This is a genomic window from Rummeliibacillus sp. GQ308, from assembly GCF_059759115.1.
Map to the genome: position 1 here is coordinate 1 of NZ_JCAXDQ010000004.1, position 57,354 is coordinate 57,354.

The 57,354-nt window shown below is 39.0% G+C and carries 71 protein-coding genes and 3 other annotated features (1 of these 74 only partly in view); of the genes, 7 read left to right on the forward strand and 64 right to left on the reverse strand.

Features of this window, described 5'->3' with window-relative positions; translation table 11 throughout:
• The first annotated feature begins 240 nt into the window (after positions 1-240).
• Positions 241-873, forward strand: a complete 633-nt coding sequence (locus AC6CHJ_RS13430) for a hypothetical protein (RefSeq protein ID WP_498288982.1) — start codon at positions 241-243, stop codon at positions 871-873.
• Positions 874-914: 41 nt separating this feature from the next.
• Here the strand turns inward: AC6CHJ_RS13430 and AC6CHJ_RS13435 are convergent, their stop codons facing one another.
• The gene (locus tag AC6CHJ_RS13435) at positions 915-1,637 is read right to left on the reverse strand and encodes a KinB-signaling pathway activation protein (protein WP_392997095.1); all 723 of its coding nucleotides are present in this window, start codon (positions 1,635-1,637) and stop codon (positions 915-917) included.
• 148 nt (positions 1,638-1,785) lie between these two features.
• On the opposite strand from AC6CHJ_RS13435, the gene gerD reads away from it, so the two are divergent.
• Complete coding sequence (gerD, locus tag AC6CHJ_RS13440; protein WP_066790833.1) at positions 1,786-2,403, forward strand: spore germination lipoprotein GerD; 618 nt, start codon at positions 1,786-1,788, stop codon at positions 2,401-2,403.
• A 47-nt stretch (positions 2,404-2,450) separates the two neighbouring features.
• On the opposite strand, the gene salA is transcribed toward gerD, so the two are convergent.
• From salA to proS, 3 genes are all read right to left on the reverse strand, one after another.
• On the reverse strand, positions 2,451-3,515 hold the full coding sequence (gene salA / locus AC6CHJ_RS13445; RefSeq protein ID WP_066790835.1) for an iron-sulfur carrier protein/transcriptional regulator SalA: 1,065 nt from the start codon (positions 3,513-3,515) through the stop codon (positions 2,451-2,453).
• A gap of 70 nt (positions 3,516-3,585) precedes the next feature.
• Positions 3,586-4,299: an N-acetylmuramoyl-L-alanine amidase CwlD gene (cwlD, locus tag AC6CHJ_RS13450; RefSeq protein WP_066790837.1), complete on the reverse strand. Its 714-nt coding sequence runs from the start codon at positions 4,297-4,299 to the stop codon at positions 3,586-3,588.
• A gap of 118 nt (positions 4,300-4,417) precedes the next feature.
• The gene (gene proS / locus AC6CHJ_RS13455) at positions 4,418-5,854 is read right to left on the reverse strand and encodes a proline--tRNA ligase (RefSeq protein WP_498288984.1); all 1,437 of its coding nucleotides are present in this window, start codon (positions 5,852-5,854) and stop codon (positions 4,418-4,420) included.
• Between the two features lie 45 nt (positions 5,855-5,899).
• Positions 5,900-6,114, reverse strand: a binding site (T-box leader).
• Positions 6,115-6,437: 323 nt separating this feature from the next.
• On the opposite strand from proS, the gene AC6CHJ_RS13460 reads away from it, so the two are divergent.
• Complete coding sequence (locus tag AC6CHJ_RS13460; protein WP_498288986.1) at positions 6,438-7,625, forward strand: YhgE/Pip domain-containing protein; 1,188 nt, start codon at positions 6,438-6,440, stop codon at positions 7,623-7,625.
• Between the two features lie 45 nt (positions 7,626-7,670).
• Positions 7,671-8,210, forward strand: coding sequence for a PadR family transcriptional regulator (locus AC6CHJ_RS13465; RefSeq protein WP_147197378.1), 540 nt, complete (start codon positions 7,671-7,673; stop codon positions 8,208-8,210).
• Between the two features lie 201 nt (positions 8,211-8,411).
• Here AC6CHJ_RS13465 and AC6CHJ_RS13470 read toward each other — a convergent pair whose 3' ends face one another.
• The 3 genes from AC6CHJ_RS13470 to AC6CHJ_RS13480 form a co-directional block, all read right to left on the reverse strand.
• Positions 8,412-8,801: a collagen-like protein gene (locus AC6CHJ_RS13470; RefSeq protein WP_498288988.1), complete on the reverse strand. Its 390-nt coding sequence runs from the start codon at positions 8,799-8,801 to the stop codon at positions 8,412-8,414.
• A gap of 145 nt (positions 8,802-8,946) precedes the next feature.
• On the reverse strand, positions 8,947-9,327 hold the full coding sequence (gene blaI, locus AC6CHJ_RS13475) for a penicillinase repressor BlaI (RefSeq protein ID WP_147197382.1): 381 nt from the start codon (positions 9,325-9,327) through the stop codon (positions 8,947-8,949).
• Positions 9,328-9,355: 28 nt separating this feature from the next.
• The gene (locus AC6CHJ_RS13480) at positions 9,356-11,122 is read right to left on the reverse strand and encodes a BlaR1 family beta-lactam sensor/signal transducer (protein ID WP_498288989.1); all 1,767 of its coding nucleotides are present in this window, start codon (positions 11,120-11,122) and stop codon (positions 9,356-9,358) included.
• 269 nt (positions 11,123-11,391) lie between these two features.
• Between AC6CHJ_RS13480 and bla the strand changes: the two genes are divergently transcribed.
• The 3 genes from bla (at position 11,392) to AC6CHJ_RS13495 (ending at position 15,363) form a co-directional block, all read left to right on the forward strand.
• Positions 11,392-12,318: a class A beta-lactamase gene (gene bla / locus AC6CHJ_RS13485; RefSeq protein WP_498288991.1), complete on the forward strand. Its 927-nt coding sequence runs from the start codon at positions 11,392-11,394 to the stop codon at positions 12,316-12,318.
• Between the two features lie 877 nt (positions 12,319-13,195).
• Entirely contained in the window at positions 13,196-13,825 is a 630-nt protein-coding gene (locus AC6CHJ_RS13490) for a VanZ family protein (protein WP_498288992.1), read from the forward strand.
• A 155-nt stretch (positions 13,826-13,980) separates the two neighbouring features.
• Positions 13,981-15,363, forward strand: a complete 1,383-nt coding sequence (locus AC6CHJ_RS13495; protein WP_498288994.1) for an SMI1/KNR4 family protein — start codon at positions 13,981-13,983, stop codon at positions 15,361-15,363.
• 217 nt (positions 15,364-15,580) lie between these two features.
• Here the strand turns inward: AC6CHJ_RS13495 and AC6CHJ_RS13500 are convergent, their stop codons facing one another.
• The 57 genes from AC6CHJ_RS13500 to gltX form a co-directional block, all read right to left on the reverse strand.
• Positions 15,581-15,766, reverse strand: coding sequence for a CPCC family cysteine-rich protein (locus AC6CHJ_RS13500; RefSeq protein WP_498288996.1), 186 nt, complete (start codon positions 15,764-15,766; stop codon positions 15,581-15,583).
• Between the two features lie 140 nt (positions 15,767-15,906).
• Positions 15,907-16,299 carry a 30S ribosomal protein S9 gene (gene rpsI, locus AC6CHJ_RS13505; RefSeq protein WP_066790857.1) on the reverse strand — a complete coding sequence of 131 codons (393 nt, stop codon included), beginning with the start codon at positions 16,297-16,299 and terminating at the stop codon, positions 15,907-15,909.
• Positions 16,300-16,320: 21 nt separating this feature from the next.
• Entirely contained in the window at positions 16,321-16,758 is a 438-nt protein-coding gene (gene rplM / locus AC6CHJ_RS13510) for a 50S ribosomal protein L13 (RefSeq protein WP_066790859.1), read from the reverse strand.
• 184 nt (positions 16,759-16,942) lie between these two features.
• Positions 16,943-17,686, reverse strand: coding sequence for a tRNA pseudouridine(38-40) synthase TruA (gene truA / locus AC6CHJ_RS13515; RefSeq protein WP_147197392.1), 744 nt, complete (start codon positions 17,684-17,686; stop codon positions 16,943-16,945).
• Positions 17,687-17,706: 20 nt separating this feature from the next.
• Positions 17,707-18,510 (reverse strand): energy-coupling factor transporter transmembrane component T family protein, encoded by an 804-nt coding sequence (locus AC6CHJ_RS13520; protein ID WP_498288997.1) that lies wholly within the window; start codon positions 18,508-18,510, stop codon positions 17,707-17,709.
• Positions 18,507-19,379, reverse strand: a complete 873-nt coding sequence (locus tag AC6CHJ_RS13525) for an energy-coupling factor ABC transporter ATP-binding protein (protein WP_498288999.1) — start codon at positions 19,377-19,379, stop codon at positions 18,507-18,509. The genes AC6CHJ_RS13520 and AC6CHJ_RS13525 overlap by 4 nt, the downstream gene beginning before the upstream one ends.
• On the reverse strand, positions 19,355-20,200 hold the full coding sequence (locus AC6CHJ_RS13530; protein ID WP_498289001.1) for an energy-coupling factor ABC transporter ATP-binding protein: 846 nt from the start codon (positions 20,198-20,200) through the stop codon (positions 19,355-19,357). Before AC6CHJ_RS13530 ends, AC6CHJ_RS13525 begins: the two co-directional genes overlap by 25 nt.
• 392 nt (positions 20,201-20,592) lie before the next feature.
• Positions 20,593-20,973, reverse strand: coding sequence for a 50S ribosomal protein L17 (gene rplQ, locus AC6CHJ_RS13535; RefSeq protein WP_066790864.1), 381 nt, complete (start codon positions 20,971-20,973; stop codon positions 20,593-20,595).
• A gap of 51 nt (positions 20,974-21,024) precedes the next feature.
• Positions 21,025-21,969 (reverse strand): DNA-directed RNA polymerase subunit alpha, encoded by a 945-nt coding sequence (locus AC6CHJ_RS13540; protein WP_066790865.1) that lies wholly within the window; start codon positions 21,967-21,969, stop codon positions 21,025-21,027.
• 133 nt (positions 21,970-22,102) lie between these two features.
• Positions 22,103-22,492, reverse strand: coding sequence for a 30S ribosomal protein S11 (gene rpsK, locus AC6CHJ_RS13545; RefSeq protein ID WP_066790867.1), 390 nt, complete (start codon positions 22,490-22,492; stop codon positions 22,103-22,105).
• Positions 22,493-22,517: 25 nt separating this feature from the next.
• Positions 22,518-22,883, reverse strand: a complete 366-nt coding sequence (gene rpsM / locus AC6CHJ_RS13550; protein ID WP_066790872.1) for a 30S ribosomal protein S13 — start codon at positions 22,881-22,883, stop codon at positions 22,518-22,520.
• Positions 22,884-22,906: 23 nt separating this feature from the next.
• Positions 22,907-23,020, reverse strand: coding sequence for a 50S ribosomal protein L36 (rpmJ, locus tag AC6CHJ_RS13555; RefSeq protein WP_000868344.1), 114 nt, complete (start codon positions 23,018-23,020; stop codon positions 22,907-22,909).
• Positions 23,021-23,057: 37 nt separating this feature from the next.
• Positions 23,058-23,276 carry a translation initiation factor IF-1 gene (gene infA / locus AC6CHJ_RS13560; RefSeq protein WP_038179110.1) on the reverse strand — a complete coding sequence of 73 codons (219 nt, stop codon included), beginning with the start codon at positions 23,274-23,276 and terminating at the stop codon, positions 23,058-23,060.
• A gap of 410 nt (positions 23,277-23,686) precedes the next feature.
• On the reverse strand, positions 23,687-24,340 hold the full coding sequence (locus tag AC6CHJ_RS13565) for an adenylate kinase (RefSeq protein WP_147197398.1): 654 nt from the start codon (positions 24,338-24,340) through the stop codon (positions 23,687-23,689).
• A 64-nt stretch (positions 24,341-24,404) separates the two neighbouring features.
• Positions 24,405-25,691 (reverse strand): preprotein translocase subunit SecY, encoded by a 1,287-nt coding sequence (secY, locus tag AC6CHJ_RS13570; RefSeq protein ID WP_066790875.1) that lies wholly within the window; start codon positions 25,689-25,691, stop codon positions 24,405-24,407.
• Complete coding sequence (rplO, locus tag AC6CHJ_RS13575) at positions 25,691-26,131, reverse strand: 50S ribosomal protein L15 (RefSeq protein ID WP_066790877.1); 441 nt, start codon at positions 26,129-26,131, stop codon at positions 25,691-25,693. Before rplO ends, secY begins: the two co-directional genes overlap by 1 nt.
• Positions 26,132-26,163: 32 nt before the next feature.
• Positions 26,164-26,346: a 50S ribosomal protein L30 gene (gene rpmD, locus AC6CHJ_RS13580; protein WP_066790880.1), complete on the reverse strand. Its 183-nt coding sequence runs from the start codon at positions 26,344-26,346 to the stop codon at positions 26,164-26,166.
• Between the two features lie 14 nt (positions 26,347-26,360).
• Positions 26,361-26,864, reverse strand: coding sequence for a 30S ribosomal protein S5 (gene rpsE, locus AC6CHJ_RS13585; protein ID WP_066790882.1), 504 nt, complete (start codon positions 26,862-26,864; stop codon positions 26,361-26,363).
• A 21-nt stretch (positions 26,865-26,885) separates the two neighbouring features.
• Complete coding sequence (rplR, locus tag AC6CHJ_RS13590; protein ID WP_147197400.1) at positions 26,886-27,245, reverse strand: 50S ribosomal protein L18; 360 nt, start codon at positions 27,243-27,245, stop codon at positions 26,886-26,888.
• A gap of 33 nt (positions 27,246-27,278) precedes the next feature.
• Positions 27,279-27,818, reverse strand: a complete 540-nt coding sequence (gene rplF / locus AC6CHJ_RS13595; RefSeq protein ID WP_249775049.1) for a 50S ribosomal protein L6 — start codon at positions 27,816-27,818, stop codon at positions 27,279-27,281.
• A gap of 32 nt (positions 27,819-27,850) precedes the next feature.
• A complete protein-coding gene (gene rpsH / locus AC6CHJ_RS13600; protein WP_066790894.1) occupies positions 27,851-28,249 on the reverse strand; it encodes a 30S ribosomal protein S8 in 399 nt (132 codons plus the stop codon).
• Between the two features lie 30 nt (positions 28,250-28,279).
• Complete coding sequence (locus AC6CHJ_RS13605) at positions 28,280-28,465, reverse strand: type Z 30S ribosomal protein S14 (RefSeq protein WP_147197404.1); 186 nt, start codon at positions 28,463-28,465, stop codon at positions 28,280-28,282.
• A 17-nt stretch (positions 28,466-28,482) separates the two neighbouring features.
• Positions 28,483-29,022: a 50S ribosomal protein L5 gene (gene rplE, locus AC6CHJ_RS13610; RefSeq protein WP_147197405.1), complete on the reverse strand. Its 540-nt coding sequence runs from the start codon at positions 29,020-29,022 to the stop codon at positions 28,483-28,485.
• A 27-nt stretch (positions 29,023-29,049) separates the two neighbouring features.
• A complete protein-coding gene (rplX, locus tag AC6CHJ_RS13615) occupies positions 29,050-29,361 on the reverse strand; it encodes a 50S ribosomal protein L24 (protein ID WP_147197407.1) in 312 nt (103 codons plus the stop codon).
• A 35-nt stretch (positions 29,362-29,396) separates the two neighbouring features.
• Entirely contained in the window at positions 29,397-29,765 is a 369-nt protein-coding gene (rplN, locus tag AC6CHJ_RS13620) for a 50S ribosomal protein L14 (protein WP_147197408.1), read from the reverse strand.
• Positions 29,766-29,806: 41 nt separating this feature from the next.
• Complete coding sequence (gene rpsQ / locus AC6CHJ_RS13625; protein WP_066790906.1) at positions 29,807-30,070, reverse strand: 30S ribosomal protein S17; 264 nt, start codon at positions 30,068-30,070, stop codon at positions 29,807-29,809.
• A 20-nt stretch (positions 30,071-30,090) separates the two neighbouring features.
• A complete protein-coding gene (gene rpmC / locus AC6CHJ_RS13630; RefSeq protein WP_066790908.1) occupies positions 30,091-30,291 on the reverse strand; it encodes a 50S ribosomal protein L29 in 201 nt (66 codons plus the stop codon).
• Complete coding sequence (rplP, locus tag AC6CHJ_RS13635; protein WP_147197410.1) at positions 30,281-30,715, reverse strand: 50S ribosomal protein L16; 435 nt, start codon at positions 30,713-30,715, stop codon at positions 30,281-30,283. The genes rpmC and rplP overlap by 11 nt, the downstream gene beginning before the upstream one ends.
• Position 30,716: 1 nt before the next feature.
• Positions 30,717-31,373: a 30S ribosomal protein S3 gene (rpsC, locus tag AC6CHJ_RS13640; protein WP_147197412.1), complete on the reverse strand. Its 657-nt coding sequence runs from the start codon at positions 31,371-31,373 to the stop codon at positions 30,717-30,719.
• Positions 31,374-31,376: 3 nt separating this feature from the next.
• On the reverse strand, positions 31,377-31,721 hold the full coding sequence (gene rplV, locus AC6CHJ_RS13645) for a 50S ribosomal protein L22 (protein WP_066790918.1): 345 nt from the start codon (positions 31,719-31,721) through the stop codon (positions 31,377-31,379).
• 21 nt (positions 31,722-31,742) lie between these two features.
• On the reverse strand, positions 31,743-32,024 hold the full coding sequence (rpsS, locus tag AC6CHJ_RS13650) for a 30S ribosomal protein S19 (protein ID WP_066790923.1): 282 nt from the start codon (positions 32,022-32,024) through the stop codon (positions 31,743-31,745).
• A 60-nt stretch (positions 32,025-32,084) separates the two neighbouring features.
• Entirely contained in the window at positions 32,085-32,915 is an 831-nt protein-coding gene (gene rplB / locus AC6CHJ_RS13655) for a 50S ribosomal protein L2 (protein WP_147197414.1), read from the reverse strand.
• 40 nt (positions 32,916-32,955) lie between these two features.
• Entirely contained in the window at positions 32,956-33,234 is a 279-nt protein-coding gene (gene rplW, locus AC6CHJ_RS13660) for a 50S ribosomal protein L23 (protein WP_066790927.1), read from the reverse strand.
• Positions 33,234-33,857, reverse strand: coding sequence for a 50S ribosomal protein L4 (gene rplD / locus AC6CHJ_RS13665; RefSeq protein ID WP_249775050.1), 624 nt, complete (start codon positions 33,855-33,857; stop codon positions 33,234-33,236). The genes rplW and rplD overlap by 1 nt, the downstream gene beginning before the upstream one ends.
• Before the next feature lie 26 nt (positions 33,858-33,883).
• Positions 33,884-34,513, reverse strand: coding sequence for a 50S ribosomal protein L3 (rplC, locus tag AC6CHJ_RS13670; protein WP_066790931.1), 630 nt, complete (start codon positions 34,511-34,513; stop codon positions 33,884-33,886).
• 45 nt (positions 34,514-34,558) lie between these two features.
• The gene (rpsJ, locus tag AC6CHJ_RS13675; protein ID WP_066790933.1) at positions 34,559-34,867 is read right to left on the reverse strand and encodes a 30S ribosomal protein S10; all 309 of its coding nucleotides are present in this window, start codon (positions 34,865-34,867) and stop codon (positions 34,559-34,561) included.
• A gap of 364 nt (positions 34,868-35,231) precedes the next feature.
• Positions 35,232-36,419 (reverse strand): elongation factor Tu, encoded by a 1,188-nt coding sequence (gene tuf / locus AC6CHJ_RS13680; RefSeq protein ID WP_066790935.1) that lies wholly within the window; start codon positions 36,417-36,419, stop codon positions 35,232-35,234.
• A gap of 145 nt (positions 36,420-36,564) precedes the next feature.
• On the reverse strand, positions 36,565-38,646 hold the full coding sequence (gene fusA / locus AC6CHJ_RS13685) for an elongation factor G (RefSeq protein ID WP_147197418.1): 2,082 nt from the start codon (positions 38,644-38,646) through the stop codon (positions 36,565-36,567).
• A 42-nt stretch (positions 38,647-38,688) separates the two neighbouring features.
• Positions 38,689-39,159, reverse strand: a complete 471-nt coding sequence (gene rpsG, locus AC6CHJ_RS13690) for a 30S ribosomal protein S7 (RefSeq protein WP_066790941.1) — start codon at positions 39,157-39,159, stop codon at positions 38,689-38,691.
• A gap of 35 nt (positions 39,160-39,194) precedes the next feature.
• Positions 39,195-39,614 (reverse strand): 30S ribosomal protein S12, encoded by a 420-nt coding sequence (rpsL, locus tag AC6CHJ_RS13695; RefSeq protein WP_066790943.1) that lies wholly within the window; start codon positions 39,612-39,614, stop codon positions 39,195-39,197.
• Positions 39,615-40,074: 460 nt separating this feature from the next.
• Positions 40,075-43,677 (reverse strand): DNA-directed RNA polymerase subunit beta', encoded by a 3,603-nt coding sequence (gene rpoC / locus AC6CHJ_RS13700; protein ID WP_147197420.1) that lies wholly within the window; start codon positions 43,675-43,677, stop codon positions 40,075-40,077.
• Positions 43,678-43,805: 128 nt separating this feature from the next.
• Positions 43,806-47,360: a DNA-directed RNA polymerase subunit beta gene (gene rpoB / locus AC6CHJ_RS13705; RefSeq protein ID WP_066790946.1), complete on the reverse strand. Its 3,555-nt coding sequence runs from the start codon at positions 47,358-47,360 to the stop codon at positions 43,806-43,808.
• Between the two features lie 237 nt (positions 47,361-47,597).
• Entirely contained in the window at positions 47,598-48,197 is a 600-nt protein-coding gene (locus AC6CHJ_RS13710) for a class I SAM-dependent methyltransferase (protein WP_147197422.1), read from the reverse strand.
• Positions 48,198-48,411: 214 nt separating this feature from the next.
• On the reverse strand, positions 48,412-48,771 hold the full coding sequence (gene rplL, locus AC6CHJ_RS13715; protein WP_066790948.1) for a 50S ribosomal protein L7/L12: 360 nt from the start codon (positions 48,769-48,771) through the stop codon (positions 48,412-48,414).
• Positions 48,772-48,842: 71 nt separating this feature from the next.
• A complete protein-coding gene (rplJ, locus tag AC6CHJ_RS13720; RefSeq protein ID WP_066790951.1) occupies positions 48,843-49,343 on the reverse strand; it encodes a 50S ribosomal protein L10 in 501 nt (166 codons plus the stop codon).
• Between the two features lie 32 nt (positions 49,344-49,375).
• Positions 49,376-49,519 (reverse strand) — a sequence feature (ribosomal protein L10 leader region).
• 49 nt (positions 49,520-49,568) lie between these two features.
• Positions 49,569-50,270 (reverse strand): 50S ribosomal protein L1, encoded by a 702-nt coding sequence (gene rplA, locus AC6CHJ_RS13725; RefSeq protein WP_066790953.1) that lies wholly within the window; start codon positions 50,268-50,270, stop codon positions 49,569-49,571.
• Positions 50,271-50,396: 126 nt separating this feature from the next.
• Positions 50,397-50,822 (reverse strand): 50S ribosomal protein L11, encoded by a 426-nt coding sequence (gene rplK / locus AC6CHJ_RS13730; RefSeq protein ID WP_066790954.1) that lies wholly within the window; start codon positions 50,820-50,822, stop codon positions 50,397-50,399.
• Between the two features lie 179 nt (positions 50,823-51,001).
• Positions 51,002-51,535, reverse strand: coding sequence for a transcription termination/antitermination protein NusG (gene nusG, locus AC6CHJ_RS13735; protein WP_066790956.1), 534 nt, complete (start codon positions 51,533-51,535; stop codon positions 51,002-51,004).
• 100 nt (positions 51,536-51,635) lie between these two features.
• On the reverse strand, positions 51,636-51,821 hold the full coding sequence (secE, locus tag AC6CHJ_RS13740; protein WP_066790958.1) for a preprotein translocase subunit SecE: 186 nt from the start codon (positions 51,819-51,821) through the stop codon (positions 51,636-51,638).
• A 42-nt stretch (positions 51,822-51,863) separates the two neighbouring features.
• Positions 51,864-52,010 carry a 50S ribosomal protein L33 gene (gene rpmG / locus AC6CHJ_RS13745; protein WP_084246973.1) on the reverse strand — a complete coding sequence of 49 codons (147 nt, stop codon included), beginning with the start codon at positions 52,008-52,010 and terminating at the stop codon, positions 51,864-51,866.
• A gap of 87 nt (positions 52,011-52,097) precedes the next feature.
• The gene (sigH, locus tag AC6CHJ_RS13750) at positions 52,098-52,745 is read right to left on the reverse strand and encodes an RNA polymerase sporulation sigma factor SigH (protein WP_066790960.1); all 648 of its coding nucleotides are present in this window, start codon (positions 52,743-52,745) and stop codon (positions 52,098-52,100) included.
• Between the two features lie 58 nt (positions 52,746-52,803).
• Entirely contained in the window at positions 52,804-53,322 is a 519-nt protein-coding gene (locus tag AC6CHJ_RS13755; protein WP_066790963.1) for an NYN domain-containing protein, read from the reverse strand.
• A gap of 9 nt (positions 53,323-53,331) precedes the next feature.
• On the reverse strand, positions 53,332-54,078 hold the full coding sequence (rlmB, locus tag AC6CHJ_RS13760; RefSeq protein WP_498289008.1) for a 23S rRNA (guanosine(2251)-2'-O)-methyltransferase RlmB: 747 nt from the start codon (positions 54,076-54,078) through the stop codon (positions 53,332-53,334).
• Positions 54,075-54,500, reverse strand: a complete 426-nt coding sequence (locus AC6CHJ_RS13765) for a Mini-ribonuclease 3 (RefSeq protein WP_269465571.1) — start codon at positions 54,498-54,500, stop codon at positions 54,075-54,077. Before AC6CHJ_RS13765 ends, rlmB begins: the two co-directional genes overlap by 4 nt.
• 5 nt (positions 54,501-54,505) lie before the next feature.
• Entirely contained in the window at positions 54,506-55,906 is a 1,401-nt protein-coding gene (gene cysS, locus AC6CHJ_RS13770) for a cysteine--tRNA ligase (RefSeq protein ID WP_147197424.1), read from the reverse strand.
• 6 nt (positions 55,907-55,912) lie between these two features.
• Positions 55,913-56,554 (reverse strand): serine O-acetyltransferase, encoded by a 642-nt coding sequence (gene cysE / locus AC6CHJ_RS13775; RefSeq protein ID WP_147197426.1) that lies wholly within the window; start codon positions 56,552-56,554, stop codon positions 55,913-55,915.
• Positions 56,555-56,622: 68 nt separating this feature from the next.
• Positions 56,623-56,848 (reverse strand) — a binding site (T-box leader).
• Positions 56,849-56,970: 122 nt separating this feature from the next.
• Positions 56,971-57,354, reverse strand: the 3' portion of a protein-coding gene (gltX, locus tag AC6CHJ_RS13780) for a glutamate--tRNA ligase (protein WP_147197428.1). It continues 1,074 nt past the right edge of the window; 384 of the gene's 1,458 nt are visible here — the last part of the coding sequence; its start codon lies beyond the right edge, outside the window; its stop codon occupies positions 56,971-56,973.

The window sequence follows — 57,354 nt, forward strand, 5'->3', positions numbered from 1 at the left end:
TTCGTTGTCGCCTTAACGACTTAACTATCTTATCATGGTTAAAATCATTAGTCAACAACTTTTTTAAAATAATTTAAGTCGTTTACTATCAGTCTTGCTCATTTTGATGAGTCAACGTTAACAACTATACTCTCTTACTATAAATGAGTCAACTATTTTTTTATAAAGTTTTAAAATACAAGCCTCTAACATATATATACTTTGGAGGTGAGCATACTGATTAAAAGAATACTGCTACTGATGATAGTAATGTTAGCTATTCTACTCGTCTTTATTCCGACTAAAAACAATTTACTTAGTGTATTTCGGTTAACAGATGAGCCAAACGTTATTTTAAAGGGAACATACGGAAAGGCATTAACAATTGATCTTTCATATGCCGACGAGGAATTTATCAAATGGCTAAACGAAACAAAATCTCCTTACCCATTATTAATGGTAGACCCAGCATTATTAGAACGTTCTAAAACTCTCGTAAAAGTCATTAAGTCTAAAAACATTCCTGTTGGTTTATTAGGCAAAAGCAGTGAAATATATGAGGAAAACCCATCTCAACTGGAACAAGATATAGAATTGTTCAACACCATTATGAAACAACTTCCACTTTGGTTCAGAACGAAAGATTACATCTTCCTGCCAAACGTTTCAAATGCTTTATGGAAACAAAAGATCAATATGTTAGCAGCATCTAAAATCGTCACAAATTCAAAAGAAATAAAGGTTTCAAACGGAGACATTATTGCCATCCCTTATCATCAAGAAGAAAGAATCACCATAAAAAACTTAGAGCGACTAATTGAGAGTAACCAATTTGGACAAATTGAAGAAGTTATTTTTGGTTATTCCGCAACCACTAAAAAGTATCCTAAATAGAAAGAAGGCTATTTCACCATAACCAGGGAAATAGCCTTTCTTCACTTTTGTTTCGCTTTTTTGCGGTTTGTTTGTTTATTATTCGCTTGTTGTTTTGTAGCGTTGGCATTATGTTCTTTACGGCGCTCTTCCCTTTTCTTCAAATCAGCTGCTGATTGTGCATTATATTTAGGTAATTCCAGTAGTTGGAATGCATTAACAGCCAAAATTGGGAATAATAAAATCGTGATATATTGATTGCCTCCTTCAGTACGAACCCAAAGCGCAATCAACCATTCGATAATACTTACAAAAACCATGAAAAATAAAGCGGAGATAAGGATATGCTTTTTATTCGTCATTTTGACTTTTTTGATAGCCGTCAAAAAAGCAGCTACTAATAATACCGCTAATAAACCTATGTATAGGAACCAATCATTTGCAGTATCGGCATATGGCCTAAAACGGAAATAGACCACATCTGCAATCGCTATAATCATCAACAATAGTTGTACCCAATTCCACAAAGTTAATGAGCGGAAAATATTTACCCCGATTTGATGCACCGTCAGATAGGCAAAATACCCCATTTGGCAAACCATGCTAATTGTAAATCCAAGAAATACAAACCACAATAAGCCACTGATTGCTTCAGTTAGTTCACCATTAGAAAAATGCGGTCCATAAAAATTTCCCCACCGAACGATTAAACTCATAACCCCAGTGACCAAGCCGCCGATAATCAACGCTCTTAAAGCAAACTTCAACCAATTACGTATCGTCACAACGAGTGTCCTCCATTTTTTTAGAAGTTCTTGTTTCATTCTAACATGAATATTTAAAAAATCTATTTCTTCTCGTTCTCCATACATATTACACGGGCTTTTGTGAACAATAAATGAAACGACTGATACACAAAAGTGAGGGAAGGTTATGTATAAAAAAGCCATTATCTTTACATTTCTTCTTGCTCTTTTAACAGGTTGTTCCGCTGCTGCTCCTCCTCAAAGCCAATCGTATGAAGATATAAAAAAATCCACTCTAGATGCATTGCAAACAGAGGAAGGAAAAAAGGTCATACGAAAACTTCTAGAAGATCCGGCCATGAAGGATATGCTTGTGCTCGAGCATGATGATGTCAATTCTGCTATAGAGGACACATTGCTTTCTAAAAAGGCCGAAGAATATTGGAAAACCCAATTTGAAGATCCTAAATTCCGCGAAACATTTGCGAAAAGCTTGAAAAAGGAACAAAAGGATCTCCTGAAAGATTTAATGAAGGATGCCTCTTTCCAAAAAGACTTGGAACAATTTTTCTCTCAACCCGATATGCAAAAACAATTAGAAAAAATCATGAAATCAGCAAGCTCTAAAGAAGATTTAGAAAAAGTGATTGCTGAAGTCATAAAAAGCCCAATGCTACAAGAAAAGTGGGCAAAGCTAATTGAATCGTCAGGAGAAAAGTCTAAGTCTTCAGATGGCGGTGGCGGCAGTGATGGTGGCCAAGGTGGCGGTGGCGGCGGCTCCGGTAAAGGAGTTGGCGGTAAGTAAGCATGAAAAAGGGATGAAGCATTTAGCTTCATCCCTACTTTTTTACCTTAATCTTCTTGCTCTAATTTATCACTTACACGCTGTGCAATTTCTAAATAAATTTGACCTGTTGAATGATTTTTGGCATAAACAGATGGCGCAAAATCAACTTCATTCCAATCTGGTTGTCCTAAAGGTATTTGGCCAAGTAAATCAGTTCGCAATTCATCGGCTAGCTTTGGACCGCCGCCTTTTCCAAATACATATTCTTTTTCACCTGATACATCAGATTGGAACCAAGACATATTTTCAATCACACCAAGAATTGTATGCTCTGTTTTGATAGCCATAGCACCAGCACGAGCTGCTACGAATGCTGCAGTTGGGTGTGGCGTTGTTACAACGATTTCATTTGATTCAGGCAACATTTGGTGAATATCAAGCGCAACATCCCCAGTGCCAGGAGGAAGGTCTAATAATAAGTAATCTAAATCTCCCCACTCAACATCACGGAAGAATTGATCCAATACTTTGCCAAGCATAGGTCCGCGCCATACAACTGGTGCATTATTTTCGACAAAGAAGCCCATTGAAATCATTTTTACTCCAAATCGTTCCACAGGGATTATACGATTCTCTTCTACAATTGGCATAGTTTGTACACCCATCATATCCGGTACACTAAAGCCATAGATATCTGCGTCAATTAAGCCTACTTTTTTCCCTAAACGTGATAAAGCAACCGCTAAATTGACAGCGACAGTAGATTTCCCCACTCCGCCTTTACCTGACGCAATGGAGATGAATTTCACTTTATTTAAAGGCGATAACAAATCCTGTGCTTCTGCACGAGTGGCAGTTCCACGGAATTGCTCTATATTTTCTTGAGGAAGTTCTTGGAATCTGATGCCGACTGTTTTAAATCCTGCTTCCTTTAATGTATTGACGATTTCCATTTGAAGAGAAAGTTGTTCAGGTGTATTTGTTTTCGCAATCGCAATTTTTACACTGACATGTTCTTTCTCTTCTTTAATTGAAACCTCTAAAACCCCACCAGTTTCCTTTAAGGATTTATGTAGAAAAGGATCTTTTAATGCTCCCACTAATTCCAGAACTTGTTGTTCATTAATCACTGTAGACACTCCTCTATTGCGTTTGCCTTTAGTATATCATAACGCTTACAAATAAGTATTATGGCATATCTTATTCAATAGAGGATTCAGAATAACGTTCAATGCCATCCACAATTGCTTCCGCCATTTTTCGTTGATAATCAGGAGAAGACAATAGCTCTGCTTCTTCAGGATTACTTAAAAAGCCGGTTTCAACTAATACAGCTGGCATTTTCACTTTTTTCAGCAAATATACTTGCTTTATTGCTAGTGCCTCACGATTTGTATTTTTTAGGTTCTCCTTGATGGAGTCTTGGATAGAATTAGCTAACAATTCTCCTGCTGGATGCCCATTCGCATGGTAAAACACTTGAGCTCCGCGCCACTTTGTTTCAGGAATAGCATTTGCATGTATGCTTAGGAATAAATCCGGTTTTTCCTTGTTCACTAATTTTTCTCTTAAGAATATGTCTTGCTTTTTGCGTTCTCTCAAAGTGTTAAATTCAGCTTTAGGTGTATGCTCGGCGATCACATCATCATTCTTTGATCTTGTCATATATACCGTTGCGCCTTTTTTCTTTAAAAGCTTTTCCACTTCTTTCGTAATAGCCAACGTTACATTTTTTTCAATCAACTTATCTGTAGACGCCCCTCCATCAATCCCCCCATGCCCCGCATCCAATGCTATCTTGACACCACCCAAGGTCTCGGAAATAAAGAATCCGCGATTAGATGCTTTGGTCTCATACACAACTATGAAAATACAAGCTACTAAAACAACACTCCATATCATCCAACGTTTCAATCACAGACACCACCTTTTTACCATACCATATGCGGAAGACTGTCCCGATATGTCGGTAGCATAAGCAAAACAAAAACCCCTTCTCTGCTGTATGAGAAAGGGGCTTTGTTTATTAGTATTAATAAGCGCGGGCAAACCACACTGTATGTTTTGCTTCTTTGCCACAATTTAAGCATGTATGCTTTGTTGTTGGCGGATTGAATGGTATGTTTCGCGTAGTGAATTTTGTTTTTTCTTTTATCGTTTCTTCACACGCATCATCTCCACACCAGCCAGCTAAAACCCAACCAGGAATGGTTTCTTGTTCTTTAGACTTTTCTAAATGGGTTGTTAACTCATCTAATGTTTCAATATGCGTGTGTGAATTCTCTGTTCGGAAAGCTTTTGCTTTTTCTAAAAGACGCGTTTGCATCATTTCAAGTTCTTTTTCTACATGTTCAATGACAGCATCTAAAGATACCGAGACTTTTTCATCCTCATCGCGTGCTTTCATTAAAGCTTGCTGATTTTCTAAGTCACGAGGACCTAGCTCAATACGGACAGGAACACCTTTCAGCTCCCATTCATTAAATTTATAGCCGGGCGATTGATCTGAATCATCCAGACGAACACGAATACCTTTCGCTTTCAATGCTGCGAAAATTTCATCGAGTTTCTCAATAATGGCAGGATTCTTTTTCCATGGACCGACCGGAATAAGCACCACTTGTGTAGGTGCTATCTTTGGTGGCAAGACAAGGCCTTTTTCGTCTCCGTGAACCATAATAACAGAACCAATCAAACGTGTAGATGTTCCCCAAGAAGTTGTATGCACGTAAGTATGCTTGTTTTCTTTATTCAAGTATTTGATATCAAATGCTTCCGCAAATTTTGTACCTAAATAATGAGAAGTCCCCGCTTGTACAGCTTTTCCGTCTTTCATCATCGCTTCAATAGAGAAAGTATCAACCGCACCAGCAAAACGTTCTGATGGTGTCTTTTGCCCATCATAAACAGGGATAGCAAGAAGTCCTTCAACTACCTCTTTATATATAGATAGCATTTGCATCGTTTCTTTGCGTGCTTCTTCTTCATCTACATGTGCAGTATGACCTTCTTGCCACAGGAACTCGGATGTACGAATGAATGGAAGAGTTTTCTTTTCCCAACGGAAAACATTTGCCCATTGGTTAATTAAAACTGGAAGGTCTCTGTAGCTTTTAATCCAGTTTGAATATAAATGGCCAATCATCGTTTCAGAAGTTGGACGTAATGCCAAACGCTCTTCTAATTCTTCTCCTGCTGCTTCTGTCACCCAAGGAAGCTCTGGTGAAAATCCCTCAATATGATCCTTTTCTTTTTGGAAGAAAGATTCAGGAATTAACATTGGGAAGTATGCATTGCGGTGCCCCGTTTCTTTAAATCGTTTATCCATCTCCGCTTGGATATGTTCCCATATCTCATAGCTGTCAGGTTTGAATGCAATACATCCACGTACTGGAGTGTAATCAATCAAATCTGCTTTTTGAATTGTATCAATATACCATTTTGAAAAATTGTTTGTCATTTGAGACATTTTCTTTTCCTCCTTAGAAAAAATAAAAAAAGCATAAAGCGTCCAAATAAGGACGTCTTTATGCTAGTAGACGTGGTACCACCTTAGTTCGGCGTAAATAAACTTTATGCCCTCTAAACGTTTATAACGAAACGACTCGGTTAGCTTTTCACTAACATCTCCGTGGCAGGGTTCAATAAGAAGAGGTGATATAGCTTCCAGCCTAGGCTATACTTTCTGGTTCACAATTCTTATTTACTTGATCACTTCATTGATTATATATATAAACAAATATATCAACTTGTTTCAGATACTTCAATCATTAGTATCAACACAAATGCTAATTTGTATACCATATTAACATATTCTTTTTCTAATATGGATAGAAGATTTATAAGTCTGCTCCCCCTACCATTACTTTCGACGATGGATAGGGGGTTTTATAATTGGTTCTTCTATCAAATGGTTCACGATAATAACACGTTTTTCAATTGACTTTCTGATTAAATTAAAATAAACTACTAACATACTTTTTAAAAAGTACTTTGATTAAAGTATTTTAAATAAAGCATAAATGAATATAGCAAAAGGAAGGATTCAACAAATGAAGTTTACTCAATTCTTAAAAACAAAAGGGGCAATCGGAGCCATATTCATGGGCATATTTTATGCGGTTGCCATGTTAGGGATCTTCTTGCCTGGCTATTCAGCAATCCCAGGAAATATAGATAAATTACCAATTGCCATAGTTAATGATGATTCTGGTGAATACGGTGCAAAGATTGCCGATCAGTTACAAGAGAAGTTACCGTTTAAAAAAATTGAAATGGATTTAACAAATAAAAAAGCCTTAAAGGATTTAGAGCATAATGATTTAGCGTTAGTTGTACACATTCCAAAAACATTCTCTAAGAATATGCAAAAAGGTGAAACATCTTCAAGCATCGACTTTACAATCAATGAAGCCGGAGCTACAACCGTTTCCTCTTCTATCAATTCTGTCATTATGGCAATCAATAACCAATTTAGCACTCAATTTTCTCAACAGACAGCAGAAGGCATTCTAATGAACGTGAATGTACCAAAAGAGCAAGCGGCTGAATTAGCTAAAAAGATTGAAACGTCGTATGTAGGAAACGTCGTAAAAATTAACGAGATGCCAGATGGTATGAATAATAACATGTTGCCAATGTTCTTAACGATGGCTGGTTATACAGGTGCGATGATTGGTGCCATGCAATTAGTAGGCGTATTCAAGGGCAGTCGTGGAAAAGCAAGTAAAACTCGCTTATTCTGCTATGTACAATTAACAGCATTGATAGTGGCAGTAGTATCATCACTAGCCGGTACAGGGATTGCATATTTAATTAATAAACCGAGCGGTAGCCTATTCTTCAGCGTATTAGGACACCAAATTCTTAATTACATGGTCTGCTTCAACTTCACGGCTATTTTAATCTTTTTAGTTGGAGAAGTAGGCATGATTTTCAACTTACCAATTTTACTCATTCAAACACTAGCAAACGGCGCGACTATTTCCCGCGATATGATGTACTTGCCTTATAAATGGATGAGCTATATTTCACCAATGTATTACTCTGTACAAGGATACTTTGCTGACTTATACGGAAGTATCAGTGCAAGTCCATATATTTGGTCAATGGTTGCAGTCGGTGCAGCTGCTATGTTGATTAACATTGGGATTGTTGCATTTATTCACAAACCTATCCCAGTAGAGGAATCTTCCACTGAAACAGACAAATTAAAGAATTCGTCTGAAGCAACTATCTAGTTTTTGTTACAATAGAGTTAACATGCTTCTTGAAGGAGTGTTAGTATGTCTATTCAAATCTTTATATTGAGCAAACTGATGGAGGGTGCCAACTACCCTTATAAATTAAAAAAACACCTATCCGATCCAATTCCATTAGATCAAATAGCTGGATTAACAGAAAGTAAGCTATATTATAATTTTGACTCCCTAGCTAAAAAAGGGTTGATTGAAATTATTGAAATTAAAAAAGAAGAAAATCGACCAGATAAGCAAGTATTTGCGATTACCGAAAAAGGTCGCGAAGAGCTGCCCAAGCTCATATACAAGTTATTTGAGAATGCCAAAGAAATTACAGATATGGTCGTGGGCATAGCAAATATCAAATATGTGAACCGAGAAAAAGTAATTGAGATATTAGAAAAGAAAGCTCGAACTATTGAAAGCCAATGGGCGCACGTAATTGGGTTCAAAGACCAGATTGAGCTAGATGAAGATAGTGAGAAGTTTGTAAACTACATGACAGGTTATGTATCAACTAAAACGGAACACACGATTCTCTGGCTAGAGGAACTAATTAATCGAATTCAACAAGGGCAGCTATAACAGATGAAAGCAGTCAGTTTTCCTAATAAAGGAGAACTGGCTTTTTTCTAACATTAATTTGATAAGAACTTATATATCAAACCTCTTTCCGTTGCTATATCAGAAAGAGGTTTTTATGATAAATATGCATGTTCAATTTTGTACATCAAACAAGATAATGATACGATGGCTCATTCTACCAAGGCCCAGGCAATATTGTTTTTAAAAACACGTAAACGAGCTAATTCTCCTTGTATCAATACCAAAAATCACCCAGGTCCAACCAGTCCATCTGAAACCTGAAACGGATCTTGAACCTACGAAAATAGGATAGTACCAAAATGCGTCACCATTGTTTAGCCATACGTACGTATTACGGAACAGACACATTCTAATTGCTCCTGGATCTACTGCTAATGGCGAAACAGTTGTTGACTGTTGCGGAGTAAATGATGGGGGCGGAGCAGTTGGTGCCTGTGAAGTGCCTGGCGTTCCAGGAAATGATGGTCCTGGAGAACTTGGTATCCCCGGTATTCCTGGAAATGAAGACCCTGGAAAACTTGGCATTCCTGATGACCCAGGGAAACTTGGAAATTGGAATGGATTATTCATTTTAAAAATCACCACCTTAAATAAAACTCTAAAGTAGTGTATGTTGTATTGTCCTTTTGTGTTCAATTACTCTCAGATCAAATAGAGTACCAATTGATACAAAATAAAAAAAGAATACCCTGATATATGGGCATTCTTACTGTTTTTATTTTTTTTGCTTCGGATCTAGGATGGATCTTAATTCCTTTATATCCTCTTCAGATAAATTATCCTCCTGAATAAACTGTACTAACATAGACTTCAGTGTGCCGCCATAAATACGTTTAATAAACGATTCTGCCTCAGCACGCTGACATTCATCCTGCTCATACAGCGGAAAAAACGTATACACCCTTTGTTCTTTATTTACTCCCACGACTTCTTTTTTAACAAGACGATCTAAGAGCGTACGTATTGTTTTTGATTTCCAATCAGTTCGTTTCTGTAGGGCGGAGATTACATCATTTGCAGTAAGCGGCGCCTCTTTCCAAAGCACCGTCATCACTTCCCATTCAGACTCTGATATATTGGGAATATTTTTAGACATCATACAACCTCCTTTAGTAGATCAATAATTAATATATCCCCATGTCCTTTAAAATGGACAAAGTTATTTCTGCCGCCTTTTTACCCGATGCCTTTTCTTTTCTCTGAATATTGGTTGCAAAGAAATACGTATTCTTCCCATTCTCAATATATCCAATGAACCAACCATTCACTTCTTTGTTATTTACAACGCCTGTACCCGTTTTTCCAGATAGCAGTACCCCATTTTTTTGCTCAAGTTTGATTGCCTTTTTAACCGCTTGGACGTTTTTATCCTTAAACCCTAGCCGATTAGTATAGAAATTTTTTAATAACTGTACTTGTTCAACTGGTGATATTTTTAAAGATGATTCTAGCCAATATTGACTGATCCCGCCCGACATGTCGGAATTGCCATATTTCATTCGTTTTAAATAAGATTCAATGATTGCAGTCTGATTTCGCCTATCTAACTCTTGAAAATACCAGCTCACTGAATTTTTCATCGCAGTCGACAAATTTTGTTTTGAATTCCAAGAATCAAAAGGATACTTGGTCCCATTCCATTTTAGGCTAGAATTTTCACCTGATATAATATCGGACTCCAATCCGATTAATGCACTATAAATCTTGTAAGTAGAATCCGGAGAAACTCGAAGTGTACTTCTATTTTTATTATATATTTTATATTGGTCAGCCTGGTTATCGTATAAGACAAAGCTTCCATCATACCCCTTGAAAAGATTACTCGGATCCAAATAACTAGTCTTTTCACTCGTAAACTCATAACGATTCTGGTTCTGAGCCATAGCTGAAATGAATGGAACCTGACTCCCCACCAATATGCCTAACATCATAAAAACCACTATACTCTTCAGTTTCAAAAGCTTCGATTCCTTTGTATAACAAGCAATATGCTCTATACGGCTTTTCATTTGCTTTTTGAAGCCATTAAATTGATTGGCTAAAATTAGGTTTTTCTGCTGCGAGACTTTCTCTATAAAATGGATAATCGTCAGCCCATATTCTTTGTGATAATTCTCATCTAAGGAAGCTAAAACTGCATAATCGCAGGTGATTTCCCGATCCAATCGCATCTTTCGAAAAGCTAGCCAAACTAGTGGATTGAACCAGTAAATAATTTGGAAAAAGAGGATAAGGTAATTTACAACTGTATCTTTATATTTATAGTGATTAAGTTCATGTAGCAAAATATATTTGATTTCATCTTTTGACAGCCATTGATCAAATTTAGAAGGCAATACAACATAATTTCTTAGAAGACCTATTATCATCGGAGAATCGACAAGCTTTGACTCTCCTACTGCTATCTGTCCCGATATACCTAATTGCTTTTTGCACTGTTCAAATAAAAACAGTATATCTTTATTTACTAAGGGGGATGTTGTTCGTTTAATTTTCTTTATATCAAGCCAAGCAATTATTGCTAGCCATAACATAACTAGCATTCCTGCGATCCATATATAAGTTAATACCGTCCCCAGAAATTCTATATTAATGCGATGAATAGATAAGGAATAATCCTGTATCCAATTCGAATGTTGAGCATCTTCAATATTCGCCAACACTGGTTTTTGTTCATTATGTCGGTTGACACCCAAATCGATAGAAGGATATTTAATAGGCAGTAACTGAAAAGGAAGAAATGGCAGAATCAAGGCCACCATCAATAAAAACCACATATGATATTTCCCTTTTACAGATAACTGCTTTTGGAAAATCTTCCTTCCCAGCATAATTCCTATAACCGTTAAAGAAGAAACTATAAAACAAATGATGAAGTATGTAAAAAGCAATGTTTTCACCTCTTTTATTCATTCGAAGAAGTTAAATAAATTCTCTCTAAAACTACAACTGTAATATTCAAATATTATCATGACGGTTATGGTTTATCAAACACCCTTTCTACTTATGCATTCTGTAATTCCCCTCTTGTTAAAAAAGGTTGACCAACAAGGATTACAGTTGTAGTATTGTATTACACTTGTAATACATATGATTTGAAAGGTGGAGACGATTTAATCTATTTAAGACAATAATGATGAAATAGAAATGAGGTTATAACTTGAAGAAATTAACGAATACATTATGTAGACTAAATAAAACCCTCTTTTTATCTTTGCTAGGTTTAATCCTGCTAGCTGGTTGCACGAATGCAACTAATTCTTCTGCTGCTTCACCTGAGCATAAAACCACTAAGGAAAAAGGCACGCATACTGAAGAAGCTTTCAAAAAGCTGGAGAGTGAGTTCGATGCCCGTCTTGGTGTTTATGCGATTGATACGAAAACAAAAAAGAGTATCAGCTATCAATCAGATGAACGATTTGCTTTTGCTTCTACTTACAAAGCACTTGCCACAGGTGCCATGCTTAAGCAAAAATCCATGAAGGATCTTGATAAGATTATCACTTACACTAAGGAAGATTTGGTCACCTATTCACCTATCACTGAGAAATACGTAGATACAGGAATGACAGTGAAGGATATTGCGACTGTTGCTATCCGGTATAGTGACAATACAGCAGGAAACCTACTTTTCAATGAATTAGGAGGTCCTACTGGATTTGAAAAAGCCTTAAGGAAGATGGGAGATAAGGTAACACAGTCTAATCGTTTGGAACCTGAATTAAACCTTACCACTCCCGGAGACCTTCGTGATACAAGTACACCGAGAGCACTTGCATCAAATCTTCAAAAATTCGTGATTGGTGATGTACTTCCTACAAAGAAGAAGGCACTCCTAACCGATCTGCTAGTTGGGAACGCCACAGGGGACACATTAATACGTGCAGGTGTACCTAAGGATTGGGTTGTTGCTGATAAAAGTGGAGCAGGGGTCTACGGAACACGTAATGACATTGCTGTTGTTTGGCCACCCGATAGAAAACCAATAGTAATCGCTATCCTTTCTTCTCGCAATACGAAGGACGCAACCTATGATGATGCTCTTATTGCAAAAGCTGCGAAAGTTGTAGTAAACGCTTTAAAATAATATACAAAATAGGACTGAGATCTTTCCGTTCATCATGGTTATACTTGGCCATGTTTATTATAGATTTTATTTTTAAAACCCAACTGCTTTCTTGTGGAAGTTAGTTGGGTTTCTTAATTAATTAATTATTTATCCATATGTTACTCGGCCATTAATTCTTGATTTATTCAAATTTACTCATAAATAATCAAAAAACCCTTTCTCGGTATTTCGAGAGTGGGTTTGAACACATTGATTCATACAAAAATCCTATTATCCAATCAAGAAAGCACCGTACCATAATGCTTTGGTTCCTGTTCCCCATATAACTTCGTTACTGCTTCATCAACTGCATCCCATCCAGTCGTGTTAACTTCTTTCGTCATTATTTACCTTCCATTTTAAAATGTGTTTATTGTTATCCTTTTCTCGATTGGAAAAGCAATCATCCCTTACACAAGTTTCTATAATATGTATAAATTATAATGATAAATCAGCCTAATTGTAACATATGGTAAAATTGTTCAATCATCATAACTGCCTTTATTGAAATAGTGATCTCTTCTGTTCTTTATGCAATATTTCTACGTGTTACATAGTGTCTGGATTACTAAATAAACAAAAAAGAATGCAACAGCAAAATTTTCTGCCCTCCGTTCTGGCATCAATTCCCCTGTAATTAATTGAGCAAGCTTCTTTGCAACCTCTTTATTTAAAACGAATGCTCCTTTCACATAAATGACGATGCAGAGGAGGTTACAAATGTACAACTATATATACTTTTGATAAACTTTTTGAAAACTTTTTCTATTCATGATAGGGTGGAGTTGTCCTAAAAAAGGCATTTAATAGAGTTTGAGTCTTCTTAGTTTAAAAATTTAAAAGAAAGAGAGCGATTGTGATTGAGTCGGTAACATCAAAAAAGATGATGAAGATTTTGTTATTTTTAATCAGTGTTATAGCAGGTGTCTTGCTATATGTAGGATTCTTTATGAATATCTTGCCTATGTTTTTTGCTAACATGGAGAATATTGAAAAGAACATCTTAGCAATTTTTATAATAACTTTCACTGTCTATGTATTATTGAGCATCATATTTAACCTGGACACTAAAACTGATAGATATATACTCCTGGCACTCTATCTACTGGTTTTAGTATTAGGCTTACTTCGCCCTGATCAGCAATATTCCGCGGAAATTGGATTATATGCCTGGAATCCGTTTGGATTTATTTCTGATATTAAAAGTGATCATTTTTCACTGATTGTTATGGTTATTAATCTCTTAATATTTTTACCAATGTACTTTTTATTAGCATACACAAACATATTAAAAACGTTTATGAAGAGATTAATTGCTTTTGAAGTGTTTGCAATTTTAATCGAATATTTACAAGCTCAATTAAAAGTCGGTATTTTCGACTTAGCCGATATATTTTTATATAACGTGAGTTTTCTTATCGGATATATACTTTTTTTACCAGTTTTTAAAAATTTAAGAAAGCGATTTAGGACAAACATTGAATGAGATATGGAATCGTGTAAACATTCTTTTTTGTACTTGTAATTTTGTGCTTAGGTTTAAGTATAATTGGAATGTTCAGCTGTAGCTTTTACTATCATTTACGATGATATATTACTAGATACATATGAAATTATTTTATAAATTATTGGGAGGTAGAAATGGAACAAAAGTTAATTGACCAATTAAACGAGTGGCATGAATCAGATGAACATCAACGAATTATCGATTTCCTTTTAACAATTTCTGATGAAGAACAGGACTATGACTCAATCAGCCTTTTGGCCAGAGCCTATACCAGTATGGGGCTTTACGAAGAAGCGCTCTATCACTTTGATAAAATTTCTGAGGCTGGCAAACAGGATTCTCTCTGGCATTATCGGGTAGGGTTTGCTTTATATTATTTAATGCGTTATGAGGAATCAGCTCAAGCCTTTAGCAGAGCTGATCAACTAGACTCTGGAGATCAATATACAGAGTATTTTTTAACACGGAGCAGCCAGAAAGCGGAGAAGCAGAAAAGAGAAAAACTTCGCCTTTCCAAAAAGAAAGCTTCCATGGCACGTGGCGAATCAGTCAATGGGAAAGTTCTTTTTTCGGATATGTTTTTAGCTAATTTCTGGGAGGACAGCGAGTATGCGAGAGAGTCTTATCAATCTGAGCTACCGACAGATGAACTAATTGATTCGATAGAGAAAGAGCTTGGATACAAGCTTCCTTCTTCTTATATTGATTTGATGAAGCAACGGAATGGCGGTGTGCCGAACAACACCAACTTCCCAACAACGGAACCCACTTCCTGGGCAGAAGATCATATTGCCATTACAGGGATCATGGGAATTGGCCGTATGAAAAGCTATTCTCTGTGCGGAGACTTAGGTAGCCAATTTATGATTGATGAATGGGGATACCCTGATATTGGTGTGGTAATTTGTGATTGTCCTTCAGCCGGACATGATGTTGTTATGTTAGACTATCGAGCTTGCGGTATAGATGGTGAACCAGAAGTTGTTCATGTCGATCAAGAAGACGATTATGAAATTACCTTCCTTGCCGATAACTTTGAAGAGTTTATCAAAGGCCTTGTGAACGATGAAGAATATGATACTTCTGAGGAAGACAAAGAAGAAGATCTGGATAAAGTAGCACATGGCAAATTTTCTCCTCTGCTTGAGGAACTGTGCTCAAGGGTAATCGAAGTAGACCAAGTTGAACAGAAAATCCGCACTATCTGTACACAGATTTGTGAAGAGAAAGGCAATTTTTCTTTTCAAGCTGATGAATTATCGTATCTCATGTATGATGTCCAATTCTGGTTGTATACGAAGTCCTATCCAGACACCAGTCGTGATCAATATGTGGCAGCCTACCCCAAAATAATTGCATTTGGCGGAGAATTTGGTCAAGGCGGATATGCTCCCTCTTTCATTACAGATTGGCTGGATGTCCGCAAAAAAGAAGAACGGATTATACAGGACCACGGGATTATTCGGTTTACTGATTCATATTCAGAAGAAGTTATAAATAAGTTACAAGAAGCCTAAGTTGTGTATACCTCTATAATGAACGGAGCTCGCTTTAAAAGCGGGCTCTTCTCCTTGTAATCTCCTATCTAAAATTATATATCTATACGTTTCCTCTCACTCAGCCTTGTTATAGATTTCATATCTGTTTGAGGTTACTGATTTAACTTCTTCTGAGCAAGCTCTATATGTAACAAAGTTTCTTCTACTTTCTGAGAACGTCCTTTGATCGGGCCTACTACACCTGCTTATTGTTACCATCATCCTCCCAGAAGCAGACTGGACAAATACCATATTCCCCTCGCTGTACTAATGTCTCATAATTACAGCAAGAACAAGGTAGAAATCTTTCTGCGTAACCTTCAACCACAATATGACTCCCCACTATTCCTGATATGAGTTTAGATATATACTCGTTAGCCATTACATAGAAACTGCCTTCTGCTCCTACAAGTATAATTCATTATATCGGAAGTCCATCACATAGTTTGTTAATACTGCAAAAAAGTTTCAACAATAAAAAAGACCCCCAGCCAAATGACTGAGAGTCTTGAAACGCCAAAATTAACGTTTTGAGAATTGAGGTGCGCGACGAGCGCCTTTAAGACCGTATTTTTTACGTTCTTTCATACGTGGGTCACGAGTTAGTAAACCTGCTGATTTAAGTGCTGGACGGAAATCAGGGTCAACTGTTAGCAACGCACGAGCAATACCGTGGCGGATTGCGCCAGCTTGGCCAGTGAAACCACCGCCGTTTACGTTTACGTGAATATCGTAGCTACCTAGTGTTTCAGTTGCTACTAATGGTTGTTTAATTACTTCGCGTAGTGATGCGAATGGGACGTAGTTTTCAACGTCACGGTTGTTAATAACGATTTTGCCTTCGCCTGGTACTAAACGTACGCGGGCAATTGAGCTTTTACGACGGCCTGTGCCGATATATTGAACTTGTGCCAAGGTTGTATCCTCCTCTAATTATTATCCGCGAAGCTCGTAAGCTTCTGGTTTTTGTGCAGCGTGTGGGTGTTCAGAACCTGTGTATACGTGCAATTTGCCGAACATTTGACGACCTAAAGTGTTTTTAGGAAGCATGCCTTTAATTGCTAACTCAAGCATTTGAGTTGGGTATTTTTCTTTCATTTCACCAGCAGTACGTTGTTTCAAACCACCAGCAAATTGAGTGTGACGGTAGTAAATTTTGTCTCTTAATTTGTTACCAGTTAATTCGATTTTGTCTGCATTGATGATGATCACGTGATCACCTGTATCAACGTTTGGTGTATAGATTGCTTTATGTTTACCACGTAAAATAGCAGCTACTTCAGAAGCTAAACGACCAAGAGTTTGGCCTTCAGCGTCTACTACTAACCATTTACGTTCTACTTCGTGACCTTTAGCCATGAATGTTGTACGCATTTTAGTATCCTCCTACAATTCAAATGATTGTTCTATTGTCTGTTCCAATTGTTTTCTTTATCCTCAAAAGCTAAGATTCGGGGCTTATCTTGTGGGGTAATGAAAATACCATATGTCATCTTAACCCAAATAGAATTATAAGTCAAGCATTTCAAGAAAAACACCTGGTCATGTTGCTTTCGCTTTAATAGCTCACTTTTTCAAGGTACAAACCTTGTGCTGGCGCAGTTTTGCCGGCATTCCCTCTATTCATTGAAGCGATGATCTCAGGCAATTGTTCTGGATTTCTTTTTCCGGTCCCAACTTCCCATAAAGTACCTGCTATAATTCGTACCATATTGTACAAAAATCCATTCCCTTCAATCACCATGTGCAACTCATCCTGATGCCATTCAAATTCTAATAGAGTGACTGTACGCACTTTATCTTTTACACTCGTATTCGCTGCACAAAAGCAAGAAAAGTCATAGGTGCCAATAATGTGCTGAGCTGCTTCTATCATCTTTTTAATATCAGGCCTTACTCCATTAGTAGGCGTGACGTAAAATCGCCTAAAAGGGCTTTGTATGGCTTCACAGGACCATATGTAGCGATATCTCTTACTCACTACCTTATAGCGTGCATGAAAATCCTCAGGTACTTCTTCCATCTCTTTTATACGAACATCTGTCGGCAATTGGACATTTAGTGCTTTTCTATAACTATCAAGTGGAATATCCAATGATGTATCGAAGTGGATTACTTGCCCTGTCGCATGTACCTTGGCATCTGTTCTGCCGCTTGCCGTAACATTTACTTTGGTTCCTTTATGCATCTTTGTTAAGACTTTTTCTAGCTCTTCTTGTACTGTGCGCTGATTGGGCTGCACTTGATAACCAGAAAAGTTTGTACCGTCATAGGCAATGGTCGCTTTCAACCTTTTTTCCATCTGTCCATTCTCCTATATCTTTAACTGTATTTTCTCAAATAAATCAACACAGCACCCATTACAACAATTGATAGCACGGCAATTGTATCTCTAACGTGCCATTTCAATTGGCGGTAACGCGTTCTTCCCTCTCCGCCGCGATAACCGCGTACTTCCATAGCCGTAGCAAGGTCCTCAGCACGTTTAAAGGCACTGACGAACAATGGCACCAATAATGGGACAACAGCCTTTATACGCTCTTTAATTGGTCCTGATGTAAGGTCTGAACCTCTTGCTGTTTGTGCTTTCATAATCTTATCTGTCTCGTCCATTAAAGTAGGGATGAAGCGTAGAGAAATGGACATCATCAATGCCAATTCATGAATCGGCAACTTTAATTTTTTCAATGGGTTTAATAACACTTCCATACCATCCGTAATGGATATAGGTGAAGTCGTCAGTGTTAAAACCGTCGTAACAAAAACAAGTACTAAAAAACGGACGGAAATGAAGATCCCTTGGCGGAGGCCTTCTTCATAAATCGTAATAAACTTCCAATGATAAAGTATATCCCCTTCTTTGGTGAAGAAAATATGCAAGAAGAAAGTGAACGCCATTAAAATCAAAATGGGCTTTAAACCATTGATCAAAAAATAAAGCTTAATTCTAGACAAAAGAATAATTAGTATTGTAAAGATGAGCAACGCAGCATACGTAGCTATGTTATTCGCGATAAAAACAATAAAGATAAAGGCAAATACAAATATAAGCTTTGCTCGTGGATCCAACCTATGGACAAAAGAGTCACCCGGGATGAAACGGCCAAATATAAGCTTATCCATCATGATTGATTCCGCCTTTCTTGAAGCCATTCAGAAATCATTGATGCAAACTCTTCCTCTGTAAGGCATAATTTTGGAAATGAGAAGCCTGCCTTTTGTTCTAGCTGCTTCTGAAAGTGAATAATCTGCGGAACTTCGAGACGGTAATTTGACAGTGTTTCGATATCGCTAAAGATTTCTCTTGGCGTCCCTGTTAAAACGCATCGCCCTTCATGCATAATAGCAATTTGGTCCGCATAGCGAGCGGCATCTTCCATACTGTGTGTTACAAGAATGGTGGTCAAATTGCGTTTTTGGTGTAGTTGATAAAATAAGTCCATAATTTCTTTACGCCCTCTAGGGTCAAGCCCTGCCGTCGGTTCGTCCAAGACAATGACATCAGGCTCCATTGCTAAGACGCCAGCAATTGCCACACGGCGCATTTGTCCGCCAGATAAATCAAATGGCGACTTTTCTAGCACTGCTTCTGGCAAACCAACCAACTTGACCAAGTCACGAGCCTTTTCCATAGCTTCTTTTTCAGGAACACCAAAATTCATCGGCCCAAAGATAATATCCTTTAGCACCGTCTCCTCAAATAATTGATGTTCTGGAAACTGAAAAACAATCCCTACCTTTTGGCGAATCGGTCGCAAATCTTTTTCTTTTTTGCCTGCCGTAATTACTTTATCACCAATCTGTATAGAACCCTCTGTAGGCTTTAATAAAGCATTGAGATGTTGAAGGATTGTTGATTTACCAGAACCAGTATGTCCAATAATCGCTTGATAGCTACCAGAAGCTATGGCTAAATCCACATCAAATAAAGCCCTTTTTTCAAACGGTGTGCCAGGGGCATAGGCAAAACTTAATTTTTGAAGTTTGATATCCATAAATCATTCACCAACTCTTCTTCTGTCATAGGTTCGCCGCTAAGGTTAACACCGTTTATTTGCAAAAGCTTACCCAGCTTTAAAGCAAAAGGCAAATCAAGACCCAATTCCACTAATTGATCACCCATTGCAAAAATCTCAGACGGCGTTCCTTCTGCAAATTTCTTTCCGCCATTCATAAATAATAAGCGGTCTGCCATCATGGCTTCTTCTAAATCGTGCGTAATAGACAAAACTGTTAACCCTGTTTTCTCGCGTAGTTCTCGTACAATAGATAGCACCTCTTGTCTTCCTTGAGGGTCAAGCATAGACGTAGCTTCATCCAAAATAAGCATTCTTGGTTGCAACGCAAGAGCGCCCGCAATAGCTACACGCTGTTTTTGACCTCCAGATAGGTGACTTGGTTCATGATTCAAAAAGCCATCCATATTCACCTGCTTTAAAGCTTCTCTAACACGCTTCACCATTTCTTCATGTGGCACACCATTATTCTCTAATGCAAACGCAACATCATCTTGAACTGTTGCACCGACAAATTGGTTATCTGGATTTTGAAATACCATTCCAATTTGAGAGCGGCTATTCCACAAGTTATCCTCGTTTAGTGGTTCTCCAATTACTTCTACCGTTCCATTTTGAGGAAAAATTAATCCATTAATAAGACGGGCAATCGTAGACTTACCTGATCCATTGTGCCCTACAATGGCAATCCACTCGCCCTCTTGAACACTAAATGAGACATCTTCAATCGCATTCTTAATTGAACTGTCTTCAGGGGCATATGTAAACGTAACGTTGTTCAATGTTAGTATTTCTCGCATGTGCTTATACTCCTCTCGCTAAACTGTTCTTGGCTCTGCTCAACTCATTCTTAACTTACATTGTTTTATGTATGAATGCTAGTCAAACATTTTAAAGTGTAAAAAAATACGACTTTGTCCATTAAGGCAAAAGTCGATTCAGATATCCAGCTATTATAAATAAAAAAGCGCGCACCCCATTCAGAGAAATGCGCTTTGAGATCTCACGTAAAAAGGTTGCTCAGGCCTTTAACGGGAACGGGGTACGTAGAGCTAAACGAGACAGCATAAGGTGCTGCTCATCATAACACTCAGCTTTTAAATTTGTCGTATAAATCTTCTATTTGGAAAAAAGAGGGTGTAAGTCAGTTCAAAATATGATGAACAATTACACCCTCAATTAATCGTTATACTTAAACTAATTCAATTACAACGACTGGTGCACCATCACCGCGGCGTGGTCCAACTTTCATAATACGAGTATAACCGCCTTGACGGTCAGCGTAGCGAGGTGCTACATCATCAAACAATTTTTGAAGTGCAAAAACTGTTGATTCATTACCTTCAGCATCTGTTGAAGTAGCTACTTCACGACGGATAAATGCAGCAGCTTGACGGCGTGCGTGCAAATCACCGCGTTTACCTAAAGTAATCATTTTTTCAACTACTGATCGTAATTCTTTCGCACGAGTTTCTGTAGTTTCAATGCGTTCATTGATGATTAAGTCAGTTGCTAAATCACGCAGCATCGCTTTACGTTGAGAACTTGTACGTCCAAGTTTTCTGTAACCCATGGATATTTCCCTCCTTTATACACTTACTGATCTAAGTTATTTTATATACGCTTAGTCTTCTTCTCGTAATCCTAAACCAAGCTCTTCTAACTTGTATTTAACTTCTTCTAATGATTTACGTCCTAAGTTACGAACTTTCATCATATCGTCTTCAGACTTGTTAGCAAGTTCTAAGACAGTATTAATGCCAGCACGTTTTAGGCAGTTGTAAGAACGGACAGAAAGATCAAGTTCTTCAATCGTCATCTCTAAAACTTTTTCTTTTTGGTCTTCTTCTTTTTCAACCATGATTTCAGCAGTTTTTGCTTCATCCGTTAAACCAACGAAGATGTTTAAATGCTCGGTTAAAATCTTAGCTCCGAGCGAAATCGCCTCTTTTGGACCGATGCTGCCATCTGTCCACACATCAAGTGAAAGTTTGTCGTAATCAGATGATTGTCCAACACGAGTATTTTCAACTGTATAGTTGACGCGTGAAACTGGAGTGTAAATAGAGTCGATCGGGATCACGCCGATAGGAAGATCCTCACGTTTGTTTTGATCAGCTGAAGTATATCCACGTCCGCGTTGCGCATACATACGCATACGAAGATGGCCGTTAGTAGCAACCGTTGCAATGTATAGATCTGGGTTCAATACTTCTACATCACTGTCATGAGTAATATCAGCAGCAGTTACTGCTCCGTTACCTTTAAAATCAATTTCGATAACTTTTTCTTCATCGGAATAGATTTTCAAAGCTAGCTTTTTAATGTTCAAAATAATTGATGCAACATCTTCTACAACACCCTCAATAGTAGAGAATTCGTGAAGTACGCCGTCAATTTGGATTGAAGTTACAGCAGCTCCTGGTAAAGAAGACAGAAGGATACGACGTAGTGAATTACCCAAAGTAGTTCCATACCCACGTTCAAGTGGTTCTACAACAAATTTGCCGTATTTTAAATCATTGCTGATCTCAACGGTTTCAATCTTTGGTTTTTCAATTTCGATCATTCAATTTACCCTCCTTCAAAACATCGAATATATGGTATTATTTCCATCATAAAATCGAATGCTAACCAATCAAAATGATTATATTCTAATTGCGTATAAAAAGTGTACTCAATACGTTAGTGAGTTGCAACTATTATACACGACGACGTTTTGGTGGGCGGCAACCATTATGAGGAACTGGAGTTACGTCTTTAATTGCAGTCACATCTAAGCCAGCAGCTTGTAGTGCACGGATAGCAGCTTCACGACCAGCACCAGGACCTTTAACAGTTACTTCTAAAGTTTTTAAACCATGTTCGATAGACGTTTTAGCAGCAGTTTCAGCAGCCATTTGTGCAGCGAATGGTGTAGATTTACGTGAACCTCTAAATCCTAGTGCACCAGCTGAAGACCAAGAAACAGCATTACCTTGCATGTCAGTGATGGTTACAATTGTATTATTAAATGTAGAACGGATGTGTGCGATACCGGATTCGATATTCTTTTTCACACGACGTTTACGAGTTTGTTGTTTACGTGCCATGTTAAGAAGAAACCTCCTTTACCTATTATTTTTTCTTGTTAGCTACAGTTTTACGTGGACCTTTACGAGTACGAGCATTGTTTTTAGTATGTTGTCCTCGAACAGGCAAGCCACGACGATGACGGATACCTCGGTAAGAACCGATTTCCATTAATCGTTTAATGTTAAGAGAAGTTTCGCGACGTAAGTCACCTTCTACTTTGTATTTATCAATTTGTTCACGGATTTTGTTTAATTCGTCTTCAGTTAAATCGCGAACACGAGCATCTTCTGAAACACCAGCATCTGCAAGAACTTTCTTAGCAGTAGTGTTTCCGATACCAAAAATGTATGTTAATGAAATTACAACGCGTTTTTCGCGTGGAATATCAACACCAGCAATACGTGCCATGTATGATGTACACCTCCTTGGAATTATCCTTGTTTTTGTTTATGCTTAGGATTTTCGCAAATTACCATTACTTTACCGCGTCGGCGAATAACTTTACATTTTTCGCAGATCGGTTTCACAGATGGTCTCACTTTCATCTAACCTAACCTCCTTAGTGGTCCGGAGTGCAAAAGATTATTTAAAACGGTATGTGATACGACCGCGAGTTAAGTCATACGGAGATAGTTCAATTGTTACTTTATCTCCAGGCAGGATTCGAATAAAGTGCATACGAATTTTACCCGATACATGGGCAAGCACTGTATGACCATTTTCTAATTCTACCTTAAACATCGCGTTTGGCAAAGTTTCAACAACTGTGCCTTCGATTTCAATTACATCGTCTTTCGCCATCGACCCTGTCTCCCTTCTATATATATATGCAATTCAGATCTATGATCAAATTCTGCAGAATTTGTTGCAACAGTAGCCTGCTTGCTCAACATATGTTTAGACTATATGAGAGATGTTCGAAAGACGCTCATCAGGCTTCGCTTCTCGAACCAAGACTATGTGCCACAGGATGGCCCTGATACCCACACGTTCCCCGGCTACTTTAGATGAGATCCTGCATACCCGTTTACACAGATACTTTTCCACGAAACCCATTATACCACCCTAAATAAAGAATCCCAACTTATCTATTCTATTATTCATTGGCGTATAGACCGGGTACAATATGCTTTTGCAGCTCTCGAAAATATCATTCCGTCATGCTACCGCATACTCCCGCGGTTGCAGATATCTGCGCCCTCTGGCGGGTATTAGTTGCGGTTACCTTTTAAAAGAGCATCAACCTCAGCAAATACATCATTGATATCTTGCTGACCATTAATGTTAGTTAAAATATGTTTTTCTCGGTAAAAGTCAAGCAACGGTTGAGATTGCTTAATATTCACTTCAAGGCGGTTGTTAACCGTTTCCGGATTATCATCTGCCCGTTGGTAAAGCTCTCCACCGTCTTTATCACATATTCCCGCCTCTTTTGGAGGGTTGAAAATAAGATGATAAGAGGATCCACATACTTTACAGATACGGCGGCCAGTCAATCGTTTGACTAAATCATCTTGTTCAACTTCGATGTTAATCACGTGTTCAACCTTTTTGCCTAGGTCAGCTAAAATTTGATCTAAAGCTTCAGCTTGTGCTGTTGTACGCGGGAATCCATCAAGTAGAAATCCTTTGTCACAATCAGCTTCGCTTAGGCGTTCTCGAACAATGCCAATTGTCACTTCATCAGGAACTAATGCTCCTTGATCCATGAATGACTTTGCTTGCAACCCTAATTCTGTACCGTTTTGAATAGCGGCACGGAACATATCACCTGTAGAAATATGAGGGATACCGTATTTCTCAACAATTTTATCTGCTTGCGTACCTTTTCCGGCACCTGGCAAACCCATTAAAACAATATTCATACGGAGTCACCTCCATTATTAGTATGAAGGTTTTTAGGAACGTGGCCGTTCCAAAAAACCAACCTTATTTCATAAAACCTTTGTAGTGGCGTTTAACAAGTTGTGATTCTAATTGTTTCATCGTTTCAAGAGCAACACTTACTATAATTAGTAAACTAGTGCCACCAATTTGAGCAGATGAAGGTAGATTCGCAATATTGATAAACAAGATTGGTAGAACAGAAATCACTGATAAGAAAATCGCACCTACAAATGTTAAACGGTATAAAACAGCTGTTAGATAATCCTGTGTGCTTTTTCCTGGGCGAATGCCAGGGATATAGGCACCTTGTTTCTTAAGATTATCAGCAACCTTTTCAGGATTTACTTGAACAAACGCATAGAAATATGTGAAAGCGACAATTAGCGCTACATATATGATCATCCCAATAGGTTGAGAGTAATCAAACGTTTTTTCAATAAATCTTGTAACACTTGTATCTCCAAAGAAAGTAGCAATGGTTCTAGGCGTTACAAGGAATGCAACTGCAAAGATAATTGGAATAACTCCGGCAGAGTTAACTTTCAATGGTAAGTGTGATTGTTGAGCTCCACGTTGCGCCCCAGTACCTTTAGCATATTGAATAGGGATTTTACGATTCGCTTGTTGAACGTAAGTAACCCCGACAACAATTGCCAATGCAGCAAGAGCAATCAACACCAGCGTAATAATGTTGATGAACAATTGATCACCAGCATTTTCAAACTGTTGAGCATAAATTTGGTTCACTGTATTTGGTAATGCAGCAACGATCCCAGCGAAGATGATAATGGAAATACCATTTCCCACACCTTTTTCTGTAATCTGTTCGCCTAGCCATAATAAGAATGCAGTTCCAGCAGTTAACACGATTGCAATTGTAATGTAAGTCATTACTCCTTCTTCTCTAATCAATGAACCGCCGTACATACGGTTAAAACCGTAAGACATAGCGATTGATTGAATGAAAGCAAGGACAATTGCGAAATATCGTGTGAATTGAGAAATCTTCTTGCGTCCCACTTCACCTTGTTTTGACCACTCGGTAAACTTTTTCACTACATCCATTTGCAACAGTTGAACAATAATTGATGCTGTAATGTAAGGCATTATCCCCATAGCGAATATAGAGAAGTTCTTAAGAGCTCCACCGCCAAAAGTATTTAGGAAACCGACTAGGTTATACTGGTCAGTTTGCTGTAATACTGCAGCGTCGACATTCGGAACAGGAATAAATGAACCTATGCGGAATACTATCAACATCAAAAGGGTGAAAATGATTTTATTTCTAATATCTCTGACGCGCATAAAGTTAGAGATTGTTCGAAACATTAGATCACCTCAATGTTTCCGCCGACATTTTCAATTGCTTGTTGTGCAGATGCAGAGAATTTATGAGCTTTTACAGTAAGCTTTTTGTTAAGAGTTCCATTACCTAGAACTTTAATGCCAGCTTTCTCTTTGCTCACAACGCCAGTTTCAACAAGTAAAGCTGGTGTAACTTCTGTGCCTTCTTCAAAACGGTTTAACGCATCAAGATTTACGATTGCGTATTCTTTGCGGTTAATGTTAGTGAAACCACGTTTTGGTAAACGACGGAAGATCGGGTTTTGACCACCTTCAAATCCAGGGCGTACACCGCCGCCTGAACGTGAATTTTGACCTTTTTGACCTCTACCAGAAGTTTTACCGTTACCAGTCGCGATACCACGACCAACACGATTGCGTTCTTTACGTGATCCAATAGATGGTTCTAACTCATGAAGTTTCATTAGATGGCACCTCCTTGTTATAGAATTTAAAATTATTTTTCAGTAACTGTTACTAAGTGAGCGACTTTAGTGATCGCACCACGGATAGCAACGTTATCGTTATGTTCAACAGTTTGGTTCATTTTACGTAAACCAAGTGCTTCAATTGTTTTGCGTTGTGCAGGTTTAGTACCGATTAAACTTTTAGTGAGGGTAATTTCTAGTTTATTTGACATGTCATTTCCCTCCCTTAACCTAATAATTCTTCTACTGATTTACCGCGAAGTTTTGCAACTTCTTCAGCTTGTTTTAATTCAGATAAACCTTTAATAGTCGCACGCACCATATTGATTGGTGTGTTTGAACCTAAAGATTTTGAAAGAATATCAGTAATACCAGCAAGTTCAAGTACGGCACGTACCGGACCACCAGCGATAACTCCTGTACCAGGAGCAGCAGGTTTAATCATGATGTTACCTGCACCGAATTTACCCATCACTAAGTGAGGAGTAGTACCACCAACACGTGGAACTTCGATTAGGTTTTTCTTCGCATCTTCAACAGCTTTGCGAATAGCATCAGGTACTTCTTGAGCTTTACCTGTACCAAAACCAACATGGCCATTACGATCTCCAACAACAACTAATGCAGTGAAGCGGAAACGACGTCCACCTTTTACAACTTTAGCAACGCGGTTAATCGTAACTACGCGTTCTTCAAGTTCTAGATTGTTTGCGTCAAAATTAAGACCCATGAAAAGTGTACCTCCTTCTTATTAAAATTCTAACCCGTTTTCGCGTGCAGCTTCAGCTAAAGCTTTAACACGTCCATGATATAAGTAACCGCCACGGTCAAATACAACAGCTTTGATATCTTTCGCAGCAGCACGTTTAGCGATTGTTTCACCAATTTTCGCAGCAGCTTCCACGTTGCTTGCAGTGCCTTCGAACTCTTTATCCATAGTTGAAGCTGAAGCAAGTGTTACGCCTTGAGTATCGTCAATGATTTGTGCGTAAATGTGTTTATTAGAACGGTACACGTTTAAACGAGGACGTTGTGTAGTACCGGTAATTTTTGAACGTACACGAGCATGACGTTTTTTACGAACTTGATTTTTATCTTGTTTCGTAATCACAAAGGGTCACTCCTTTCTAATGCTTAGGCAGCATTATTTACCTGTTTTACCTTCTTTACGACGAACATATTCGCCTTCATAACGAATCCCTTTACCTTTGTAAGGTTCTGGTGGGCGTACGTCACGGATGTTTGAAGCAAGAGCTCCAACTTTCTCTTTAGAAATACCTTTTACGATTACTTTCGTATTAGAAGGTACTTCAACTTCGATACCATCTTCTGGTGTGAATTCAACTGGATGTGAGTAACCTACGTTAAGTACAAGTTTTTTACCTTGTAGTTGCGCACGGTAACCGACACCAACTAATTCTAAAGTTTTAGAGAAACCTTCAGAAACACCTGTAACCATGTTTGCAAGCAAAGCACGAGTTGTACCGTGGTTTGTGCGGTGTTCTTTAGATTCAGAAGGACGAGTTAAAGTAATCACGTTGCCTTCTTGTTCGATTTTAATATCTTTGTTAAAAGCACGAACTAATTCGCCTTTTGGGCCTTTAACAGTTGCTACGTTATCAGCATCAACTGATACAGTAACACCTGCAGGCACCTCGATTGGCTTTTTACCTATACGAGACATTTAATGTTGCACCTCCATTCATTTGTTGCTAATTACCAAACGTATGCTAGAACTTCGCCGCCAACTTTTTTAGCGCGAGCTTCTTTGTCTGTTAACAAACCTTGTGAAGTTGATACTAAAGCGATACCTAGACCGTTCAACACTTTAGGCACTTCATCAGTTTTAGCGTAAACACGTAAACCTGGTTTTGAAATACGTTTTAGACCAGTGATAACGCGTTCGTTATTTTGGCCGTATTTCAAGAAGATACGGATAATACCTTGTTTATCATCTTCAACATATTCAACGTCACGAACAAAACCTTCACGCTTAAGGATTTCAGCGATTTCTTTTTTGATATTAGAAGCCGGAAGCTCTAATTTTTCGTGACGGACCATGTTAGCATTACGGATGCGTGTAAGCATATCTGCAATTGGATCTGTCATAGTCATTACAATTTACCTCCTTCCCAAATTAGGGGATTACCAGCTGGCTTTTTTAACGCCAGGAATTTGTCCCTTGTATGCAAGTTCACGGAAACAAATACGGCAAAGTTTGAATTTGCGGTATACAGAGTGTGGACGGCCACAGCGTTCACAGCGAGTGTATTCTTGAACTTTATACTTCGCACCACGTTGTTGTTTAACGATCATTGATTTTTTAGCCACGTTCTCGCCTCCCTATATTATTTTTGGAATGGCATACCGAATTGAGTTAACAACTCGCGAGCTTCTTCATCAGAGTTCGCAGTAGTAACAATCACGATATCCATACCGCGTACTTTTGATACTTTATCATAGTCAATTTCAGGGAAGATTAATTGTTCTTTCACACCAAGAGTATAGTTACCGCGACCATCGAATGCTTTTTTAGAAACACCGCGGAAGTCACGTACACGTGGTAAAGAAATTGAAATTAATTTATCCAAGAAGTCATACATACGTTCACCACGTAGTGTAACTTTCGCACCGATTGGCATACCTTCACGAAGACGGAAGCCGGCGATAGATTTTTTAGCTTTAGTCACAACTGGTTTTTGACCAGTGATTAAAGTTAATTCTTCAACAGCAGAGTCAAGTACTTTAGAGTTTTGAACAGCGTCACCAACACCCATGTTGATTACGATTTTTTCAACTTTCGGTACTTGCATTGTTGAAGTGTATTCGAATTTGCTCATTAGAGCTGGAGAAACTTCGTTAACAAATTTTTCTTTTAGGCGGTTCATGTTTGTACCTCCCTTCTCTGTTTAAACTTATTTATCGATTACTGCACCTGATTTTTTTGCTATACGAACTTTTTTGCCATCTTCAACTTTATAACCTACGCGAGTCGGCTCGCCAGATTTAGGATCGATTAGCATTACGTTCGAAACGTGAATTGCTGCCTCTTGGCTGACAATTCCACCTTGTGGATTAAGTTGGTTAGGTTTTACGTGTTTTTTAACGATGTTAACACCTTCAACTAACACGCGATCTTTTTTAGGGAAAGCAGCAAGAATAACACCTGATTTACCTTTATCTTTACCTGTAATAACCATTACTTTGTCGCCTTTTTTAACATGCATTCTGTCGCACCTCCTTGATTGGCACTTTCATGTAATTAAAGAACTTCCGGAGCTAATGAAACAATTTTCATGAAGCTATTGTCACGTAATTCACGTGCAACAGGTCCGAAAATACGTGTACCGCGTGGTGATTTATCATCACGAATGATTACACATGCGTTTTCATCGAATTTGATGTAAGTACCGTCTTTACGACGAACGCCGCTTTTCGTACGAACGATAACAGCTTTAACAACTTCACCCTTCTTGACAACGCCACCTGGTGTTGCTTTCTTCACCGTACAAACAATAACATCTCCGATGTTAGCAGTTTTACGACCAGAACCACCAAGTACTTTAATAGCTAATACTTCTTTTGCACCTGAGTTGTCGGCAACTTTCAAACGACTTTCTTGTTGGATCACTTAGGTTACCTCCCTTCGGACTTGTCTTATTCCGAAATTTATTAGATAATAACCGCTTTTTCTACAACTTCAACTAAACGGAAACGTTTAGTAGCTGATAGCGGACGAGTTTCCATAATGCGTACGATATCTCCAACTTTAGCTGTGTTGTTTTCATCATGCGCTTTGAACTTTTTAGAGTATTTTACACGTTTGCCATAAAGCGTGTGCTTTTTGTATGTTTCAACTAAAACAGTAATAGTTTTATCCATTTTATCCGAAACGACGCGGCCTGTGTAAACTTTGCGTTGGTTACGCTCAGTCATGCTTGCAAACCTCCTCATTATCAGTTATTTGCACTGATTTCTCTTTCACGAATCACAGTTTTCATACGCGCAATCGCTTTACGTACTTCACGAATGCGAGCTGTGTTTTCTAATTGACCAGTCGCCAATTGGAAGCGAAGGTTGAAAAGCTCTTCTTTCAGTGATTTTACTTTTACTTCGATCTCTGCAGTTGTAAGTTCACGGATTTCATTAGCTTTCATTAGATTCACCACCAATTTCTTCACGTTTAACAAACTTGCATTTAACAGGTAACTTATGACTTGCTAAACGAAGTGCTTCACGAGCGATTTCTTCAGAAACCCCACCGATTTCAAACATAATTCTGCCGGGTTTTACTACTGCTACCCAACCTTCAGGAGCACCTTTCCCTGAACCCATACGTACTTCAAGAGGCTTTTTAGTGTATGGTTTGTGAGGGAATATTTTAATCCAAACTTTACCGCCACGTTTTGTATAACGAGTCATAGCAATACGAGCAGCTTCAATTTGACGGTTTGTAATCCAGCTAGCTTCTAGTGATTGTAAACCATATTCACCGAAAACAACTTCTGTACCACCTTTTGCTTGACCGCGCATTTTGCCACGGTGTACACGACGGTATTTAACGCGTTTTGGCAATAACATATTATTTGCCTCCTTCCTCAGAGTTCTTCTTAACTGGAAGGACTTCACCACGGTAGATCCATACTTTAACACCTAGTTTACCATAAGTAGTGTCAGCTTCTGCATGAGCATAATCAATGTCAGCGCGAAGTGTATGAAGTGGAACAGTACCTTCACTATAATGTTCTGCACGAGCGATATCAGCGCCACCTAGACGACCAGATACTTGAGTTTTGATACCTTGAGCACCTGAACGGATTGTACGTTGAATTGCTTGTTTTTGTGCACGACGGAATGATACACGGTTTTCTAATTGACGAGCGATATTTTCAGCTACAAGTTTAGCATCAAGATCAGCGCGTTTGATTTCAACGATGTTGATGTGTACGCGTTTGCCAGTCATTTCGTTAAGGTGTTTACGAAGTGCTTCCACTTCAGTACCGCCCTTACCGATAACCATACCTGGTTTCGCAGTGCTAATTGTAATGTTGATTTTGTTAGCAGCACGTTCGATTTCAACTTTAGAAACCGATGCTTCTTTTAAAGTTTTTTCGATATATTTACGAACTTTGATGTCTTCGTGTAGTAATGTAGCATAGTCTTTTTCAGCGTACCATCTAGATTCCCAATCACGAATGACACCAACACGTAATCCTATTGGATGTACTTTTTGACCCACGTATTATCCCTCCTTCTTCTCAGATACCACGATTGTGATGTGGCTTGTACGTTTGTTAATTGCACTTGCACGACCTTGTGCACGTGGACGGAAACGTTTCAATGTAGGACCTTCATCTACAAATACTTTAGAGATCACTAAATTGTTAACGTCTAAGTCATAATTATGTTCAGCGTTTGCAACTGCAGATTTTAACACTTTTTCTACTACCGGAGATGCTGCTTTTGGAGTATGGCGTAAAATTGCAACGGCTTCGCCAACTTGCTTGCCTCGGATTAAATCAACTACTAAGCGGACTTTACGAGGAGCAATTCGAACTGTGCGAGCAATAGCTTTAGCTTCTTGCATCAGGATTTACCTCCCCTCAAATTAGCGTACTGAAGTTTTCTTATCATCTGCACCGTGTCCTTTATAAGTACGAGTTGGTGCGAATTCGCCTAGCTTATGACCTACCATATCTTCAGTCACGTATACTGGCACGTGTTTACGTCCATCATATACAGCGATTGTAGAACCGATGAAGTTCGGGAAGATTGTAGAACGGCGAGACCAAGTTTTAATAACTTGTTTTTTTTCTGAATCTTGTTGAGCTTCCACTTTTTTCATTAAGTGTTCATCAACAAAAGGTCCTTTTTTCAAGCTACGACCCATTTTGGAACCTCCCTCCGTGATTCCACCACGGCTCTATCATTGAACCGTAGTCTAATCACATTATTTTTTACGACGACGAATGATAAGTTTGTCGGAGTTGTTTTTCTTTTTACGAGTTTTGTAACCAAGTGCAGGTTTACCCCATGGAGTCATTGGAGACTTACGACCGATTGGAGATTTACCTTCACCACCACCGTGTGGGTGATCATTAGGGTTCATTACAGAACCACGTACAGTAGGACGTTTACCCATCCAACGAGTACGGCCTGCTTTACCAATGTTGATAAGCTCGTGTTGTTCATTGCCAACTTCACCGATTGTAGCACGGCAAGCAGCTAGGATCATACGAACTTCGCCAGATTGAAGACGAATGATTACGTATTTACCTTCTTTACCAAGGATTTGAGCAGATGTACCAGCAGAACGTACTAGTTGTCCACCTTTACCTGGTTTCATTTCGATGTTGTGAATTGTTGTACCCATTGGGATGTTTGATAATGGTAGGGCGTTACCTACTTTAATATCAACATCAGGACCAGATACAATTGTCATTCCAACTACTAGACCTTTAGGTGCTAGGATATAACGTTTTTCACCATCAGCATAGTTAATTAATGCGATGTTTGCAGATCGGTTTGGATCATACTCGATAGTAGCAACGCGTCCTGGAATGCCATCTTTTGTACGTTTGAAATCGATGACACGGTATTGACGTTTGTGGCCACCACCATTATGACGAACAGTGATTTTACCTTGGTTGTTACGACCAGCTTTGCGTTTAGTAGATTCTAACAATGATTTTTCTGGTTTGTTAGTTGTAATCTCAGCAAAGTCAGATGATGTCATGTTACGACGACCATTTGAGGTAGGCTTATACTTTTTAATCGCCATTTGTGTTCCCTCCTTCTTTAATGTTCATATTGAACGAATATTACATTTCGAATAATTCGATTTCGCCTTCAGACAATTTTACAATTGCTTTACGGCGTTTGTTAGTGTATCCACCGTGACGGCCAACACGTTTGAATTTACCTTTGTAATTCATAATGTTAACTTTTTCAACTTTAACGCCAAAGATTTCTTCTACAGCATCTTTGACTTCAGTTTTATTGGCACGAGTGTCAACTTCAAAAGTATATTTGTTTTCTGCCATTTGTTCTGAAGAACGCTCAGTAATGACAGGACGTTTTAAAACTTCACGTGCTTCCATTAACCAAGCACCTCCTCAACTTTTTTTACAGCAGCTTGAGTGAATACAACTTTATCGTGACCTACAAGATCAAGAACGTTGATTCCAGCTGCAGTTAGAACTGTTACACCTTGGATGTTACGAGCAGATAATGCTACGTTTTCATCTAAGTCAGCAGTTACAAATAATGCTTTAGAGTTAATTGAAAGATCAGCTAAAACTTTAGCGAAATCTTTTGTTTTTGGCGCATCTAATTTCAATGCTTCTAGTACCACAAAGTTAGTTTCAGCAACTTTAGAAGATAGTGCTGATTTAAGAGCTAAACGACGAACTTTTTTAGGAAGTTTGTAGCTGTAGCTGCGAGGTGTTGGACCGAATACAGTACCACCGCCACGCCATTGTGGAGAACGGATAGAACCTTGACGAGCACGTCCAGTTCCTTTTTGGCGCCATGGTTTACGACCACCACCAGAAACTTCAGAGCGATTTTTTACTTTATGTGTACCTTGACGTAATGAAGCGCGTTGAGCGATAATCGCGTCAAATAATACTGATTGATTAGGTTCAATTCCGAAGATCGCATCGTTTAATTCGATTTCGCCTACAGAAGAACCTGTTTGACTAAGTACGTTAACTTTTGTCATTCCTGTTTCCTCCTTTCTTCGGGAAATTAGTTAGCTTTAATAGCAGATTTAACTGTTACTAATGCTTTACGAGAACCAGGAACATTACCTTTGATAAGTAGCAAGTTGCGTTCTGCATCAACTTTAACAATTGTTAAGTTTTGAATTGTAACTGTGTTGCCACCCATTTGACCAGGTAATTTTTTTTGTTTAAATACGCGGTTCGGAGCTACAGGACCCATTGAACCAGGACGACGGTGGTAACGAGAACCGTGGGCCATTGGACCACGAGATTGTCCGTGGCGTTTGATTACACCTTGGAAACCTTTACCTTTAGTAACACCTGTTACATCTACTACATCGCCTTCTGCGAAAATTTCAACTTTGACTTCTTGACCAACCTCGTACTCAGCTAAGTTTACATCGCGGATTTCGCGAATGAAGCGCTTAGGAGTAGTGTTTGCTTTTGCTACGTGTCCTTTTTCAGGTTTGTTTGAAAGCTTTTCGCGTTTATCATCGAAACCGATTTGGATTGCTTCGTAGCCATCTGTATCAACTGATTTCTTTTGAAGAACTACGTTTGGAGCAGCTTCAACAACAGTTACAGGGATTAAATCACCATTCTCAGCAAAAACTTGCGTCATACCGATTTTTCTACCTAAGATTCCTTTGGTCATTAGTCACACCTCCTGAGATAATTTAATTTAATATATTTTTTACCATTAAAGTTTGATTTCAATATCAACGCCTGATGGTAAATCTAATTTCATTAACGCATCCACAGTTTGTGGAGTTGGGTTAACGATATCGATTAGACGTTTATGAGTGCGCATTTCAAATTGCTCACGAGAATCTTTATACTTGTGAACAGCACGAAGAATTGTGTAAATGGATTTTTCAGTTGGAAGAGGTATCGGACCTGATACACTTGCACCTGAGCGTTTCGCAGTTTCAACAATTTTCTCAGCAGATTGATCAAGAATTCTGTGATCATATGCTTTCAAACGGATTCGAATCTTTTGTTTTGCCATTATTTTCCCTCCTTTTCGCCTATTTCCTAGACATTCTCCACGGAAATTTCCCACACACGCGCCATGGCAATGCGGCCGGGTGTGTCGGCAACCTCCCGCTTCATCGCAGTCAAAGACCAACATTAAATATTATACATAGATTTTCGCGAATAAGCAAGTGATTTCACGAATTTCTTTATATATTGTTTTAGAAAGTCTTCATATCTACTAAATCTTGTTTTGCACGTATTCCAGTATATTAAATTTCTCTTTGTTTGGCAATCGTTTTGTCCATAAGAATTCTTGCCAAATCATTGAAATACAAAAAAAGCTACCCCGTGTGCACTCGGGATAGCTTAATAAATAAATTGTTTTCAAGAAACAATTATTTTTCGATAGATGAAACAACGCCTGAACCAACTGTACGGCCACCTTCGCGGATTGAGAAACGAGTACCGTCTTCGATAGCGATTGGGTGAATTAGTTCGATGTTCATTTTTGTGTTATCGCCAGGCATAACCATTTCAGTACCTTCTGGTAAAGTGATAACACCAGTTACGTCAGTTGTACGGAAATAGAATTGTGGGCGGTAGTTAGAGAAGAATGGAGTATGACGTCCACCTTCTTCTTTTGATAAAACGTAAACTTCAGCTGAGAATTTAGTGTGTGGAGTGATTGTGCCTGGTTTAGCCAATACTTGTCCACGTTGGATTTCTTCACGAGCAACACCACGTAGTAATGCACCGATGTTATCGCCAGCTTCAGCGTAGTCTAATAATTTACGGAACATTTCAACGCCAGTTACAGTTGTTTGTTTAGTTTCTTCTGCGATACCTACGATATCAACAACGTCACCAACTTTTACTTGACCGCGTTCTACACGACCAGTAGCAACTGTACCACGACCTGTGATAGAGAATACATCTTCGACAGGCATCATGAATGGTTTGTCAGTTTGACGTTCTGGAGTTGGGATGTATTCATCAACAGCGTTCATTAATTCAACAACGCGTTCTTCCCAATCTGCTTCGCCTTCAAGAGCTTTAAGAGCAGAACCTTTGATTACAGGAACATCATCGCCAGGGAAGTCATATTCAGATAATAGATCACGAACTTCCATTTCTACTAATTCAAGTAATTCTTCGTCGTCTACCATATCGCATTTGTTTAAGAATACTACGATGTAAGGTACGCCTACGTTACGAGATAATAGGATGTGTTCACGAGTTTGTGGCATTGGACCATCAGCAGCAGATACTACAAGGATAGCGCCATCCATTTGAGCAGCACCAGTGATCATGTTTTTAACATAGTCAGCGTGTCCTGGGCAGTCAACGTGAGCATAGTGACGTTTTTCTGTTTCGTATTCGATGTGAGAAGTATTGATTGTGATACCGCGTTCTTTTTCTTCTGGAGCGTTATCGATTTGATCGTATGATTTAGCTTCTCCACCCATTTTTTTAGAAAGAACTGTAGCGATAGCAGCAGTTAAAGTTGTTTTACCATGGTCAACGTGTCCGATTGTACCAATGTTAGCATGCGTTTTAGAACGGTCGAATTTTTCTTTAGCCATTTTAAAATTGCCTCCTCAAGGTTATAAGTTTAGTTTATAGTTACGTATCTTCGGAGGCAGGGCCCTTGCTTCCTGAAGATGACATAGCTTACATGTTATTTATACTTTATATAAAGGTAAAATTCAATCAAAAATTACTTTGAAATTATGCACCTTTGTTTTGTTTGATAATTTCATCGCTAATTGATTTAGGAACTTCTTCATAATGGTCAAATACCATTGAGAATGTACCACGTCCTTGTGTAGCAGAACGTAGAGTTGTTGCGTAACCAAACATTTCAGCAAGTGGAACCATAGCGCGAACAACTTGAGCGTTACCGCGAGCTTCCATACCTTCAACGCGGCCACGGCGAGAAGTGATGTTACCCATGATATCACCTAGGTATTCTTCAGGCATTACAACTTCCACTTTCATAACTGGTTCTAAAAGAACTGGGTTACATTTTGAAACTGCATTTTTAAGTGCCATTGAAGCAGCTACTTTAAATGCCATTTCATTTGAATCGACATCGTGGTAAGAACCATCAAATAGTTTTGCTTTGATATCGATCAATGGGAATCCAGCAAGGACACCATTTTCTAGAGAGTCGCGAAGACCTGCTTCAACTGCTGGAATGTATTCACGAGGAACTACACCACCAACGATTGCGTTTTCGAATTCGAAACCTTTACCTTCTTCGTTTGGTTGGAATTCGATCCATACGTGACCGAATTGTCCACGACCACCTGATTGACGTACAAATTTACCTTCAACTTGTGCGCCAGAACGGAATGTTTCACGGTAAGATACTTGTGGTGCACCAACGTTTGCTTCCACATGGAATTCACGTTTCATACGGTCCACAAGAATGTCTAAGTGAAGTTCACCCATACCAGAGATGATTGTTTGACCAGTTTCTGTGTCAGTGTGAGCACGGAAAGTTGGATCTTCTTCTTGTAGTTTTTGTAAAGCTTGTCCCATTTTATCTTGGTCAGCTTTAGATTTTGGTTCTACAGAAAGTGAGATAACTGGTTCTGGGAATTCCATTGACTCTAAAATCACTAGTGATTTTTCGTCACATAGAGTATCACCAGTAGTAGTTGCTTTAAGACCTACAGCAGCTGCAATGTCTCCAGCGTATACTTTTGAGATTTCCTCACGAGAGTTAGCGTGCATTTGTAGGATACGACCTACGCGTTCACGTTTACCTTTTGTAGAGTTTTGTACGTATGATCCAGATTCTAAGATACCAGAATATACGCGGAAGAAAGTTAATTTACCAACATAAGGGTCAGTCATTACTTTGAATGCTAATGCAGAGAATGGTTCTTCGTCAGATGAATGACGAACAATTTCTTCATCTCCATCGACTGATGTACCTTTAATTGCAGCAACGTCTGTTGGAGCAGGAAGGTAGTCGATTACAGCATCAAGCATTAATTGAACACCTTTGTTTTTGAATGCTGTACCACATGTTACTGGGTAGAACTCAACATTTAATGTAGCTTTACGGATAGCAGCTTTTAATTCTTCATTAGTGATTTCTTCACCAGCGAAGTATTTTTCCATTAAATCTTCATCAAGTTCAGCAACAGCTTCAATTAATTTTTCGCGGTATTCTTCAGCTTGAGCTTTGTGCTCTTCTGGAATTTCGCGAACTTCAGCGTTAGAACCGTCATCGCCTTCTTTGTAGAAAGTAGCTTTCATTTCAATTAGGTCGATGATAGCATTGAACTCATCTTCTGCACCGATTGGAAGCTGAATTGGATGAGCATTTGCTTGTAAACGTTCATGCAAAGTGTTTACTGAGTACAAGAAGTCAGCACCGATTTTATCCATTTTGTTGATAAATACGATACGTGGTACTCCGTAAGTTGTTGCTTGACGCCATACTGTTTCAGTTTGTGGTTCTACACCTGATTGAGCATCAAGTACAGTTACTGCACCGTCAAGTACACGTAAAGAACGTTCAACTTCTACAGTGAAGTCTACGTGTCCCGGAGTATCGATGATGTTTACGCGGTTGCCTTTCCATTGAGCTGTTGTAGCAGCAGAAGTGATAGTGATACCACGTTCTTGCTCTTGCTCCATCCAGTCCATTTGAGAAGCACCTTCATGAGTTTCACCGATTTTGTGAATCTTACCAGTGTAATAAAGGATACGCTCAGTTGTTGTTGTTTTACCAGCATCAATGTGAGCCATGATTCCGATATTACGAGTATTCTCAAGGGAGAACTCTCTAGTCATGCTGTCTTTCTCCTTCCATAATGGATTAAGGTTAGTTTGTGATTACCAACGATAGTGAGCGAATGCTTTGTTCGCTTCTGCCATTTTGTGCATATCTTCACGTTTTTTAACTGACGCACCAGTGTTGTTAGAAGCATCTAGAATTTCATTTGCTAAACGCTCTTCCATTGTTTTTTCGCCACGAAGACGAGAGTAGTTCACTAGGTAACGAAGACCTAAAGTTGTACGACGTTCTGGACGAACTTCAACTGGTACTTGATAGTTAGCACCACCGACACGGCGAGCACGAACTTCAAGAACTGGCATTACATTATTTAGAGCAGCATCAAATACTTCTAGTGGATCTTGACCAGAGCGTTCTTTTACTAATTCGAAAGCTCCGTATAAGATTTTTTGAGAAGTACCTCTTTTACCATCTACCATCATTTTATTGATTAAACGAGTTACTAGTTTTGAGTTATAAATTGGATCTGGTAACACGTCACGTTTGGAAACAGGACCTTTACGAGGCATTTGTTTTCCTCCTTTCATTAAAAAGCATAATTAGATTATTTTTTTTCTTTTGGTTTTTTAGCACCATATAGAGAACGAGATTGCATACGGCCGTTTACTGCAGCAGTATCCAAAGCACCACGTACGATGTGGTAACGTACCCCTGGTAAGTCTTTTACACGGCCGCCGCGGATTAGAACAACACTGTGTTCTTGCAAGTTGTGGCCTTCACCAGGAATGTAAGCATTAACTTCGATTTGGTTAGTTAAGCGAACACGAGCATATTTACGTAAAGCTGAGTTCGGTTTTTTCGGAGTCATTGTACCAACACGTGTACAAACACCGCGTTTTTGTGGTGAGTTTACATCAGTCAATGATTTTACAAAGCTGTTATAACCTTTGTTTAGAGCTGGTGATTTAGATTTTTTACTTTTGGATTGACGAGGCTTACGTACTAATTGGTTAATTGTAGGCATCGATTTTTCCTCCCTTCATACTGTTTCTTAATCCACACATCCAGGTGGTTCATTTTAAGGTAAAAAACAAAGCTTTTGCGTGATCATCGCAAAAACCAATATTCAGTGGTCGCACTATTGTTGCTCTATTATATTGCGTAGGCTCTACCAAGTCTTCTTTTCGAGTCTACCTATACAACGGGAATGCCAATTCTTTGTGCTATAAGCACCGCATGCGTGGCCATTCGATCGTCTGCATATGAGCAACGAAAACTTCGGTAATATACCCTTGCAATGCTGTACTGTTTTGTTTTCTTACCAATGATTGTTTGTTATCCTATGCATTTGTTCAATACAAGATCGATGAGTGCAACAGACAACCAACTATCAACCTAAAATATATTATCATCCATTGATCATATTGTCAATGAATTTATTAAAAAGATGAGGAGGAGGACTACCCCTCTCCTCATACTTTTAACTAATCTACCGCAAGTGTTTCTTCTTGTTCTTCTGTTTCGTTATCGGCCATTTTAATTTGACGGTAACGTTGCATACCTGTACCAGCAGGAACAAGTTTACCTAAGATAACATTTTCTTTCAGTCCAAGTAGTTCATCGCGTTTACCTTTGATTGCTGCATCTGTTAATACACGAGTTGTTTCTTGGAATGAAGCTGCAGATAAGAATGATTCTGTTTCAAGAGAAGCTTTTGTAATACCCAAGATGACTGGTCGACATGTAGCTGGAATCTTACCTTCAACAATAGCTTCAGCATTTGCTTCTGCAAATTGGTGTACATCTAGCAATGTACCAGGAAGTAAGTCTGTTTCTCCAGCTTCAATAACACGTACTTTGCGAAGCATTTGGCGAACCATTACCTCTACGTGTTTATCACCAATTTCTACCCCTTGCATACGGTATACTTTTTGGACTTCTTTTAATAGATATTCTTCTACTGAAGAAACATCTGTAACTTTAAGTAATTCTTTCGGATCAATTGAACCCTCTGTTAATATTTGACCATGATACACATTTTCGTTCAATTGAACTTTTAGACGTGCATTATATGGAGCTAAATATTTACGTGTTTCAACTTTTCCTTGGACCGTAATTTCTTTTTGGCCTTCGCGAATTTCTTCAATCTCTGTTACAACACCAGCGATTTCAGTAATGACCGCTTGACCTTTTGGATTACGTGCTTCGAATATCTCTTGGATACGTGGAAGACCTTGTGTAATATCGGCACCAGCTACCCCACCTTGGTGGAATGTACGCATTGTTAACTGTGTACCAGGTTCACCGATTGATTGTGCAGCGATGATACCAACAGCCTCACCAACTTCAACTTTATCGCCTGTTGCTAAGTTCATACCATAACATTTTTTACATACACCATGTTTGGTGTTACATGTAAAGGCAGAACGGATTGTTACCTCTTCAATGCCCACTTCTTCAATTAGGCGAGCAAGTTCAGCTGTAATCAATTCATCGCGTGCTACAAGGACTTCGTTTGTTTCTGGGTGGCGAATGGTTTTCTTCGCATAACGTCCGATCATACGCTCTTCTAGTGTTTCAATAATCTCTGTGCCTTCTTTCAAAGCAGAGATTGCTAAACCTCTATCAGTACCGCAATCATCTTCACGAACAATAACATCTTGTGCTACGTCAACTAGACGGCGAGTAAGGTAACCTGAATCGGCTGTTTTTAGCGCTGTATCGGCAAGACCTTTACGTGCACCATGCGTAGAGATGAAGTACTCGAGTACTGTTAAACCTTCACGGAATGATGATTTAATCGGAAGTTCGATAATACGTCCGGCCGGGTTGGCCATCAAACCACGCATACCGGCAAGCTGAGTAAAGTTAGATGCGTTACCACGGGCACCAGAGTCACTCATCATAAAGATTGGGTTCTCTGCTGGAAGGGAATCCATCAGTTTTGATTGAATTTCGTCTTTAGCAGCACTCCAGAAAGAAATAACGCGATCGTAGCGTTCTTCTTCTGTAATTAAACCGCGACGGAATTGTTTCATCACTTTATCCACTTGCTCTTGCGCTTTATGCAAGATCTCGTGTTTCCCTGGTAATACGATGATATCGGAAATACCAATTGAAATACCGGCTTTAGTAGAATACTTGAAGCCAAGATCTTTCATACGGTCAAGCATGACGGATGTTTCAGTAATATGGTATCTTGCAAATACTTCTGCAATAACATTACCTAAATACTTCTTCGTAAAAGGCTTAACAAGTTCTTGTGAAGCGATATGTTCCTTCACATCTGTTGTCGTAGGAATAAAGTATTTGTCTGGTGTTGCATCATGCAAGTTTGTATTTGTTGGTTCATTGATATATGGGAATGAATTATCCAAGATTTCATTGAAGAAAACTTTCCCAGCAGTTGTAAGCAACAACATATTGTTTTGTTCTTCTGTAAATGTCTTATTGTTTAAAGAAGATGCTTTAATTGCAATACGTGAGTGCAAATGTACTTCGTTATTTTGATAAGCAATATTTAATTCTTCTGGTCCATAGAAGACAGAACCTTCACCAATAGCGCCTTTTCTTTCAAGTGTTAAGTAATAGTTCCCTAGTACCATATCTTGAGATGGCGTAACAACTGGTTTACCGTCTTTTGGATTTAGAATGTTTTGTGCTGCAAGCATTAGTAAACGAGCTTCCGCTTGTGCTTCTGCAGAAAGTGGAACGTGAACCGCCATTTGGTCACCATCGAAGTCAGCGTTGTAAGCTGTACATACTAATGGATGAAGACGGATAGCCTTCCCTTCGATAAGAGTTGGTTCAAACGCTTGAATACCAAGTCTGTGAAGAGTAGGAGCACGGTTTAGAAGTACTGGATGCTCTTTCATGATTTCTTCTAGAACATCCCAGATTTCTGGGTGCATACGTTCAATTTTACGTTTTGCAGATTTAATATTATGCGCAAGACCGCGTTCTACTAACTCTTTCATTACGAAAGGCTTGAACAATTCGATTGCCATACCTTTTGGAAGACCACATTGATACATTTTCAAAGATGGACCTACAACGATTACAGAACGGCCAGAGTAGTCAACACGTTTACCCAATAGGTTTTGACGGAAACGACCTTGTTTCCCTTTTAACATATGAGATAAAGATTTTAATGGACGGTTACCTGGTCCCGTAACAGGACGGCCACGACGGCCATTGTCTATAAGTGCATCGACAGCCTCTTGCAACATACGTTTTTCGTTTTGAACAATAATGCCAGGCGCGCCTAGATCAAGAAGGCGTTTCAAACGGTTGTTACGGTTAATTACACGACGATATAAGTCATTTAAATCTGATGTAGCGAACCGTCCACCATCTAGTTGTACCATTGGGCGCAATTCAGGCGGGATTACAGGTAGCACATCTAGAATCATCCATTCAGGACGGTTGCCGGAATGGCGGAATGATTCTACCACTTCAAGACGTTTGATTGCTCTTGTGCGGCGTTGGCCTTGTGCTGTTTTAAGTTCTTCTTTTAATGCTTCTGTTTCTTTATCAAGATCAATTTCTGATAATAGTTGTTGAATTGCTTCAGCACCCATTGAAGCTACGAAAGTTTTACCGTATTTTTCGCGGTACGCACGGTATTCTTTTTCTGAAAGCAATTGTTTCTTTTCAAGTGGTGTATCTGCCGCTTCAATTACAACATATGATGCAAAATAGATTACTTCTTCAAGTGAGCGTGGTGACATATCTAGGATAAGTCCCATACGGCTCGGGATTCCCTTGAAGTACCAGATGTGTGAGACAGGAGCAGCTAATTCGATATGCCCCATACGTTCGCGACGTACTTTAGCGCGAGTTACTTCTACTCCACAACGGTCACATACAACACCTTTGTAACGTACACGTTTGTATTTCCCGCAATGACATTCCCAGTCCTTTGTCGGTCCAAAGATACGTTCACAGAACAAACCGTCTTTTTCTGGTTTAAGTGTTCGATAGTTAATAGTTTCTGGTTTTTTGACTTCTCCATAAGACCATGAACGGATTTTATCGGGCGAAGCTAGACCAATCTTCATGTATTCAAAATTATTAACGTCTATCAAGGAGCCTACCTCCCTTTATTCTGAAGTCTTAAGTGACTTTCCATTAGCTCGGCGATATTTATTGGTAAAAGGGGATAAGGACAAGCCCGCAAACGGTCCTGTCCAGTATCCTGTAGTTATAAATATTTTTATTCTGCTGATCCTACTGATGCTTCTTCTTCTGTAGTCGAAGCAATATTGAATGAATCGTTTGGTTGAAGATCATCATCATCTTCAGTATCACGCAATTCGATTTCTTCATCATCGATAGTCAACATTTTTACGTCTAAACCTAAAGACTGAAGCTCTTTAATTAATACTTTGAAAGATTCCGGAACGCCTGCTTCAGGAACGCTTTCTCCTTTAACGATGGCTTCGTATGTTTTCACACGGCCCACAACGTCATCGGATTTAACTGTTAAGATTTCTTGAAGAGTATAAGCAGCGCCATACGCTTCAAGCGCCCATACTTCCATCTCACCGAAACGTTGACCACCGAACTGTGCTTTACCGCCAAGTGGTTGTTGCGTAACAAGTGAGTAAGGGCCTGTTGAACGAGCGTGTAATTTATCGTCAACCATGTGAGCCAGTTTGATCATGTACATAACCCCAACTGAAACGCGGTTATCGAATGGTTCGCCTGTACGTCCATCATATAAAACAGTTTTACCGTCACGGTTCATGCCGGCTTCTTCCATTGTTCTCCAAACATCTTCGTCTGAAGCACCATCAAATACCGGTGTAGCCATGTACACGCCTAAATAGCGAGCTGCCATGCCTAGGTGAATCTCCAATACCTGTCCAATATTCATACGAGAAGGTACGCCTAATGGATTTAACATGATATCTACTGGAGTGCCGTCTGGCAAGTATGGCATATCTTCTTCAGGCAAGATGCGAGAGATAACCCCTTTGTTACCATGACGACCGGCCATTTTATCCCCAACGCGGATTTTACGTTTTTGGACAATATAGACACGAACCATTTGGTTAACACCTGGAGATAGTTCATCGCCATCTTCACGATTGAAGACTTTGACATCTAGTACAATACCGCCTGCTCCGTGTGGCACTTTAAGAGAAGTATCACGTACTTCACGCGCTTTTTCACCGAAGATTGCGTGTAATAGGCGTTCTTCTGCAGTTAGTTCTGTTACACCTTTAGGAGTAACTTTACCTACTAAGATATCGCCATCATTTACTTCCGCACCAATACGGATAATTCCTCGTTCGTCAAGATTGCGCAATGCCTCTTCACCGACATTCGGAATATCGCGAGTGATTTCTTCAGGTCCGAGCTTTGTATCACGAGCTTCTGATTCGTACTCTTCAATGTGTACAGATGTATACACATCATTTTTCACTAAACGTTCGTTCATGATAACAGCATCTTCATAGTTGTAACCGTTCCATGTCATGAATGCAACCACAACATTTCGTCCTAGTGCTAGCTCACCATTTTCCATAGATGGACCATCTGCTAAGATATCACGAGGTTGAACACGGTCACCGACTTTTACCAACGGGCGTTGGTTGATACTTGTTCCGTGGTTAGAACGAGTGAATTTTTGTAATTTATATTTTGTTAAATCGCCTTTAACTTCTTTACCGTCGATTTCTTCAATGCGACGCACATGAATAGTACGTGCTTCAACATGCTCGACAATACCAGGATATTTCGCAACTACTGCTGCGCCTGAGTCTCTAGCATCTACGTGTTCCATACCTGTTCCAACGAATGGAGCTTCAGGATTTAAAAGAGGAACAGCTTGGCGTTGCATGTTCGCACCCATTAGGGCACGGTTAGAGTCATCGTTTTCTAAGAATGGGATACAAGCTGTTGCAGCTGATACTACTTGTTTTGGTGAGACGTCCATGTAATCGACTGTATCACGTTTAAACACAGAGTTATCACCGCGGAAACGGCCAACAACTTCTTCCTCAACAAACGAACCATCTGGATTTAATGGAGAGTTTGCTTGTGCTACAACATAGTTATCTTCTTCATCGGCAGTTAAATAGTCGATGTGGCTTGTTAAACGACCTGTTTCAGGGTCTACGCGACGGTAAGGTGTTTCGATAAATCCGAATTTGTTTACTTTCGCATAACTAGATAGTGAGTTAATCAAACCAATGTTTGGACCCTCAGGTGTCTCAATCGGACACATACGGCCATAGTGAGAATAGTGAACATCACGCACTTCCATGCCAGCACGTTCACGCGTTAAACCACCAGGTCCTAAAGCGGATAGACGGCGTTTATGCGTAAGCTCAGCTAATGGATTTGTTTGGTCCATGAATTGTGACAATTGAGAGCTTCCGAAGAACTCTTTAATCGCCGCAATAACTGGGCGGATATTGATCAATTGTTGTGGCACTAGAGAAGCAGTGTCGTTAATTGACATACGCTCGCGCACCACTCGTTCCATACGGGAAAGACCAATACGGAATTGATTTTGCAACAATTCGCCTACAGAACGCAAACGACGGTTACCCAAATGGTCAATATCATCTGTATCACCTACACCATATAGCAAGTTAAAGAAGTAAGAAACAGATGCTACTACATCAGCAGGAGTAAGATGTTTAACTTCTTCATCGATATATGCGTTGCTGATCACTTTAATTTCTTTTTGTGATTCGTCATTTGGTGCATAGATCTTAATCTCTTGAATTTGGATATCGCCTTCAAGGACACCGCCTACTTTTGATACGGTTTTAAAGCCTACACCATTTTCTAAATAAGGGATAAGGCGATCTAAAACGCGACGGTCGATTAATGTACCCGCTTCAACTAATATCTCGCCTGTTTCAGGATCTGCTAATGTTTGAGCGATCGTTTGGTTGAAAAGACGATTTTTGATATGAAGCTTTTTATTCATTTTATAGCGACCAACATTCGCTAAGTCATAGCGTTTTGGGTCGAAGAAACGAGAATACAACAGATTTTTTGCGCTTTCTACTGTTGGTGGTTCACCTGGACGAAGACGCTCATAGATTTCAAGCAATGCTTTTTCTGTGCTGTCTGTATTGTCCTTTTCCAACGTATTGCGTAAAAACTCATTGTCACCGATCAAATCGATAATCTCTTGATCAGATGCAAACCCTAGCGCGCGAAGCAATACCGTAATCGGTAATTTACGCGTACGGTCTATGCGGACGTATACAATGTCCTTTGCATCTGTTTCGTATTCAAGCCAAGCGCCACGGTTTGGAATAACTGTTGCACCAAAGCCTTTTTTACCGTTTTTATCTGTTTTATCGTGATAGTAAACACTTGGTGATCGTACTAATTGGGAAACAATGACGCGTTCAGCACCATTAATTACAAAAGTACCTGTATCCGTCATAAGCGGGAAGTCACCCATGAATACTTCTTGTTCTTTTACTTCTTCTGTTTCTTTGTTGAGTAGACGCACTTTAACTCGTAATGGAGCTGCATAAGTTACGTCACGTTGTTTACACTCGTCGACATCATATTTCGGTTCTCCGAGACTATAGTCGACGAATTCTAGTGATAAATTCCCTGTGAAGTCTTCAATTGGTGAAATATCATGAAACATTTCACGTAATCCTTCTTCAAGGAACCACTCGTTAGATGCAGTTTGAATCTCAATAAGATTCGGAAGTTCTAGCACCTCTTTAATACGCGCGAAGCTTCTACGCTTTCGGTGTTGTCCGTACTGAACTAGTTGACCTGTCAACTCATTCACCCCTCAATAAAGCGATAATAGGTCTTTCAGAAACCATATAAATGTTGTATGATAACGAAAGACAAAAAAGAAAATAAGTTCAAATATGAGCTCATTTCCGATTAACCAAATTCAAATTTGAAAGCTCTTGCTATTCACTTTTCAGCCAAAGGGCAAACGCCTTCAAATTAATATTTTTGCATTTTATTATAATATCATAGCGCATTTGTCAAGTCAATCTATAAGTTTTTATTTCCTCGCTTTGATAATCCAATAACCTTTTTTCTTCTCTACTATCTCCACTTTTGAGAATTTTAATTCCAAATAATCAAAAGTTGATGGAGCTCCTTGCTTTTTTTGTATCACTACCCACAACTCGCCTGAATCCGCCAACTTATCATACGCCTCATCATAGAATCTAAAAATAGTATTCTTACCAGCTCGTATAGGGGGATTCGTCAAAACAGCAGCGATTTTTCCGTTCGGAACAGATGAAAGTGCATCACTTTCATAAATTTGCACATTTTGAACCCCGTTCAATTCAGCGTTCTTTTTTGCTAAATTAACTGCCCGCTCATTTACATCCATCATTTCAACGATTCGGTCAGGATAACTTTTTGCAATCGACAATCCAATCGGGCCATAACCACACCCTACATCTAAAACATGCCCTTCAACATCCGGCATAACAAAACAATCAATTAATACACGGGAACCAAAATCTACTTCGCTTTTACTAAAAACTCCAGCATCTGTTTCAAAAGTAAATAAAAAACCTCGTAGTGTGTATTGCCATTTAGAAGGCTTGCTTTCTACTTGAGGATTTTTGGAATAATAATGTTCTGACAAGAAAAATACCCCCATCATGTAATGATAACGTAAAACTTCTAACAAACGGAGCTGTTCTTCTATCTGCTGATTGCTGTTCTAATCAGTAATTTCACGGGTAAATGCTCCAAACTTATACTCTATTAAAAGTCGGCACAAAAACTTTATGCCCATTAATTTGAGATAAAGAAAAAGCCCGCCAAATTGACGAGCTTTTACAATCAATCAGTAGAAATTATTTTACTTCTACAGATGCGCCAACTTCTTCAAGTTTAGCTTTGATTTCTTCAGCTTCTTCTTTAGAAGCGCCTTCTTTAAGAGCTTTAGGAGCGTTATCAACTACTTCTTTAGCTTCTTTAAGACCTAAACCAGTGATTTCACGAACCACTTTGATTACTTTAATTTTTTGATCGCCAGCAGAAGCTAAAACAACATCAAATTCTGTTTTTTCTTCTGCAGCTGCAGCGCCGCCACCAGCAACTGCTACAGGAGCAGCTGCAGTAACACCGAATTCTTCTTCGATTGCTTTTACTAAATCATTTAATTCAAGAACTGTCATAGCTTTGATTGCTTCTAAGATTTGCTCTTTATTCATTATATTTTCCTCCTATGTGGAATGTATTAGTTTTTTTGTTTTATGCAAGTGCATTTAAGCTGCACTTAAAATTAAGCGCCTTGCTCTTCTTTTTGTTCTGCAACAGCTTTTGTTGCAAGAGCGAAGTTGCGTACTGGAGCTTGAAGAACAGAAAGTAGCATAGATAGTAAACCTTCGCGTGATGGAAGTTCTGCCAATGCTTTAACTTCTGCAACGTCAGCGTAAGCACCTTCAATAAGGCCAGCTTTGATTTCTAATTGTTCGTTTTCTTTCGCGAAGTTATTAATGATACGTGCAGGCGCAACAACATCTTCATTAGAGAATGCGATTGCGTTCGGGCCTGTAAGAACTTCATTTAGATCTTCGTGGCCAGCTTCTACAGTAGCACGGCGAACTAAAGTATTTTTGTATACTTTAAATTCTACACCAGCTTCACGTAGTTGTTTACGTAGTTCAGTAACTTGAGCTACTGAAAGTCCGCGGTAGTCAACTACTACAACTGATGCTGCATTTTTAAACTTGTCAGCGATTTCTTGAACAACAGCTTGTTTCATTTCAACTGCTTTGTTCATATTGACACCTCCTATAAGAATGAGTCATTTATACCGACAAAAGAAAAGCCTCTTGCCATCAGTAGACAAGAGGCGGAATTTCATCATCTTTAAAACAAGAGTCTGAGTTCCTTTGCCCTCGGTAGGATCATTAAGCACTAGGCCCCTACGGTCTACGGTACAAATGGATAAATCACAACGTTATTCATCATAGCAAACGATCAATAGTTTGTCAATGAAAAAATACTATTTTACTGCAGTTGCTGTTAATGGATCAACTTTGATAGATGGTCCCATTGTAGTAGTTACATGAAGAGACTTGATGTAAGTACCTTTTGCTGCTGCAGGTTTTGCTTTAACGATTACATCAACAAGTGTTGAGAAGTTTTCAGCTAGTTTGTCAGCATCGAATGATACTTTACCGATTGGCGCATGTACGATACCAGCTTTGTCAGCACGGTATTCTACTTTACCAGCTTTAATTTCGTTAACTGCTTTTGTTACGTCGAATGTAACTGTGCCAGTTTTAGGGTTTGGCATTAAGCCTTTAGGTCCTAATACACGACCAAGTTTACCTACTTCACCCATCATGTCTGGAGTTGCAACGATTACATCGAAGTCGAACCAGCCTTGTTGGATTTTTTGGATATATTCAGCATCGCCAACATAGTCAGCACCAGCTGCTTCTGCTTCTTTGATTTTTTCGCCTTTAGCGAAAACTAATACACGTTGAGTTTTACCAGTACCGTTTGGAAGCACAACTGCGCCACGGATTTGTTGGTCGTTTTTACGAGTATCGATATTTAAGTTAAATGCCACTTCAACTGTTGCGTCAAAGTTAACAGTGCTTGTTTTTTTAGCAAGTTCAGTTGCTTCTGCAATTGTGTAAAGTTGATCACGATTTACAAGTTTAACTGCTTCTTGCATTTTTTTACCTTTTTTAGCCATTTTAAATTTCCTCCTTGATTGTGGTTGTAACGGATTAAACCTCCCACGAATAAAGGCTGCGTGTTTCAAATATGACTATAAGAAACAATCGCAACCTCAAAAACAATACTTTATCAAGTAATGGGATTAGTCTTCGATTACAATACCCATGCTACGTGCAGTACCTTCAACCATTGACATAGCAGCTTCTACTGATGCTGCGTTTAGGTCAGGCATTTTAGTTTCCGCGATTTCGCGTACTTTATCACGTTTCACAGTAGCAACTTTGTTGCGGTTTGGTTCACCAGAGCCTGATTGAATACCAGCCGCTACTTTAAGTAATACTGCTGCCGGTGGAGTTTTTGTAATGAAAGTGAATGAACGGTCTTCAAATACAGAAATCTCAACTGGGATGATTAATCCTGCTTGATCTGCAGTACGAGCATTGAATTCTTTACAGAATCCCATGATGTTAACACCTGCTTGACCCAATGCAGGACCTACCGGTGGTGCTGGGTTTGCTTTACCAGCTGGGATTTGAAGTTTTACAACTTTAATAACTTTTTTAGCCACGAGACACACCTCCTTAAGTCCGTGATGTGGTAATAGGGTTGCCCCTCCCACTCAATATTTGTCTGTCGGCTTAATCCGATAACATTAAAATTACTGATGCCTACTACGTATGGATAATTCCTATAGTATGACCTTTGAAATGATAACACTTTTTAAAATACAAGGCAAGTCCCTAGAGATTAAACTTTTAGAACTTGGTCAAAATCTAGCTCCATTTTTGTTTCGCGACCAAACATATCGATGGTTACGCTAATTTTTTCTTTGTCGCTAAGGATTTCGCCTACAATACCTTGGAAGTGGGCAAATGGTCCTTCTAAAACTTCTACTAAGTCTCCTACGTTGAAGTCTAGATCCACTTTACCTTCAGTTTCACCCATTTGTTTAAGAATAGCTTCTACTTCTTCCGGCAATAGTGGAGTTGGTTTTACACCACCGCCTGATGAACCGATAAAGCCAGTAACGCCTGGCGTATTTCGTACAACATACCAAGCATCGTCTGTCATGATCAATTCTACTAATACATAGCCAGGGAAAGTTTTGCGCATATACGTTTTTTTGCGGCCATCTTTTACTTCTGTTTCTTGTTCTTCTGGAATTACAACACGGAAGATTTTGTCTTGCATCCCCATTGTTTCAACACGTTTTTCAAGGTTTGCTTTGACTTTATTTTCATAACCTGAGTAAGTATGAACAACATACCAATTTTTCTCCATAATAGATAGGGCGATTGCCGCCCTTCCCTCCTTTTCTAAAAGGCAAATGAAAAAACCCGTTTCATATACGGGCTAATTCGAACATATTAATCTTATTAAATCACAATTCTAAGTACCAGCGCAATAATTTAGAAATACCTAAGTCAACTACCATAAAAAAGGCAGCCATAAATAGCAAAGTTGTCACGATGATGATTGTATACTTTGTTAATTCTTTGCGTTTTGGCCAACTTGTCTTTCGCATTTCCGATAGAACGCCGCTAAAAAATCCACCTATCTTGCCCATTCACCAAACCTCCGAATATAATCGTCTATCTACTAAATCGTATTATTTCGTTTGCTTATGTAATGTATGCTCATTACAATTTGAACAATATTTCTTAAGCTCCATTCGTATAGAATGATTCTTAGTTGCGGGTAAATGATAATTTCTAGAACCGCATTTTTCGCAGCTTAATGCTACTTTCTGCCCCATAGTCCTCACCTTTTTACACTTTAATCCCTTTAGAGAAGCCTATCACCTATCACAAATACTGTCAACTAACCTTTTAATCACTCAAAACTATACTTCTACTTCCAAATGGCGTTCGAGTTTGCGTTTAATTCGCTGCAAAGCATTATCAATCGATTTCACATGCCGGTCCAAACTCGCGGAAATCTCTTGATATGATCTGCCTTCTAAATATAGAGTTAATACTTGGCGTTCTAAGTCACTTAATACCTGTCCAATCTTTTCTTCTAAGCTATTAAACTCTTCTTGATGGATAATAAGTTTTTCCGGATCATCAATTGTTGCTCCTGAAAGCATATCCATAAGCGTTTTTGCTGATGATTCTTCTTCAAAAACAGGTTTATCCAGCGAAACATAAGAGTTCAGTGGTATATGCTTTTGGCGTGTAGCTGCTTTAATTGCTGTAATGATTTGGCGTCTGACACAGAGTTCTGCAAACGCCTTAAATGATGTGATTCTCTCGCCATTAAAATCTCTTACTGCCTTATAAAGCCCAATCATTCCTTCTTGCACAATATCTTCTTTATCAGCACCAATTAAAAAATAGGACTTTACTTTTAAACGCACTAAAGGTTTATACTTGCTGATTAAAAAATCTAATGCGTTTGAATCGGCATTGCATGCCATCTCGACTAATTGCTCATCCGAACAATCTTCAAGACGTATATGCTTCTCTTGCAAATGATCGCTTGTTACCAAAGTATCACCTCACCAGATGGCTATTTAGAACAAGTATAACGGAGGTGGAAATTATCAGTCAATCACTCAATTTATTTCCTCTTCGCATTTGTTCGAATTTTTCTAATACTTCTGCTGATAAAGGGATTTTAGAACTAGGCTTTTGTGTTTGGATTTTTTTTACTTTATGCGTTATTTGCATTTGGACTTCCTGCAGCTCAATTTCAAACTCACGCGCTGACTTTCGCAATGCGCCATTACCAAATGCGACGCTTTGCTCCGCCATATCAGACGTTGCCACATAAATCTTATTGCGTTTGGAAGTCAGCTCTGCCGTGAGTTTTTCAATGCGATCATCCGCCGTTTCCTTTGCCCTTGTATAGATCACTTCCACATCACTTTGTTTCAACTTTGTGGCAATGCCTGGTACAAGGTATGCATCAAAAACGACGATGACTCGCATCCCAGAATAGGCTTGATAGTCTGCCATTAACTCTATCAGTCGATCTCTTGCGTCTACAAGCTTATGTTCTTTTAAACGTTGAAGCTCTTTCCACGCACCGATAATGTTATAACCATCAACTAAGAGTATATTCATTCATGTCACCTAAATCTCATGGCGCTTGCGGTATACCTCGTACATCAAAAGAGAAGCAGCTACCGAAGCATTCAAAGAGGTAACATGACCCACCATCGGCAAGTGGTAAAGGAAATCGCATTTTTCTTTTAAGATACGACTCATTCCTTTTCCTTCACTGCCGATAATGACAGCTAGAGGAAGAGTGGCATCCATTTTGCGATAATCAACAGAACCTTTGGCATCTGTCCCTGCAATCCATACACCGCGTTCTTTTAACTCTTCTACCGTTTGTGCTAAATTGTTGACGCGAACAGTAGGGATGTATTCAATGGCCCCTGTAGATGCTTTAGCAACTACAGCTGTCAAACTTACCGACCGGCGCTTTGGAATAATGATGCCATGTGCTCCTATCGCATCTGCCGTCCGCATAATAGAGCCCAAATTATGAGGATCCTCAAGTTCGTCTAAAATAATAAAGAACGGATCTTCTTGGCGTTCTTTTGCCAATTGGAATAAATCATCAAGCTCTGCGTAATTGTATGCTGCAACAGATGCCACAATTCCCTGATGGTTTTCGGAAGATAGTTGATCAATCTTCTTTTTTGGAACAAACTGTACGATAATTCCTCGTTCTTTTGCCATATTTATCAATTCATTGATGCCGCTTTTTTTAACGCCTTCTGCAATCCATATTTTATTGATGTCTCTCGTTGAACGAAGAGCTTCTAAAACCGGATTTTTCCCGGCAATCATTTCTTTTGTTTGTTCAGTCACTTTTTCGCCACCTCTTCTCTCTTATTTTCGACTAATTGTATGGCATATTGAATAACTTGTTCTTGTCTTTCTTGCTGTTTCGTTAAATATAAAAAACCAAGAACCGCTTCAAAAGCGGAACTATAATGATACGTTTGTACATCTGTATTTTTGGGGACGGAGCCAGACTTGGCGTTGCGTCCCCTTTTTAATACAGCCATTTCTTCTTCTGTAAAAAATGCTTCATCCATCATTTGGCGAATGACCATCGCTTGTGCTTTAGCAGAAACATAATGCGTCGCTTCCCTGTGTAAAACATTTGGCTTTACTCGCCCAGTTTGTAGCAAGTGTTCACGGATGGCAATCTCTAAAACGGCGTCTCCCATATAAGCTAAAGCTAGCGCGTTCAGTTGTTTTACATCCGCCGTGCGCAGTTCTTTCACTTTTATTAACCTCGTTTCCATCGAACACCTTGGCGTGTATCTTCTAAAATAATATTCATTTCTTTCAATTGATCACGTATCTCATCAGCACGTTTAAAATCACGATCTTTACGTGCTTGTTGTCTTTCTTCAATCAGAGCATCAATTTCATCATCTACTAATTCCTCTTTCACCTCGAGCTCAAGGCCTAATACATGTGAAAGTTCAGATAGCGTATCAATAAAAGCAGATAATACTTCTTTATTAGTATTTTCTTGATTCAAGTACTTATTCGCTTCAGTTGATAAGCTGAATAAGGCAGCAATAGCATTAGCAGTATTGAAATCATCGTCCATAGCTGTTTCAAAATCCAGGCGTTGCTTTTTGATTTCATCCAAGTACGATGTATCGGCATCTTCTAGGTTCGCAGATACTTGCAACCGGTGTTTTAAATTCGTATAAGAAGTGCGTATACGTTCTAAGCCAGCAGCTGCTGCTTCCACTAAATCTTGAGCAAAGTTAATTGGATGACGATAGTGTACCGATAGCATAAAGAATCTTAAAACTTGTGGATCAATTTGCTGAATAATATCATGCACTAAGATAAAATTCCCTAGTGATTTTGACATTTTTTCGTTGTCAATATTGATATAGCCATTGTGCATCCAATATCTCGCGAATGTTTTGCCACTGTATGCTTCAGATTGGGCAATTTCATTTTCATGGTGTGGGAAGGTTAGATCCTGACCACCTGCATGGATGTCGATTGTATCACCAAAATGATTGTGCACCATTACTGAGCATTCAATATGCCATCCTGGACGTCCTTTGCCCCATGGACTTTCCCATGAGATCTCTCCCGGCTTCGCTGCTTTCCATAAAGCAAAATCCAAAGCATCTTCTTTTTTCTCACCCGCTTCAATGCGAGCGCCTACTTTTAAATCATCTACTGACTGGTGTGATAATTTGCCGTACCCTTCGAACTTACGAGTTCTGTAATAAACATCTCCCTGTGATTCATAGGCATAGCCTTTATCAACCAACACCTTAATAAAATCGATAATTTCATCCATATGTTCAGTTACACGTGGATGTGCATCCGCCTTTTGGCAGCCCAATGCAGTGATATCCTCAAAATAAGCGTTTATGAAACGTTCTGTTAGCTCAGGCACTTCTTCCCCTAATTCGTTGGCTGCTTTGATAATTTTATCGTCCACATCAGTAAAGTTAGAAACATATGTCACATCATATCCGCGATATGTTAAATAACGGCGCACTGTATCGTATACGATGACAGGACGTGAATTTCCGATGTGAATATAGTTATAAACGGTTGGACCGCATACATACATCTTAACCTTTCCTTCTTCAAGAGGGACAAATAATTCTTTTTCTCTTGTTAACGTGTTAAAAATTTGGATTCCCATAAAATACTATCTCTCCTTTTTGTTTTCTTCTTGTTCTAAAGCGGTTATTTTTTCTTCTATTTTCATTAATCGTTCTTCTACTGGATCTGGTATGTTTTGATGATCTAATTTTTGTTTATGGTTGACACGGACGCCATCCTGGATGACTACTTTGCCTGGAATCCCTACAACAGTGGCATTTGGTGGAACCTCTTTTAATACAACGGATCCTGCCCCGATTTTACTATTCTCTCCAATTGTAATCGAACCTAATACCTTTGCTCCTGTGGCCACTAGTACGTTGTCATGAAGTGTTGGGTGCCGTTTACCTTTTTCTTTCCCTGTACCACCCAATGTCACGCCTTGATAGATCGTCACATCATTGCCAATCTCGCAGGTTTCACCAATGACTACCCCCATACCATGGTCGATGAAGAAACGCCGGCCAATTTTTGCCCCTGGGTGAATTTCAATCCCTGTAAAGAAACGGCTAATCTGAGAAATCGCTCTTGCTAAAAAATAAAATTTGCGTTTATAAAAAGCGTGGGCAATACGGTGAGACCATATAGCATGCAAGCCTGCATAGGTTAATACCACTTCCATTGTGCTTCGCGCTGCCGGGTCATTATCAAAAATCGTTTGAATGTCTTCTTTCATATTCTTAAACATGTAAATCCTCCCCCACAAATATCTAAGACATTTGGATTCAACAAAAAAGACGCCCCTGTCTAATGAAAGACAGAGACGCCTACTATGCGCGGTTCCACTCTGATTGGAAGCATACTCGCTTCCCGCTTGAACATCTTTTAACGGAGATTACCGGCTAAGTCTACTCTAGTGACTATTTCAACTTAACGCTCAGAGGTGCATTTCCGTAATTCATTGGCTCAGACCATTTTCAGCCGGTGATGGTCCTCTCTTATAGAGCATGAATTGCGTACTTCTCCTCTTCATCGCTTTTATATCATTTGTTAGCTTCATTTTACAATGTAGCGAAAAAAAATCAATCAAAATAAAAACCAATTAAAAATGATAAACCTATTTGATCCATTCTGCCCTACGACAGCATATGAATAAAAGTATTACTAAATGAATGCTTCGATCCGTTTAACAACAGTTTCTTTGCCCAGTAATGAAAGTGCATCATTTAGTTCTGGTCCATGCATTTCACCTGTAGTAGCTACACGAATTGGCATGAAAAGATTTTTGCCTTTATGGCCTGTTTCTTTCTGCACTGTTTTGATTGCTTTCTTAATGTCTGCAGGCTCAAATGATTCCAACTGTTGTAATTGTTCTTTGAACGCAGCCATTACTTCTGGTACTTGCTCTCCTGCAAGAACTTCTTTTTCTTCATCAGTATATGCAAGTTCCTCTGTGAAGAACATACGAGATAAATCAACAATTTCTGCTCCAAAGCTCATTTGCTCATGGTATAAACCAATCAACTTATTAGCCCACTCTTGTTGTTC

Coding starts and splice junctions, on each gene's coding strand:
- AC6CHJ_RS13430 (WP_498288982.1), top strand. CDS start 241: ATGATAGTAATGTTAGCTATTCTACTCGTCTTTATTCCGACTAAAAAC.
- gerD (WP_066790833.1), top strand. CDS start 1,786: ATGTATAAAAAAGCCATTATCTTTACATTTCTTCTTGCTCTTTTAACA.
- proS (WP_498288984.1), bottom strand. CDS start 5,854: ATGTCTCAAATGACAAACAATTTTTCAAAATGGTATATTGATACAATT.
- AC6CHJ_RS13460 (WP_498288986.1), top strand. CDS start 6,438: ATGAAGTTTACTCAATTCTTAAAAACAAAAGGGGCAATCGGAGCCATA.
- AC6CHJ_RS13465 (WP_147197378.1), top strand. CDS start 7,671: ATGTCTATTCAAATCTTTATATTGAGCAAACTGATGGAGGGTGCCAAC.
- AC6CHJ_RS13470 (WP_498288988.1), bottom strand. CDS start 8,801: ATGAATAATCCATTCCAATTTCCAAGTTTCCCTGGGTCATCAGGAATG.
- blaI (WP_147197382.1), bottom strand. CDS start 9,327: ATGTCTAAAAATATTCCCAATATATCAGAGTCTGAATGGGAAGTGATG.
- AC6CHJ_RS13495 (WP_498288994.1), top strand. CDS start 13,981: ATGGAACAAAAGTTAATTGACCAATTAAACGAGTGGCATGAATCAGAT.
- AC6CHJ_RS13500 (WP_498288996.1), bottom strand. CDS start 15,766: ATGGCTAACGAGTATATATCTAAACTCATATCAGGAATAGTGGGGAGT.
- rplM (WP_066790859.1), bottom strand. CDS start 16,758: ATGCGTACAACATTCATGGCTAAAGGTCACGAAGTAGAACGTAAATGG.
- truA (WP_147197392.1), bottom strand. CDS start 17,686: ATGGAAAAAAGGTTGAAAGCGACCATTGCCTATGACGGTACAAACTTT.
- AC6CHJ_RS13520 (WP_498288997.1), bottom strand. CDS start 18,510: ATGATGGATAAGCTTATATTTGGCCGTTTCATCCCGGGTGACTCTTTT.
- AC6CHJ_RS13525 (WP_498288999.1), bottom strand. CDS start 19,379: ATGGATATCAAACTTCAAAAATTAAGTTTTGCCTATGCCCCTGGCACA.
- AC6CHJ_RS13530 (WP_498289001.1), bottom strand. CDS start 20,200: ATGCGAGAAATACTAACATTGAACAACGTTACGTTTACATATGCCCCT.
- rplQ (WP_066790864.1), bottom strand. CDS start 20,973: ATGGGTTACAGAAAACTTGGACGTACAAGTTCTCAACGTAAAGCGATG.
- AC6CHJ_RS13540 (WP_066790865.1), bottom strand. CDS start 21,969: ATGATCGAAATTGAAAAACCAAAGATTGAAACCGTTGAGATCAGCAAT.
- rpsK (WP_066790867.1), bottom strand. CDS start 22,492: ATGGCACGTAAACAACAAACTCGTAAACGTCGTGTGAAAAAGAATATC.
- rpsM (WP_066790872.1), bottom strand. CDS start 22,883: ATGGCACGTATTGCTGGTGTTGATATTCCACGCGAAAAACGCGTTGTA.
- rpmJ (WP_000868344.1), bottom strand. CDS start 23,020: ATGAAAGTGAGACCATCTGTGAAACCGATCTGCGAAAAATGTAAAGTT.
- infA (WP_038179110.1), bottom strand. CDS start 23,276: ATGGCGAAAGACGATGTAATTGAAATCGAAGGCACAGTTGTTGAAACT.
- AC6CHJ_RS13565 (WP_147197398.1), bottom strand. CDS start 24,340: ATGAATATTGTTTTAATGGGTTTGCCAGGTGCCGGAAAAGGTACGCAA.
- secY (WP_066790875.1), bottom strand. CDS start 25,691: ATGTTTCGAACAATCTCTAACTTTATGCGCGTCAGAGATATTAGAAAT.
- rplO (WP_066790877.1), bottom strand. CDS start 26,131: ATGAAACTTCATGAGTTAGAACCATCTATTGGATCACGTAAAGAACGC.
- rpmD (WP_066790880.1), bottom strand. CDS start 26,346: ATGTCAAATAAACTAGAAATTACCCTCACTAAAAGTTTAATCGGTACT.
- rpsE (WP_066790882.1), bottom strand. CDS start 26,864: ATGGGTCTTAATTTTGACGCAAACAATCTAGAACTTGAAGAACGCGTA.
- rplF (WP_249775049.1), bottom strand. CDS start 27,818: ATGTCTCGTATAGGTAAAAAGCCAATCGAGGTGCCTGCAGGTGTTACT.
- rpsH (WP_066790894.1), bottom strand. CDS start 28,249: ATGACTATGACAGATCCAATTGCAGATATGCTTACACGCATCCGTAAT.
- rplE (WP_147197405.1), bottom strand. CDS start 29,022: ATGAACCGCCTAAAAGAAAAATTTGTTAACGAAGTTTCTCCAGCTCTA.
- rplX (WP_147197407.1), bottom strand. CDS start 29,361: ATGCATGTTAAAAAAGGCGACAAAGTAATGGTTATTACAGGTAAAGAT.
- rpsQ (WP_066790906.1), bottom strand. CDS start 30,070: ATGACTGAGCGTAACCAACGCAAAGTTTACACAGGCCGCGTCGTTTCG.
- rpmC (WP_066790908.1), bottom strand. CDS start 30,291: ATGAAAGCTAATGAAATCCGTGAACTTACAACTGCAGAGATCGAAGTA.
- rplP (WP_147197410.1), bottom strand. CDS start 30,715: ATGTTATTGCCAAAACGCGTTAAATACCGTCGTGTACACCGTGGCAAA.
- rplV (WP_066790918.1), bottom strand. CDS start 31,721: ATGCAAGAAGCTAAAGCTATTGCTCGCACAGTTCGAATTGCTCCTCGT.
- rpsS (WP_066790923.1), bottom strand. CDS start 32,024: ATGGGTCGTAGCTTGAAAAAAGGACCTTTTGTTGATGAACACTTAATG.
- rplB (WP_147197414.1), bottom strand. CDS start 32,915: ATGGCGATTAAAAAGTATAAGCCTACCTCAAATGGTCGTCGTAACATG.
- rplW (WP_066790927.1), bottom strand. CDS start 33,234: ATGGAAGCACGTGAAGTTTTAAAACGTCCTGTCATTACTGAGCGTTCT.
- rplD (WP_249775050.1), bottom strand. CDS start 33,857: ATGACAAAAGTTAACGTACTTAGTCAAACAGGTTCTTCTGTAGGCGAA.
- rplC (WP_066790931.1), bottom strand. CDS start 34,513: ATGACCAAAGGAATCTTAGGTAGAAAAATCGGTATGACGCAAGTTTTT.
- rpsJ (WP_066790933.1), bottom strand. CDS start 34,867: ATGGCAAAACAAAAGATTCGAATCCGTTTGAAAGCATATGATCACAGA.
- tuf (WP_066790935.1), bottom strand. CDS start 36,419: ATGGCTAAAGAAAAATTCGACCGTTCTAAAACGCATGCTAACATTGGT.
- fusA (WP_147197418.1), bottom strand. CDS start 38,646: ATGACTAGAGAGTTCTCCCTTGAGAATACTCGTAATATCGGAATCATG.
- rpsG (WP_066790941.1), bottom strand. CDS start 39,159: ATGCCTCGTAAAGGTCCTGTTTCCAAACGTGACGTGTTACCAGATCCA.
- rpsL (WP_066790943.1), bottom strand. CDS start 39,614: ATGCCTACAATTAACCAATTAGTACGTAAGCCTCGTCAATCCAAAAGT.
- rplL (WP_066790948.1), bottom strand. CDS start 48,771: ATGAATAAAGAGCAAATCTTAGAAGCAATCAAAGCTATGACAGTTCTT.
- rplJ (WP_066790951.1), bottom strand. CDS start 49,343: ATGAACAAAGCAGTTGAAATGAAACAAGCTGTTGTTCAAGAAATCGCT.
- rplA (WP_066790953.1), bottom strand. CDS start 50,270: ATGGCTAAAAAAGGTAAAAAAATGCAAGAAGCAGTTAAACTTGTAAAT.
- nusG (WP_066790956.1), bottom strand. CDS start 51,535: ATGGAGAAAAATTGGTATGTTGTTCATACTTACTCAGGTTATGAAAAT.
- secE (WP_066790958.1), bottom strand. CDS start 51,821: ATGGGCAAGATAGGTGGATTTTTTAGCGGCGTTCTATCGGAAATGCGA.
- rpmG (WP_084246973.1), bottom strand. CDS start 52,010: ATGGGGCAGAAAGTAGCATTAAGCTGCGAAAAATGCGGTTCTAGAAAT.
- AC6CHJ_RS13755 (WP_066790963.1), bottom strand. CDS start 53,322: ATGAATATACTCTTAGTTGATGGTTATAACATTATCGGTGCGTGGAAA.
- cysS (WP_147197424.1), bottom strand. CDS start 55,906: ATGGGAATCCAAATTTTTAACACGTTAACAAGAGAAAAAGAATTATTT.
- cysE (WP_147197426.1), bottom strand. CDS start 56,554: ATGTTTAAGAATATGAAAGAAGACATTCAAACGATTTTTGATAATGAC.